Consider the following 56487-nt stretch of genomic DNA (forward strand, 5'->3'; position numbering starts at 1 on the left):
CGTGTTCATCTTCAACACTGATCTTCTGTTGATCGATGTAACGTGGGTCGAGGGGATCATAGTTGCCATATTCGCGACCATAGCGATCCTGGTCTTCACCGCGGGCACCATGGGGTATTTCCTGACCCATAGCCGTATCTACGAAAGCATCGCGCTGATCTTCGTGGCGTTCGCCCTGTTCAGGCCGGACTTCTTTATGGATCGAATATCGCCTCCATTCCAAACCGTGGAACCGGCGGCGTTCGAAGAGACGATCGGTCAGACGCCTCCGGGAACGGAAGTGCGGTTGGTTGTGGCCGGACCTGATTTCGACACGCTCGAGATGGTGGACACAACCGTTGTCGTCACCGTGGGCGAAGAAGAAGGCGGTGCGGCTCGGGTCGAGGCAATGGGCCTATTGCTGATCCTCGAAGATGGTCTGGTCAAGCTCGAAGAGCCTCTGTTTGGCACGCCGGTGGCCGACGATCTGGGAATCTTCGACTATTACGGGGATGAGGCTGTGCGCCTGACCTCGGTCAGCCTACCGTCCAGCCAGCCACCCAAACAGTTGATTTACATCCCGGCGATGATCCTGTTGGGTCTGATCGCCTTCCTGCAACGCGGCCGGGCCGCCAGACAAGAGGTGCTCGCATGACACGTTCGGTTCTGTGCGCCATTGATATCAGCAATGGCGAGATTGATGCACCCGTCCTGCAAAAAGCAGCCGCGCTGGCGGATATGGAAGGGGCTCAGTTGGATGTCGTAACCGTGCTACCGGATTTCGGGGAAAGCTGGGTGTCGGGGTTCTTTGAATCCGATTTTCACGAAAAAGCGCTGGAAGAGGCTCAGGCCAATCTGACGGCGCTGTGCGTTTCGGCGCTGGGGGCAGAGCGGAATGAAAGCATCCGCCATGTGGTCGCGACCGGAACGGCCTATCAGGAGATCCTTAAAACCGCCGAAGGCGCCGGGTCAGATCTGATCGTGATCGGCGCGCATAAGCCGGATTTCAAGGACTACCTGCTTGGCCCGAATGCCGCGCGCGTGGTGCGGCATTCCACGGTTTCGGTTTACGTAGTGCGCTGACCTTTTGGGCGGCGCGCAGATGTTGGCTTTGCCGCGCTTGTCGGCAACGTGTGTAGGATTGGTTCAGTACCCTGTCATCTCCAGATAACCGACGCCGTCATGGCTGCCGGTTACGGTGACAGGGCCTTCCCAATATTCAAAACGGGTACCCATCCACGCCTCTGGCATTAGGGCCGACACTTCGACATCAACGTCCCGATCCGGCAATGAAACGCGCCAATGTGTTGGCACGTCTCGTCCGGCGACCTGATTGCTGCGCAGTTGGGTGAGTTGAACCGTGCCATCGGGTATGGCCTCGGTGCTCCCGTCGGAATTGATCCAGGTGGCCGAGGTGAAATCGCCTCGGGCCCCGCGCAGGCGGAAAGCCATCAACTTGTCCCCGCCTTCGAAGCTGAGCGAAAACCAATCCCAACCGCTCTGATCCCCCGCCAAGGGTTGTGAGGACCATTCACGATCCAACCATCCCTGACCGGTTACGCGCACATCTCTGGCAGGCAGATGCAGCACGCCTTCGACGGTGTAGAAGGGTTGCGAGTAATAATAACTTGCTTGCCCATCCGCCGACTTGACCGAATAGCCAGCTTTGCCGTGAAACACCAATGGTCCCTGAGCGCTTAGCGACAGACCATAACCAAATTCTTCACCGTTGGCTGTCAGGGTCAGTGCGTCCAAATCCGGACCCGCCATGCGCCATTCATCGATCCAGGCCTCGAACGGTTGCGCCGTAACTCCTGCCTGACCGATGCCACCACGCGACAAACGTTCAGAGAAGAAGTGGGCTTCGGGCGTCGTGACTGCGGCATGGCCCATCCAGATTTTTGGGCTTTGCCATCCGTCTGCCTCGAATGGTTTCAAGGCAGACCGAAACAGAGTCCATTGAATGCCATAGTCACGCCCGTCTTCGCCCTTGAGGTTGGCAGTCAGATACCACCATTCGATCCGGTAGGCCGGGTGCGGCCCGTGGTCTTTGGGAAAGTCGAAAACGTATCCGGGCTTGGGCACATCGAACCCTTCAGCCGACCCGCCAAGCCCCGCATAGCCTTGCGCCCACAGAGGCAGCGGGCAAAGCGTTAAAAGGCAGAGCAGCAGGGTTTTAACGTTCATTGGCGAACACTTTCAGCAAATCAGCAGGTGGAACGCGCAGCATGCGCAGCGCGGGCAGGGCGGCGGCAACAAAGGCGGCCAGTAGGGTTAGCAAGAACAGCCATAGCCAATCCCACGGGAAGACGAACATCGGCAGCCGCCAGCCAAAGGCCTGAACGTTGATCACGGCCAACAGAACCCACGCCAGAATTAGCCCAAGGGGCAATGCCAGACAGGCAGTCAGCGCCGCCAGTAGCACACTGCGCAACACCTCTAGCCGCGCCAGTTGAGCCCGGTTCAAACCTAGCGCCCAGACCGGTGCGATTTGGGGCAAGCGCTGAGTCCACAGAGTGAGTAGGCTGGTGAGAATAGCAAAACCGGCCACGCCGAGCGTCAAGACGTTCAAAGCCGAGGTTACGACAAAGGTCTTTTCGAAGATTGCCAGTGATTGCGCCTTCATTGCAGCTTGTTGCACCACTGCGCGCGGCGGAAGGTCAAATCGATCCCGCAGGGTTTGCGCCATCTCGGTCGCGTCTTTGGCGGGCATGCGAATGCCGAAACGCCGCGTCTCAGCCCCCGGCGCGATTTGGTCCAATTGTGCCATCGATACGATGGCTTGCCCGGTGGGGTTGCCATAGTCCGAGTAGACCCCTGCGATCTGCAGAGTGTCGTCAGGCGAAAATGTCAGGTCGTCCCCGGGCCAAAGATTGGCGCGCCGGGCCAGCTGTTCGTTGATCAAAACCGCGTCTCCGGCCATGACATCGTCCCATACGGTGGGCGTTGCCGCGATCAAGGGCCAGTGCTGCCGATAGACCGGATCATCCACGACCCCGTACAAGAACAAAGGGCCCGTTTCATGCGATAGTTCCACATTGCGGATCGGCAGGATGGCGTCGACTTGTGGGTGCAGCCAGTTGGTGATCTCACGTCCTTGCTCCTCACTTTGCGCAGTCAGATAGAGTTCCGAGGTCAGGCGCTGGTCGAGCCAACCGACAAAGGTTAGCCGAAAGCTGGAAACCATTGTTCCCACACCAATATTCGCCGCAAGCGCCAACAACAGGGCCATCAGTGCAAGCGACAACCCGGGCAACTGCGCCCGCATATCTGCCCAGACCCACTGCGCCACTGGTCCACCCGCCAAGCGTGCACATGCAGACAACGCGATGGTCAAAAGCGACGGCAACAACAGCGCAGCACCTGTCAGCAGGCCGGCCAACAGAACGAAGCCGGCAACCAGCCCGCCGACACTTAGGTAAGTGAGGGTTCCGCCGATGATCAAGGCAAGGCCAATCATCCCGGCCAGATGGCGAGTGCGCGTGTTGCCCCGCCATGCCTGCACACCGGGGCCAGCCAGCAAGGGCATACGCGACAAACGCCACAACGCGTGCCCGCTGGCCACCAAAGTACCAAAGATGGCCATGGCGATCCCGGCCAGAGCCCATTGCGGTTGCAGCGTTAATTCTCCGGTTACTGGCGCGTCATAGAGGCCCCGTAACGTGGCCGCGACATCGGGCAGCAAGGCCCCGGCCAAAAAGAAGCCCAGTATCAACCCCAAGAACCCGCCGATCAGGGCCAGCAAGGTCAGTTCGGTCAGGATCAGCCAGACCAGCCGCCGCATCGAAACACCCAGCGCGCGCAAAGTGCGGATCATGCCCCGGCGTTGGGCAAAGGCCAGTCCGACCGTGCCGTTTACGATGAACAGGCCGACGGCAAAGGACAACAGACCAAAGGCCGACAGGTTCAGGTGAAAACTGTCCGTCAGCCGCGCAGTATCGATTTGGGAGGATGGGCTGACGCGTTCCAGTTCCGGAGCGATTTCGGACAAAGGCGCAAGGTCACGCGGTTGGTTCGGCAGGACAATAAGGCGCGAGATTGAACCGGGTTGGTTGAGCAGACCTTCGGCAACGCCAATATCGGTCAGGATGACATCCGATGGCAGGGCCGAGGTTGTCAGAATAGGAGGTAGGTCTTCCTGCCCGCGCAGCAGCGGTTCCAGCTCGGGCGAGATCAAAATCCGCCCCGGAGTGGTCAGCATGTCAGCAGGATCGGGCGGCGTCGCGCTTTGTTCCGCTTCGGTCACGGCGGGCAGGGCCGGGTAGGCAACCATGTCCACGCCCATCAAGCGCAAAGTGCGGCCGCCGATCCGATAGGGGCCTTCCAGCACGGCGGCCACCTGCCAGCCCGCGCGACGCAGATCGACATAACGAGAGACCGGAATCGGACCAGACGGATCGCGCAGCTCGTCAAATTGCCCTAGGGCAAGCTGAGCGTTGGCGCGGGCATAGCTGGCGCGCGCTTCGGCATTGATGGCCTGAACTGCGGACCAGAGACCGGTCGCCAACGCGATACCGATCAGAAGCGTTGCAAGTTGCAAGCGATGCGCCCGCCAATGGGAGAACAGAGCCTGAATGACGGCGCGTGTCATTGGATGCGACCACCGCTCAGCTGTACGTTCCGATCCAGACGCGCGGCGATTTGTTGGGAATGTGTGACCAGCAAAAGCGCGGCACCTGAGTCTGCTACCAATGCCAGCATGAGGTCCAGAACATTGGCGCTGGCGGTTTCGTCCAGATTGCCTGTCGGCTCATCCGCCAGCAACAGTTTCGGCCGCGCAGCCATGGCCCGGCCAATCGCAACCCTCTGCTGTTGCCCGCCGGACAGGTTCTCGGGGTAGCGATCCAACAGATCGGACAGGCCCAGCCGATTGGCCAGATGCGTGGTCCATTCGGCGTCTTCAGCATCAGCAAGGCGGGCGTGAAAAGACAGGTTTTGCGCGACGGTCAGCGATGGGATCAGATTGAATTGCTGAAACACAAGCGAAACCTGCCTGCGCCGCAATTCGGCCCGACCGGCATCGTCCAGCGGCGACAAATGTGTGCCGTTCAGCGTGATTTCGCCACCGTCAAAACTGTCGAGCGCTGCCGCCAGGTTCAGCAGAGTGCTTTTGCCGCTGCCGCTTTCCCCGGTCAGGGCCAGCGTTTGCCCGTGATCGAGGCTCAGCGATACATCGCGCAGTACGGGTCGGCCGCCGGGATAGGTTTTCTGAACACGGTCGATGGTCAACAGCATGATCTGCCCTTTTTTCTTTCAAGGATGTGCGGCGGAATTCCGAACTGTCCAGTGCAGACCTGCATCCGGTTCCATTCGCCGCAGGTTCGAGACGCATGGGCCGGGGTTGTGCCTTACATCCCGAAAGGTCATTCTGCCCTGACGATCCATTGCCGTAAATCAGGATGAAAAACATGACGTTGCTGCATCAGATCATTTTGGGCAGTACCTTTTTGGGGATTTGCTTTGTGATCGAGATCCTTTTGCTGACCTGGTGCACTATCACCATCATCAGATGGGACGAAAAGTGGTCTACCAAAGGTGTGTTTTTCGCAACCGCAGCACCAATCGCGGTGTCATTGGCCTTCATTGTCGCGACGCACACTGTTCAGGTCTGGATCTGGGCCATCGTGTGGGTGCTGCTTGAAGTTTTGCCGGATTGGAACACAGCCATTTACTTTTCGCTGGTGACATTCACGACGCTGGGCTACGGCGACATCGTTTTGGGTGAAGGGCTGCGGATATTCGGTTCCTTTGCCTCGGTTGCCGGTCTTCTGGCCTTTGGTCTGTCGACAGCTTATCTGGTGGCCATGATGACGCGTGTCTTTCAGGAGAAGTTCTTTTCCTAAAGGATCGGTGCAAACAAGCGTGCCAATGGGGCGCCAAACCGGATGTAAACCGGCTGCTGAGCCAACCTGCGCGTCAGTTCATAACAATTCTCGAAATCGGTGATCAGCATTTTGTCTACCGCTTGCGCGGCTCGGGAATCGAAGAATAGGGCCATCGCCTCAAAATTCAGACGGAAGGATCGGTTGTCCAGATTGGTGGTGCCGACGGCGGCCAATGTGTCGTCAACCACGAACACTTTCTGATGCATGAAGCCATCCGTGTAACGGAACACCCGTGCGCCACAGTCGCGGATTTCGTCGAAATAGGCAAAGGCGGCCAACCAGGGCAGACGGTGGTCGATCACATCCGGGACAAGGATACGCACATCCACGCCGCGCATTGCTGCATGTTGCAGGGCGGTCATGACATCGATGTCGGGCACGAAGTAGGGTGAGGCGATCCACAAACGATCTTTCGCCTCGGCGATTGCCGAAAAGAACATCATGGCACCAGTTTCGGTATCGTCTCCGGGTCCAGTGGCCACCAAAAGGGCATTCATGTCCTGTTCGGACTCACTGCCGGCCCAATCGAGGTCATCAATCAGATCTTCATCACGGGCCCAGTGCCAGTCTTCGGTAAAGATAAGCTGCAATTGCCGGACGATGTGACCCGTCATCCTGATATGCGTGTCGCGCCAATGACCGAAATGCGGGTCTTCGCCCAGATACTCAACGCCCACATTGTGGCCACCGATAAATCCTGTTTCCCCGTCGACAATGACGGTCTTGCGGTGGTTGCGATAATTCAACTGAAACCGGAAATTCGGACCGCGTTGCTGGCGCGGGTCTGCCACGTCAATTCCTGCATCGCGCATCGTGTCCAGATAAGTGCTGGGCAACCCATAGCTGCCGACGGCGTCGGTCATGAAACGGACATGCACCCCCCGTTTCGTGGCCTCGATCAGCTTGGTCTGAAGCTTGCGGCCCAGCGCATCGTCTCTGATGATGTAGAACTGGATCAGGATATAGTTCTTTGCCTGATCTATTGCCTCGAAAATGGCATCGAACGTTGCCTGACCATCGACCAGGAGTTCGGCCCCATTGCCGCTGGACACTGGCAGATGGGCCAGAACCTCGAACGGGCGCGGATTGATCGACATAGTGGACGGATCGGGTCTGGAGTAATCCGCAAAGGTCTTGATGCCTTCGACAACCCGCTCACTCTGCTGGCGCGCGATGCGATAGCCGTGAAATCTGTGGTGCCCCAGAAACAGATACATCGGCACTGCAAAGAACGGGGCCGAGACCAGAAAGACCACCCAGCCAACGGCCCCCTGTGGTGTGCGCGCTGTTTGCGCCGCACGGACCGAGAACACAAAAGCCGTCACGTACAGCGCAAAAACAAAGATGGAAACAAGCACAGTCCACATGGGGTCGTAAGTCTTTCAGGTCGTTCAGTTTCCTCCAGTGTAGACCCGTGACCAGTCTTTCGCCATATCGACGATGACCCAACCTTTGTCCGGCCCCTGATCCAGACCGTCAACCAACCGCCCGACCGGGCTTTCGCGGTCATAGGCCCATTCACGCTCGGCATCTGTGTGGTGGATCAGAATGCCCAGACGTGGCCCATCACCCGAGGTGGTCCAATCCAGCATGGCGAAATCACCGTCCGAGTTTCCTCCGGCCAGAATAGGTCGTTTACCGATGGTGCGTTCGATGTTGATGGGTTTGCCTTCCTTGTCATCGATAAATGCAATGCCCGGGGCCTTGATCACAGTCGGAACGCCATCGATGTCCTCGAAAGTTGAGTTTCCATAGGTGCCCAAAATCTGCTCTGGCGGGATGCCATAGGCTTGCTCGGCGAAGACCCGCATGAAGTGAATGCCGCCACCGGAGACAATGTAGGTTTTGAACCCTTCGTCCCGCAGATAGCGCAACAGTTCGACCATGGGCTGATAGGTCATCTGGTCGTAGGGCAAACCGGTGTCCGGATGCCGGGCCGCGTCCAGCCATTCTGCGACTTCTGCCTGAAACGCCTCGACGGTCGTTCCGGAATGCGAAGCGTTCACGACCTCGATCAACGCGTCATGGCCACCCTGAAGTATGGTCGCAAGATCGCCTTCGGCGGCAGCTTTCAACGCAGGTGTCGTCAGGATCGAAGGATCTTGTTCCGCCAGTTCAGAGAGCCGGTCCATCGCAAAGATGAACTGGAAATAGACCGGCTGCTCGGCCCAGAGCGTGCCATCATTGTCAAACACGGCGATCCGGTCGGCTGGTGTTACGTAGTTCGGGCTGTCCGGGCTTGTAACGCCATCAACAAAGGCAACGATCTGATCTTTCGAATGGCTGTCTGTCCAACTGGGCAACGGGTCGGCGAAGGCAAGGCACGGGCTCAAGGCCAGCGCGGCAGAAAGGAATAGGGGTTTCATGGCAATCCTCAAACAGAAGAAAGGGCCGCCACGGTGGCGGCGACCCTTGAACATTTCACGCTAATCTCAGTTGTTTGTCGGTGTGCTTAACTTGTCCATCACCTGATCAAGACTGAAACTTGCTGCCTTCTGGCGTGGAGGGAACTCCTGGAAGGTGCTCAAGAAGGCTCCTACGTATTGCTGCGCGGGCACCAGGAAATAAACGCGGTCAATCATCCAGTCATAATAGGTATTGGACGTGCGGTAACCGCGCTCATAAGGGTCGCGTCGCAGGTTGACGATAATTGGAACACGCAATGGAGTGAAAGGCTCCATCCAGGCTCGCAACGTGGCCCAGGCTTTCTGCTCAAGAAAGATCAGCTTCCAGTCGTCAAAGCGCAGCGCGGACAGGTCGCCGTCGTCGGTGAAATAGAAGATCTCACGACGTGGGCTTTCCGTGGTTTCTCCGGTCAGCAGCGGCAGAATGTTGTACCCGTCCAGATGCACCTTGTAGTCGCGGCCCATCGCGGCGGACGAGTAGCCCTGTTTCAGCTTCTCTTTGATTTCGGGATCACCGGCAACGGCCAGATAAGTCGGCAGCCAGTCCATGTGGTGAACGATTTCGTTGTTCACCGAACCGGCCTCGATCTGACCCGGCCAGCGCACCATCGAAGGCACGCGCCAGCCGCCTTCCCAGTTGGTGTTCTTCTCACCCCAGAATGGGGTCGAGGCGGCGTCGGGCCATGTGTTGTAGTGTGGCCCGTTATCGGTCGAGTAGTGAACGATGGTGTTGTCGGCGATGCCAAGCTCGTCCAGCAGGTCGAGCAACTGACCGACATGCATGTCATGCTCGATCATCCCGGCGGTGTATTCGTCTGCGGGTCCACCATAGATATCGTTCGCTTGTTGACGCATCTCATCTTTGACATGCGTGCGGAAATGCATCCGGGTGCCGTTCCACCAGACGTAGAAAGGCGTGCCGTTCTGGTTGGCTTCGCGGATGAATTCGATGGCGGCTTCCAGTGTTTCTTCGTCCACCGTTTCCATACGCTTGCGGGTCAGAGGGCCGGTGTCTTCAATCGGACCACCAGCGGTGGAGCGAATGACGCCACGCGGGCCGTATGCCTCGCGGAAGGTCCGACCATCCGGCAGAATCGCGTCGCCGGGATAATCTTCGTGTTCGGGCTCTTCTTCAGCATTCAGGTGATAAAGATTGCCGAAAAACTTATCAAAACCGTGGTTTGTCGGCAGATGTTCATCCCGATCACCAAGATGGTTCTTGCCAAACTGACCAGTCACATAGCCGTGGTCCTTCAGCAGGCCCGCAATGGTCGGGTCTTCGACTTGCATCCCTTCCTTGGCGCCCGGAAGGCCCACTTTCGACAGGCCGGTCCGGAACACGGATTGACCCATGATGTACGAGGACCGACCGGCAGTGCAGGATTGTTCGCCGTAGTAGTCGGTGAAAATCATCCCCTCATTGGCGACGCGGTCGATATTGGGGGTTTGGTATCCCATCAGGCCCATTGTGTAGGCTGAAATATTGGACTGACCGATATCATCGCCCCATATCACAAGGATATTGGGTTTCTGATCTTGCGCCCAGGCGGGCAGAGCCAGCGCCAGCGCGACGGATGCCACAGCAATGCGGCGCAACCCGCTGCGCCAAGTGTCGGTTAACGGACGGGGTGGTGACATGATTTTCTCCTGATCTGGGCGGGTCTTTGAGACCCAAGGAAAAACAAAGGGGCCAGCGTTCAAATACATGAAGATCGCCGCGATAAAGTGTTGATTCCAAGTTAAAAAGATTTAGCGATGTAAGGAATCGAACTCGGGTACCTTAAGTCAGTTCCAATGTTGAAAACTCATCATATGATTGAATTGCAAAGTTCTAATGTGAGGATAGATGAATAATCTGACGCTTTTACGAAATACAGGATGGTTTCGGGAACGCTCCCCCGCCTTTCAGAAGGATTTGGCGGCCTGCGGCATCGTGAAATCGGTTGATGCAGGCGAGACGCTGTATCACTTCGGTGATCCTGCAAACGGCATTTATGCCATCCTGAGCGGTGCAGTGCAGGTAACCGCCCCGGCGGATGACGGTCAAGAATTCGTGCTTCATCGAGAAGGCGCCGGGTTCTGGATTGGAGACTTGGCCTTGTTTGCAGGTGCGTTGCGGCTGGTCAGTGTTGTGACGACGCAGGCGACACGGGCCGTTTTCTTTCCCAACACGCGTATCATGCGACTCATTCAGGACAATCCTGACTATATCCGGGATTTTTACGCGCTGACGCATGACAACATGCAGACTGCCCTGCGCATCATGGCAAATCTGGCCGTGACCGGAACCGAAAAGCGATTGGTCCTGCGGTTGCTTCATCTGGATGAAGGGACATCGAAATCCGATGCGTGGATCGTCGTTTCCCAGGACGAACTTGCGTCGATGATCGCCGTTTCCCCGCCTACTTTGCACAGAAGCTTGCACAAGCTAGCGGATCTGGGCCTGATCGAACTTGGTTATGGCCGGGTTCGTTTGCTGGACCGACGCGCCCTGATTGCCAGCTGTCAAACTTGATGCCTAGGCCCTCTGCGCTAGGAGATACGCGCCGCGAGATAGGCCAGATCGTTTTTAATCTCAGCGCGGATTTCACCGTGGTTGGGCATATCTTTCAATGTTTCGATCCAGTGGTGAGGAGGGGTCTTTCCAGCCTGTCGAGACCATGTCAGGTCATCAAGAACAGCCTGAGCGGGCTGGGCCACAATTTCAGGGATCTCGTCGCCATTCAAAGTGGCCCAAACGCCGCTCCACAGTCGCGCGACAGACCAGGGGTTGTACCCTCCACCGCCCAGAACAAGAAAACGTGGGGCCAGATCGCGCAGGTTGGCCACAGCATTCCAATGGGAATTGTTTGACAGGGTCAGACGGGACAACGGGTCTTCGGCAACGGCATCAGCGCCGCATTGCAGGACTATGACTTGGGGTTTGAAGGCGACCGTTGCAGGAAGGATCAACTGTTCGAGTACCAGGTCGAACTCATCATCATTCAGGTTCCGGGCAACCGGCAAATTGAACGCCGCTCCTCCTGCGTCGTCTTCCAGAGCGCCTGTGAAAGGCCATCGGCGCGCCTCGTGCATTGAAATCATGCGCAGTTTCGTGGAGCCGTGAAAGGCTGTTTCGACCCCGTCACAGTGATGGGCATCAATGTCGACATAAACGATGCGGTCCAGACCGGCATTCAACAGGGTTTGGATCGCCAGCACAGGATCGTTGAGATAACAGAACCCGTTTGCCCGATCCGCCAGCCCGTGATGGGTGCCGCCTGCAGGGTTGAAAACGATACCGCCATCGCGGATCAGTTCCGCCGCCAGCATCGAACCGCCAGCCGCCGTGGCAGGGCGTCGGTACATTTCTGCGAATACAGGGTTTGACAATGTCCCTAAACCGTAGCGTTCCCTTGTTTCCTCTGTCACATGTTGATCTTTTTCCGCCTGTTGCAGGGCGGCGATATAGTCTGGCGTATGAAATGCCTCCAATGCGCTTGGTTTCGCGCATGGGCTGACCCGATAGTTCGCGGGCGTCAACCATCCCAGTTCCCGGCACAAATCGATAACGGTTGAAACCCGCGGAATAGCCAGCGGGTGTTTCGACCCGTAGGTCGAGTTTCTGTAGATTTCCGATCCGATGAACAGGGGGCGCTGCATGGCCTAGCTGACAGTGGTGGGTCGGTCATCCTCGCCCAACCTGCCATCCAATGACATTAATATCGCGACCGGTCGCAGCGCCGGAATGTGACTGAACACGATCAGGATACAAACTGTCAGAGGTACGCTCAGGAACGCGCCGATAAGGCCCCAGACCGTTGTCCAAAAGGTCAGGGCCAGAATGACAAGGAAGGTCGACATGTTCAGGGATCGGCCCAACATGGCGGGATCGAGGAAGTTGCCGATCAGAAACTGGATCGTCCCGCATCCCAACACGATGATCAGGAAAGGCACGATTGTTTCAAACTGAACCAGCGCGATCATGGCGGGAAAGAAAACCGCAATGATGGACCCGATTGACGGGATGAAGTTCAGTGCAAAGGTCAGAACGGCCCAGGTCTCGGCATATTCCAAGCCCAGCGCCTTGAAAACGGAATAGCTGATGCCAGCGGTAATCAGGCTGATCAGAGTCTTTACCCCGACATACCGCTGCAGACTGACCGAGATCGCATCCAGCATGGTTGAAAACTCGGCTCCGGTTATTGGATCACCGGCGGCCAGTTGGATTTTTTTGCGAAATGCCAAACGCTCGGCCATCAGGAAGGCGACATAAAGGCTGATCAAAAAGAACTGGTTCAAAAGCGAGGTGGCGCTGCCCAGCAGCAAGCGCGCAACATAAGACATGTCGATGCTGACCAGATTGTCGCGAATGAAGGTGGTGACATCGTTGCCGACCAGACCCGTGATACGCTCAACCGCGCCGTCAAACTGGTTTTCATAGGTGCTGATCGAGCGCGCGAACTGCGTCGCCTGACTGCCCAGCACGTACATGATCATGAATAATCCGGCCAGAACAACGGTCACCCCGGCGATATTCGCCAACCAGACCGGAGCACGGGTTACAGCGACGACGCGATCGCTCAGCGCGATGATCAGAACATTGATCAACAATGCCATGGCCAACGGGATCAGGAAATTCGCACCGGCATACAGGCCCAGCACGATCAGCGTCGCGATGATGCAGGTATCCCGGACGACAGACAGTCGCAGTCTGGGGCGAACCTTGGTGTCCTTCTGATCCGGGGTCATTCAGTATCCTGTGTCTGACAAACGCAGCGTCGAAAGCCCGACCTGCGTGGCCCAATCCTGCACGCGAGACCCGATTTATGCAATGCATTCAGGCGTTTGTTGACCCTCATTTATCATATTGGCGTCGATCACGGGTTTTGTGTTTTATTTCGGCGGGTTAGGGTTGCAGAATGACCAGTCCTGCGAATCCCCTGTTTGGCCGACCTGTTCAGGCTCTCTGGCTGGCAATACGCCGGTTCGGCAGAAAGAACGGTTTCGTCATGAGCAGCCATGTTGCCATGTCGCTGATGATGGCGCTGTTTCCTTTTGTGCTGTTCACAGTGGCGTTGGCGGGGGCACTGTCGCAGGGCTATGTCACCGATGAGTTGATTGAGTTGATCTTCGGGGCGTGGCCCAAGGACGTTGCAGACCCCATTGTGGCCGAGCTGCGCGCTGTTCTGGCGGGTTCAGGATCCGGTGTGATCACCTTGGGTGGTCTGCTGGCGATTTATTTTGCCTCCAACGGCGTGGCGGCGGTGCGTGCGGCGATGAACCAAGCCTATCACGATCAGGACAGCTGGCCGTTCTGGAAAACCCGGCTGTTGTGTCTGGTTTTGGTCATTCTCGGCGGGTCGGCCATTCTGATTATCGCTGCGGTCGAGGTTGTCCTGCCGGTCTATACGAAGCTAGTTGCCGAGCATACCGAAGTGGCCGTTGCCAATTGGCTTTCCGTGGATCGCCTGCGTTGGACGTTTACCGTTGCGGTTCCGGCGGGCACTGTCCTGCTGGCGCATCTTGTTCTACCGACCCGCAGGCACAGCCTGATGCAAATCCTGCCTGGTGTTCTGCTGACCTTGGTCTTGTGGGCTGCCGGCGGATGGGCTTTTTCCATCTATATCAGCCAGTTCGCCACCTACAGCGCCACCTATGCGGGTCTGGCCGGAGCCATGGCCGCATTGATTTTTCTGTACCTATGCTCGGCAATGCTGATCCTCGGGGCCGAATACAACGGCGCATTGATCGACCTGCGAAACGCCGCTGATGGAGATGCGGCATGAGATTTGCCCTGATGCTGGCTTGCCTTGCTTGTTCCAGCGAAGTCTATGCGCAGGCGCCGGTCTATGTCGGTTCGGATCAGTGTACCGACTGCCATCAGCAGGAGGTTGAAGCCTGGGCTTCGTCGCACCATGCGCTGGCGTGGACAGGGACCGACGACGGCGCTTTGGTCGCCGATATTGACGGAACCCGGTTCGAACATGACGGAATGACCGTCCAGTTTGGAAAAGAGGCAGACAGGTTCACCGCCCGCGTCACTGAAAAAGACGGTGTGACGACAGAATACGAGGTGCATTCCGTCGTCGGAATAGAACCCTTGCAGCAGTATCTGTTTGAAACCGAACCGGGACGGTTGCAAAGCTTTGATGTGGTCTGGGATACCGAGCAAAAGCGCTGGTACCACCTGTATCCCGATCAGGACCTTCCACCTGATGACGGGCTGCATTGGACGGGGCCATACAAGAACTGGAACGCGCGCTGCGCAGAATGTCACGCCACGGGGTTTGAAAAAAACTACGACTCTCAAACCAGGACCTACGCGTCTCGACAGGTTGAAATTGGCGTCGGGTGCGAGGCCTGCCACGGCCCGGGGTCCGCGCATATCGATTGGGTCAAAGGGCAGGGCGTCACTGATGACCTGAGCGAGGCAGGTTTTCTGATGAGCTGGGGCAAAGGCCAGACAGAAGCAGAAATCCAACAATGCGCAGGATGCCATTCCCGGCGCGAGGCGCATGGAAACGGAAACCCGCTTCCGGGTACTCCTTATCATGATGCCTATAATCTGGCGGTGTTGCGGCCCGGTTCGTATCATCCGGACGGGCAGATTTTGGACGAGGTTTACGTCTATGGCTCGTTCCTGCAATCCAAGATGTATGCGCAGGGCGTTGGGTGCATGAATTGTCACGCACCGCACAGCGCTGAATTGAAAGCCGAAGGAAACGGCGTGTGCACGCAGTGCCATTCCCCGGCAGGAAATCCGGATTTCCCGACCCTTGCGGCACAGGAATACGACACACCTGAGCACCATCACCATCCCGAAGACAGTGAAGGCGCGCAGTGTAAAAGCTGTCATATGATCGAGCGGACCTACATGGGCGTCGACGGTCGGCGCGATCACAGCTTTCGCATTCCGCGACCGGATCTGGGTTTGGGTGTTGATGCTTGCACCGACTGCCATCAAGGGCAGGATCAGGTTTGGGCAGCCAATCAGATTGAGAACTGGTTTCCGGACTCACCCAATCGCAGCGCGCACTACGGAACGGTTTTTAAGGTTGCTGCCGAAGGGCAACTCGACACGCCTGAGGGTTTGCTGGCTGTCGCAATGGACCCGTCGCAACCGGGTATCGTGCGGGCGACCGCCGCTTATCTGATGCAGCCGTTCGGCTCACCAGAGGTTGCCGCTGCGACTGCGCCGCTTTTGCAGGAAGACGACCCGTTGATAAGGGCGAATGCCGCGCCGCTGCAGCGTCACGCCAGCCCGATGGATCAGGTGCGCAGGTTAGAGCCTTTGTTGTCCGATCCCCTGCGAAACGTGCGCATAGCTGCGGCCAAAGAGTTTCTGAATGTTCCACCGCAGGCTCTCACACCTCAGCAACAGGCTTTGGCTGGGGAAGGCATGTCCGAGTGGCAAGAGGCGATTTCAAACCGGCTGGATGCGCCGGAAACCCATCTGGTTCTGGGCGGGATGGCGTTGACGCTTCGCAATGCACAGGCGGCGGAACGAGCTTTCCGAGAGGTTGTGACCCTGGACCCACAGCGGGCTGAGGCGTGGCCCATGGTGGTGCAACTGGCGCAGATCAATCGTGGTCAAGACGCCGCCCGCGCGGCGCTGCAAGAGGCGTTGGAAAAATTACCCGATGATCCGACGTTGCAGCAATTATCGCGACAACTCAATCCTTGATGCGGCACAAGCGTGCCAGATTCGCTCCATCTTAACGGCAAGATTTCCAGCTATTCAGGCGTCAGACGTGCTGTTTAGAGGTGATGGATGTCCATGGAGAAATCAAATCCGAGAACATCGGACGAAGGCTCGGTTTGGTTGGCGCAACGCATAGAGGAATTGCGCAACCGGGAACCTGTGTACGTGACACATGGTGACACATTGATGTTGCAGGGTTTGGCAGCCACGTCACTGCGCGAACAACGCTTGAGCGGAAATCGTATTAGGCTGGATGATTAACTTCCGCCGCGAAACCCAGTTGCTACAACGAATTTTTCCGAACTGTCCGAGCGTGACGCAGGTGGCTTTACATTGGCCACCTTCTGGAACTTCTGCTTCAGCAGCTTCTGCAGATCACCTTCTGCGCCGCCTGCCAGCACCTTGGCGACAAAGGTGCCACCTTCCTCCAACACATCAAACGCGAAATAGGCTGCCGTCTCGCACAGGGCCATGATTCGCAGGTGGTCTGTCTGTTTGTGCCCCGAAGATGCTGCGGCCATGTCCGACATCACCACATCCGCCTTACCGCCCAGCCAGTCTTTGACCTTCTGGTCGGCGTCATCTTCCATAAAGTCCAGAATATGAGTATCGGCCCCGGCAACCGGTTCGATTTCTTGCAGGTCAATGCCCAGCACGGTCCCGATCCGTTTGCCCGACTTCTCCCCCAGCGCGTTCACGCGTTTCACGGCTACCTGACACCAGCCACCGGGCGCGCAGCCAAGGTCCACAACGCGTGCACCGGGAACGAGAAAGCGGAATTTGTCGTCCAGTTCCAAGATCTTGTAAGCCGCACGTCCACGATACCCTTCGGATTGCGCACGCTTGACATAGGGATCGTTCAACTGCCGCTCGAGCCAACGGGTCGAGCTGAGCTTGCGCCCGCGCGCCGTCTTGACCTTGACCTTCAGGTCGCGCTGCCCGCGGCCCGAGTTGTTTTTTCCAGTCGGTGTCTTCGCCATCAGAACGGTCCGTCTTCCAATACGCCGTCCGCGCTCATCTGTGCATAAAGCAGACCTTCGCGCAGCCCCCGATCCGCCACGGAAAGGCGGTCGGTGGGCCAGCAACGTAACAAAGCCTGCAAAATGGCCGAGCCGGACATAATCAGGGCCTGCCGGTCATCACCAATCCGAGGGTCCCGGCGCCGCCCGTGAGGGCCGAGTTCTAAATACCCGCGTATGACTTTGTCAATCTGATCGCTGGTCATGCGCAAACCGTCCACTTTGGTCCGGTCATAACGCTTGAGGCCGAGATGCGAGGCGGCAACGGTCGTCACCGTGCCACTTGTGCCGACGATCTGAAATCCCTCGCGCGCCTGTTCGTCTTTGTACGGTGCGAAATCGGCAAGGTTCTCTTCAAAAAACCAGCTCATCAGCGCAAAGCGAGCCGAGTCGTTCTCGACGTCGTTGAACTGATCGCGCAGCGTCGCCACACCCAAAGGCACACTGATCCAATCCACGACCTTGGCGGCGGGGAAGGGGCTGTCGGCGGTATGAAACCCGTTATGCAACCGCATGATCGCGGCCGGACGGTCGCGGCGCGGGACGGAAGAAATGTCGATCCAGACCAATTCGGTCGAGCCGCCGCCTATATCGACGACCAGCAATTGCTCGGTCTTGGTCGAGACCAGCGGGGCGCAGGAAATCACTGCCAGACGGGCTTCTTCCTCGGGCTGGATGATCTCGAGCGTCAGACCGGTTTCCCGTTTGACCTGTCGGATGAATTCACGTGAGTTCTTGGCGCGGCGGCAGGCCTCGGTTGCGATCAGACGCATCCGTCTGACCTTGTTCCGTTTCAGTTTCTGCTGGCAGATCCGCAATGCCTGAACGGTACGCGCCATGGACGCCCGCGACAGCCGTCCGGTACGTTCCAGCCCCGCGCCCAATTGCACGGATTTGGAAAAGCTGTCTACCACATGGAACCCACTGCCCTTGGGCTGGGCTATCAACATGCGGCAACTATTTGTCCCCAGATCCAGTGCCGCATAAAGTGCATCCGGATCGGGTCTTGCCGGCGCGGGGCTTTCGACCGCCTTCGGGAACGCGCCCGCACCTTTGGGACGCTTGGGCGCCATTCGTCACGCCCTCCGATTTTCGAGTTAATCCGACCCTAGGCGGGGGATTGCCGACGTGCAAGTGATTTCAATTTCGAAATTCACGTGAGCGTCACATCCCGTTCATACTTAAGTGCGATGGGCGCCCACGGAGCCCCCAGCAGGATTCTTTTCGAGCTTTCAGCCAGATACGGAGATAACTATGAAAGACGATCATACCCTTTCCTTTGACGAATACGATGAAATCGTAAACCCGCGCCCCGAAGAATGTGACTTTGACCGTGTGGTCGAACGCGCTTTGTCGCGCCGCGGATTTATGGGTGGGGTTCTGGCTATGGGCAGTTTCGCGGCTGTTGGTGGCTCGATTCTGCCAACCGGTGCGCGTGCGGCAACAGACCGTTTTTCGTTCGAAGCGATTCCTGTTTCGACGGCAGATGACGTAATTGTGCCTGCGGGTTACAAGGCCGAGGTTATGGTACGCTGGGGCGATCCGCTGTGGTCTGACGCTCCTGAGTTCGATCCCGCAACACGTGGGACTGCAGCCAGCCAGGAACGCGCCTTTGGCGACAACACCGACGGCCAGGATGTGTTCTTCCACGACGGCCATGTTCTGTTGGTCGTGAATAACGAATACACCAACCGCGATATCCTTTGGGGTAATAACCCCGATGCCAAGGCAGCGTCCGACGACGACGTCGCCAAGGGTATGATGGCGCACGGTGTTTCGGTTGTCGAAATCGCCAACACGGATGGCAAGTGGGGCATTGTAAAAGACAGCCCGTACAACCGCCGTGTTACACCCCAGACCGATATGACCATCACCGGTCCGGCCGCTGGTCACGACCTTATGAAAACGGCCGCAGATCCGTCGGGCACGGCTTGCAAAGGGACCTGGAACAACTGCGGCAACGGCATGACCCCGTGGGGCACGTATCTGGCGTGCGAAGAAAACTTCAATGGTTATTTCTCGGCTGAAGACGAAAACCACGAAGTGAGTCCGGAACTGAAGCGCTATGGTGTATCCGCAAGCGACTGGGGCTATGGCTGGGCAAAAATCGATGACCGTTTTGATGTTGCAAAAGACCCCAACGAGCCGAACCGCGCCGGTTACGTGGTCGAGATCGACCCAACCGATCCAAACTCGACCCCGCGCAAGCTGACCGCACTGGGTCGCTTCAAGCACGAGAACGCGGATGTTGTGGTCAACAATGATGGTCGCGTTGTGGTTTACATGGGCGACGACGAGCGCGGCGAATTTCTGTACCGCTTCGTTTCTGACGGTGTTTACGCAGCAGGAGTGGACACGAATGCGCTGCTTGAAAATGGAGCGCTTTCAGTTGCCAAGTTCAACGATGATGGCACTGGTGAGTGGTTGGCGCTGACACCCGAAACCTCAGGCCTTGCATCGCAGGCAGAGGTTTGCATCCATACTCGTCAAGCTGCCTCGGCAGTTGGTGGCACCACAATGGACCGACCGGAATGGGTTGCGTCAAATCCAAATGCTCCCGAGGTCTATTGCTGCCTTACCAACAATAAGAACCGGGGCGTCAAGCCGAATGCGGGGGGGGATGACACTTCGGCCAATGGCCCGAACCCGCGGGACAAAAACAACTACGGTCAGATCGTTCGGTGGCGCCCGGATGGTGGCGACCATACTGCCGCTGGCTTTGGTTGGGATTTGTATGTGCTTGCAGGCAATCCCACAGTCCACGAAGATGCCTATGCCGGGTCCGAGAACGTAAACGCCGACAACATGTTCAACTCGCCGGACGGATTGAAGTTCGACAGCAACGGCTTGCTGTGGATTCAGACCGACGGCAACTACGGCAACGAAGGGGACTTCGCCGGTCAGGGCAACAACCAGATGCTGGCGGGCGACCCGGTCACCGGTGAAATCCGCCGCTTCCTGGTTGGTCCGAACGAATGTGAGATCACCGGCCTGAGCTGGTCGCCGGATCGCCGTACCATGTTCGTGGGCATCCAGCACCCGGGCGAAGATGGCAACAGCCACTGGCCGGAAGGCGGAGACTCGGTTCCGCGTTCGGCCATTATCGCGGTGACTCGCGAAGATGGCGGTCTGGTCGGTTAAGGCCGATTGACCCATGAAATCTTGCCCCGGACGGCTGTTTCCGTCCGGGTTTTTCGTTTTTATGCAGCGCTCTCATAGAGACAATGAGAATTATGATATGCGCGTTTGCCGGGAAACCGGGTAAAAGCCCGGTACACCACAGTGGGCAAAAACGTCGTTTGAAAAGCGCCGGGTGTCGAAAATCGACCGACGCAGCCCTAGTTTGAAGTTTAGAACCTGCCCATCGGGTTAGGAGGAATCACAGCAATGCCTGACGTCACCATCGTGTATTGGCGCGACATTCCCGCTCAGGTCATCGTCGGCAAAGGCCGTCGTGGCGCAAAGCGGCAATTGGAAGAACGGTTCGAACAAGCCATCGACCGGGCCGCCATGAAGGTGAACGCCAAGGACAGTGATGCCTACCTGGCCGAATGGCGCAAAGCTGAACCTTTCGCAGTCGAAGGCGACCCCGCTGAGATTGCTGAAACCGAGGCTGTGCGCCTGGAAACAGAGTACGATCAGGACCGCATCAAAGCGCTGATCGCCAATGACGGTTGGGCATGAGCCCCAGACTTTATGGGAGGCCACTATGGCTTTGCTGAACTTCAAGAAACGTGATGCGGCTGAAAAAGCCCCGGTGAACCCGACTGTCGAAGCCTTCCTTCAAGGTTACTCGATCGAGGTGATGCCGCGCACCGCCGAAAAGGTCGAAGATTTCCGCGCGCTGCTGCCAGAAGGTACGCGCGTTTACATCGCCCATATCGAGGGCACCCCGATCGAGGATATGGTCAAGACCGCCAAGCGGATCGCGGCCGAGGGGTATCCGGTGATGCCACACTTCCCGGCGCGGATCATCAAGGATGCGGCGACGCTGGAAAACTGGATCTCGATGTACCAGGGCGAAGCGGGCGTAGAACAAGCGCTGCTGTTGGCCGGTGGCGTTGACAAGCCGCATGGCGACTTCGACAGCTCGATGCAGCTGATGGAAACCGGTCTGTTCGACAAAGCAGGCTTCAAGCGTCTGCACGTTGCCGGTCACCCCGAGGGCAACAAGGACATCGATCCCGACGGTTCGACCAAGAATGTCGATGAGGCGCTACAGTGGAAGCAGAAGTTCAGCGAACGCACTGACGCTGAAATGGCGCTGGCCACCCAGTTTGCATTCGACGCCAAGCCGATCATCGAGTGGGCGAATGGTCTGAAGGCTGCTGGCATTGATCTGCCGATCCATATCGGTATTGCCGGTCCGGCCAAACTGCAAACCCTGATCAAATTCGCCATCGCTTGTGGCGTTGGTCCATCGTTGAAGGTTCTGCAGAAACGGGCCATGGACGTGTCCAAGCTGCTGCTGCCTTACGAACCAAACGATGTGGTGACCGAACTGGCAAACTACAAAGAGGCCAACCCGGACTTCAACATCACCAACGTGCACTTCTTCCCGCTTGGTGGTATCAAGACCAACGCCAACTGGGCGATCAATAATGGCGGCGCTTCGGCAAAGCCTGTAAACTCCTAAGGAACGGACATGACCCGTACAGTCGTAGAATCAAAAACAAAAACAGCCGTCCTGGGCTTTGACGAACCGTTCTGTGTGATCGGTGAGCGGATCAACCCCACGGGCCGCAAGAAACTGGCTGCTGAACTGGAAGCGGGCGATTTCTCGACCGTGGAAAAGGACGCGCTGGCACAGGTTGCTGCAGGCGCGACCGTTCTGGATATTAACGCGGGCGTTGTCTACAACTCGAACCCCAACCCGAACGAGACCGAGCCGCCGCTGATGCGCAAGATCGTCGAGTTGGTACAGGGTCTGGTCGAAGTGCCGCTGTGCATCGACTCGTCGGTTCCGGGTGCGCTGGAGGCAGGTCTTGAGGCGGCAGAAGGCCGTCCGTTGCTCAACTCGGTCACAGGCGAGGAAGAGCGCCTGGAGATGGTTCTGCCGCTGGTCAAGAAATACAACGTGCCAGTTGTGGCGATCTCGAACGACGACACCGGCATCTCGGAAGACCCCGATGTGCGTTTCGACGTGGCCAAGAAGATCGTTGAGCGCGCAGCAGACTTTGGCATCCCCGCGCATGACATCGTTGTTGATCCGCTGGTCATGCCGATCGGCGCGATGGCAACCGCCGGACAGCAGGTGTTCGCTCTGGTTCGTCGCCTGCGCGAAGAGCTGGGTGTAAACACCACTTGTGGCGCGTCCAACGTCTCGTTCGGTCTGCCCAACCGCCACGGCATCAACAACGCGTTCTTGCCGATGGCGATGGGCGCTGGCATGACTTCTGCGATCATGAACCCGGTGGCGTTGCCTGTTGGTCCGAAGAAACTGGCCGAGAAGAAGGCGGAAGTTGAAGCAAAAGGCATCATCTTGCCTGCGGATATGGATGACGAGACCTTCTGCCAGCTTTTCGGTCTGGGCTCGACCTTGCCGCGTGCCGGTAAGGAAATGGAAGCCATCCGCGCCGCCAACCTGCTGACCAACAACGACCCGCACGGCGGTGAGTGGATTCGGTTCAACAAAGCCCCAGACGAAGCCGGTGCTGCTGCTGGTGGTCGTCGCGGCGGTGGCCGTCGCCGCCGCGCCTGATTTGAACTTTGATACTTTTCAAAGGCCGGGCCCAGAGCCCGGCCTTTTTCATTTGACCCTGATCAATGACTGTTTCGCAGCAGGTTACAGTATGCTCTGATCCAGGACGCAATGATCAGGTGGCAGCATGAGCAAACATCACCCTCCAAAACTCTCAGATGCGGATCTGACCAAAAAGCTGAACAAAAAAGACTATTTCGACCAACTGATCGAGTTGCAAACCAGATTGGCCAGAATTCAACAAGCCTATCTGTTTCATGGGATTAAGGGCGTGCTGGTGTTCGAGGGCTGGGATGCTGCCGGGAAAGGCGGAACCATTCGCCGGATCAGCCAGGCCTTGGACCCGCGCAGCTTCAAGGTTTGGCCCATCGGTGCGCCTCGGAACTATTACCTCAACCGGCACTATCTGCTGCGGTTCTGGGAGCGTTTGCCGCCGTCCGGTGCGATTTCAGCTTTCGACCGCAGCTGGTATGGGCGGGTTCTGGTGGAGCGGATCGAACAGCTGACCCCGGAAACGCGCTGGCGCGCTGCCTATCAGGAAATCAACGACTTCGAACGTATGCTGGTCGATGACGGGACCCGGATTGTCAAACTGTTCTTCCATATTTCCCAAGACGAACAAATGAGCCGCTTTACCGAGCGTCTTACGAACCCGATGAAGCGTTGGAAGCTGACCTACGAAGATTTCAGAAATCGCGAGAAGTGGGATGTCGCCGAGGTGGCCGTGGATGAAATGTTGGCTCGGACATCAACCGAATTTGCCCCTTGGCATGTAATTCCGTCCAACAACAAGAAATATGCTCGGATCACGGCCATGAAGGCGATCGTTGATGCGTTTTCCAAAGATGTAGATATGAATCCACAGCACTTGGATCAACGTACTTTGGAAGCGGCGGGTGAGGCATTGGATGTCGATCAATCCCTGATCGATAGCCTGCGCGCACGAACCGAGTGATACATTCCGCCTGGTCGGGTAACGATCCGGCTTGAACGTCTGAATGGTCTGATGGTATCTCAATTGGCGCGGCGGGTATGATGTAATGGTAGCCTGTCAGCTTCCCAAGCTGAACGCGCGGGTTCGATTCCCGCTACCCGCTCCAAAAGGCGCTCATAATATCCTGTAATGGTGGCGAAAATTTCGTAGGGGCCCATGGTCATCTGCTTTTGGGCGACGCGCCTTTCGTGTAGAATGTCTCTCACCAGGTTTTTAGTGCGACCATTTTTGAACGGAAGGTGCAGACTACGCTACGCGCTTAGCCCAAGCAGAGATTCTCTGCTCACCACATGGGTTTCAAGCTCGACGGATTGACCGGGCGAACTGGTCTCGATCATGTGTATCAAGGCCTGCGCAGCTTTGCGGCCCATCTCGCGGTGGGGTACGTGAACAGTTGTCAGGGCAGGGGTGACGATGCGTGCAAGTTCAATGTCGTCGAAGCCCGTGATGGAGACATCCTCTGGCACCCGAAAACCCATTTTCTGGGCCTGCCGTACGGCACCGACGGCCAGAACATCGTTTCCACACAAAACCGCAGTCGGCGGGGTGTCATTCGACATGAGGTGCTTGAAGGCCTCGGCACCGTTTTCGATCTCGTAGGATGTTTCGGACACGATCAGCCTGTCTTGCGGCAAACCATGCTCGATCATTGCGTCTTTTATCCCTTCGATCCTCAGACGCGCACGATCATTGCCTTCGCTAACGCCTGAAATCGTCGCGAGACGCGTGTGCCCCAAACCGATGACCTTTTTTGCCAACGCCTTCATCGCCTGCCTGTTGTCAAACCCAACAGAAGGCATGGGTTTGTTCGGAAGGAAGGACCAGGCAACAAGAGCAGGGACTTTCTGCATTTCCAGATAATCATAGATCCGCGCATCCCGGTCATGACCGATCAGCAACAGCCCGTCAGCGCCGCGGGCAACCAGGGTTCGGATCTGATCTTCCTCGGCCTCTGGCTGGTAGGCGGAGCTTGAGACCAGCAAGGTATAACCCTGTTTGTGGATTTCTTCCTGAAAGGCCTGCAACCCCCTTGCAAAAATCGCATTTTCCATGGTGGGGATGATCGCGCCAATCGTGAAAGACCGCCTTGCGGCCATCACGCGCGCGGCAAAATTCGGAGTGTATCCCAAGGAATCGACAGCTGACAAAACACGCTCGCGCGTCGCTTCAACAACCTGTTGCGGGGTGTTCAGGCATCTTGAAACGGTGGCTGTGGAAACGCCTGCAGCTTTGGCAACGTCATCCAGGGTCGGCGCGGACCGGTGTTTTGGCATTCTCGAACTCTCAATTCCAGTTCCCTTAAGTTAATCGCATTTTTCAAATGATGAAAGCAGTTATGTAAGCGCTTGCATTTGCGATGTAAGCGCTTACAAAGGTGTAGGGGCCGATTCTAAAAGGAGTCTCGGAAATGTTTCTTGCCGCGTCAGTTGTCGTATTCGCGATCTATTTCGCCAATGTCGCATTGGGTGCATTTGCAGGCAGCGCATTCCTGGGGGACGTAGGAGAGATGTTGGTTCTGTTCGCGGCGTCGATTTTGTTCGTTGTCGCAATTCTGAAAAAGGAAGCTGACCGGGACGCAAAGGACGGCAGCTGAACTTTTGCTTGGGAGGGCAATTCATGAAGACCGACAAGACCGAACTGGCATCGGCCGAGCGCCGCAATTTTCTGAAGCTGAGCGCAAGCGGTGCGTTCACGGCCGCGTTGGTGGCCGGGGCAGGAGGGGTGTTGTGGTCGTCCGAAGCCGCCGCGCAGACCGCGAAAGAAGAACGCGAGCGCGAGCAGGCGGCCGAGCACGTGATGACTGTGGCAACGGCCTATGTACTGGGCGCGTCGCGTAGCTATCCCATCATGCAGCTGGACCTGAAGGAAAACATTCAGAACGCCACCAACGGCAAGGTCTATGTCAAACTGGCGCCGGGTGGTCAGCTTGGCGCAGGCGGCGCGCTGGTGCAGAAGGTGCAGGGCGGTACCATTCAGGCCGCGCAGCACTCGTTGTCGAATTTCGCACCGTTTGCTTCGACAGTCGACCTGATCAACATGCCGTATCTGTGCGGTTCGAACCAGCGTTTCACCAACCTTGTCCATTCGGACACGTGGAAAAATGAGGTTCACCCCAAGGTCGAAGCCGCAGGATTCAAGGCGCTATTCTATGTGAACATCGACCCGCGCGTCGTTGCGGTTCGTCAGGGCGGCAATGCCGTGCTCACACCCGGTGATATGAGCGGGATCAAGTTCCGCGTGCCGGGATCGAAGATGCTGCAACAATACTACCGGATGGTCGGCGCCAACCCGACGCCCGTTGCATGGGGCGAGACCCCTTCGGCCATCAAGCAGGGCGTTGCGGATGCGCTCGATCCTTCGGTTGGGGCGCTCTATGTCTTTGGCTTCAAGGACATTCTCAGCCACGTGACCTTTACGCAGGCGGTGCCGGACAGTCAGGTTTATTCCTGTAATCTGGAATGGTTCAACTCGATGCCAGCAGATGTTCAGGAAGGTATCATGTGGGGGTCGGAAATGACCTCGCATCAGAACCTCTCCAAGGTTCCGTCGGCCCGCGCCTATGCCATGGCCGAGCTGAACAAGGCCGGGGTACAGTTCCACTCGCTCAGTGACGACCAACTGGCGGAATGGCAGGACGCCGGCGGGTATCAGAACGCCGATTGGGATCCGTTCAAGACGGAACTGGCCGGATCGATGGAAAACTTCGAAAAACTGGTCGAAGCCGCCGGAACGCAGGGCAAATACTACGTCCACGACGCCTAAGGCGCTATCCGTGGACGCCATCCGGGCGTCCACGATCATTTCCTACAGTCAGGTCGAAAACGGCCCGCCTGGGCAGGCGCGGGTCTGGCTGTTCTATCGCCGGAGGATCAGATGACCGTTCTTCAAAATATAGACCGAAACGCAGAGCGCTGGTTGCTGCTGGTGTTCTACGTGATGCTGGTGATTACCATGGCCATCGAAGTGCTGCGGCGTGAGATTTTTGCCTTTTCCTCGATCTGGGGAGAGGAGATCGTAAGATACTCCTTCATCTATCTCGCATGGATCGGTGCCGCAGCGGCGGTAAAGGAACGGGCGCACATTCGGATCGACGTGATCATGCATTACCTTGGTCCGCGCCCCAAGGCCTTGCTCTACATCTTTGGCGATCTCGTGATGTTCGTTGTGGCGGTTATCGCGCTCTACTGGTCGTATGAGGCGGTTCATGTTTCGGCCAAGTTTGGATCTGTCACGGATGGGCTGCGGATTTCCAAGGTCTGGTTCCTGATGGCGGTACCCACCGGATTTGCCCTGATGATCTGGCGGCTGATCCAATCCCTGATGCGCGACCTGAAATGTCTTCGCGACGGTACGCCCGTCTTCGAAGGCGACAAGCTGTTTGACTGAGGAGAACTGAGATGCTTTGGAATTCCCTCAATCAAACGGTTGAACTCGGCTGGGATTTTTACCTGCCAGTGATCCTGTTCGTTGGCCTGATAGCCTTGGCCGTACCTGTCTGGGCCGCCATTGGGACCGCCGCCATCGTCATGCTGATCATGTCCGGCGACCTGCCGCTCAGCCTGGTCGGAGAAAGCCTGTTTACCGGCATCGACGCTTTTGCACTGACCGCCGTTCCGCTGTTCATCCTGACGGGGGACGTTCTGGTTCGTACCGGGCTGTCGCGCAAGTTTCTGGACGTCGCCGAGGCGCTGACCTGTTTCGCCAAGGGCGGTTTCGGCTCGGCCACCGTGCTGGTCTGCGGCATGTTCGCCGCAATCTCGGGTTCCGATGCGGCAGGGGCTGCTGCTGTTGGTCGGATGACCATCAACCGTCTGGTCGAAAGCGGCTATCCGCGCCCCTATGCCTGTGCTCTGGTCGCCGCGGGGGCCTGTACCGGCATCCTGATCCCGCCCTCAATTGCGTACATCATCATTGGCCTCGTACTGGGTATTTCCGCCTCGACCCTGTTTCTGGCGGCTTTGATCCCTGGCCTGGCCATTCTGGTGTCGATCCTCGTCACCAACATCATCATGAACCGTCTCTACGCCTATGAGGGCGGCGGCATGATGACCATGGGTGAGTGGCTGGCCAATTTGGGCAAGGCGCTGAAATCCGGCTGGTACGCGTTCATCGTGCCGGGGATCATCTTCTATGGCATCTTCTCGGGTCGCCTGACCCCGACCGAGGCTGGTGCAACCGCCGTGGTCGTCACGATCATCATGGGCTTCATCCTACGCACGCTTACACTGGCTGATTTCCCGTCGATGCTGGTCAGTTCCGCCAAGGTAAATGGTGTGATCCTGCCGATTATCGCATTCTCGGCCCCATTGGCCGAGGCGCTGGCGATCATGGGGGTGCCGCAGGGCTTTGTGGCCTCGGTAACGTCGCTGACAGATGATCCGTATCTGCTGATCCTTCTGATGATCGGTATCCTGATCGCAGCGGGCTGCGTTATGGAGACGACACCAAACATCGTGATCCTGGCACCGATCCTGAAACCGCTGGCCGACAATATCGGTATGAACGAGATTCAGTTCTGCATCATGATGATCACCGCCCTGGGCGTCGGTTTCATCACGCCACCGCTGGGCCTGAACCTGTTCGTTGTATCTGGCATTACCGGTGAATCCATTCTGAAGATTGCCGCCCGGGCCGTGCCATTTGTATTGACGATGCTGATCGTGGTGATCCTGATCGCTTACGTACCTGCTGTGTCGACCACACTGCTTCCTGCAATCTACCAATAGGACCTGTTGAACATGCCGCGTGACTATTTGAAAAAGGCAACCCTGACGGCGCAATCTCATGCGTCCGAGGTGCACGATACGGTCAAAACCATCCTCGCCGATATCGAGGCAGGTGGCGATGCCAAGGCGCTGGAATATGCTGTCAAGTTCGACAAGTTCGACGGCAACGTTCTGATGACGCAGGACGAGATTGACGCCGCTATCGCTCTGGTGCCGGAAAAGCTCAAGGCCGATATCCGGTTCGCCCATGACAACGTACGCCGTTTTGCCGAGACGCAGAAGGCCACCGTGTCGGATGTGCAGATGGAGATTGTGCCGGGTTTCGTCGCAGGGCAGAAAGCCATCCCCGTGGATGCTGCGGGCTGTTATGTGCCCGGCGGGCGTTATAGCCATATCGCCAGTGCGATCATGACAGTAACAACGGCCAAGGTGGCCGGGTGCCGCCATATCACGGCCTGCTCACCTCCGCGCCCCGGTGAAGGGGTTGCGCCTGCCATCGTCTATGCGGCGCATATCTGCGGGGCCGACAGCATTCTGGCCATGGGTGGTGTGCAGGGTGTGGCCGCGATGACATATGGTCTGTTTGGCCTGCCGCGCGCAAATATCCTTGTAGGCCCCGGCAACCAGTTCGTGGCCGAAGCCAAGCGTATCCTTTACGGCAGGGTTGGTATCGACATGATCGCCGGACCGACCGACAGCCTGATCCTTGCCGACAGTTCGGCCGACGCGCATGTGGTGGCAACCGATTTGGTCAGTCAGGCAGAGCACGGGTACAACTCACCGGTCTGGCTGGTAACCGATGATCGTGATCTGGCGCAGAAAGTGATGGAGCTGGTTCCGGCATTGATCAACGATCTGCCAGAGCTGAACCGGGAAAATGCCTCAGCCGCGTGGCGGGACTATGCCGAGGTCATTGTATGCGCCGATCGCGAAGAAATGGCTGCCTGTTCCGATGAATACGCGCCAGAGCATCTGACGGTGCAGGCCGAGGATCTGGAATGGTGGTTGGATCGCCTGACCTGCTATGGCTCGCTGTTTCTGGGCGAGGAAACCACAGTTTCTTACGGAGACAAGGCAACAGGCACGAACCACGTTCTGCCGACCTCGGGCGCGGCCAGTTACACTGGCGGGCTGAGCGTCCACAAATACATGAAGATCGTGACGTGGCAGAGGGCAACGCGCGAGGGGTCCAAGCCCATCGCCGAGGCGACCGCGCGAATCTCTCGACTGGAAGGGATGGAGGGCCACGCGCGCGCTGCGGACGTGCGTCTGGCAAAGTATTTCCCGGATGAACAGTTCGACCTGACCGCCGATGGATGACCCACGCGCATTGTTTGACCTGACGGGCAGGGTGGCTTGTGTGACGGGCGCCAGCTCAGGGTTGGGGCGGCAGGTTGCGCGTACCCTTGCCGCCGCTGGCGCGCGCGTTGTCGGAGTTGCTCGGCGCGGTGATGCGCTGGAACAGATGAAGGCTGAGATCGGAAGCAATGCGGATTCGGTTGTGGCAGATGTCGCGGATCGCGACGGTCTGGCTGCACTGGTGCAGGCCGTCGCTTCCAAGTTCGGCGCACCGGACATTCTGGTCCATGCGGCAGGTATCAACATGCGCGAGCCTGCCGATGACGTGACGCCAGAAGGTTGGGATGCCACGGTCGCGCTGAATCTCAGCGCGCCGTTTTTCCTCAGTCAGGCCATGGTGCCCGCGATGGAGGAGAAAGGTTGGGGGCGCATCGTCAACTTCGCCTCGCTGCAAACCACACGCGCCTTTCCGGGCGGCATCGCCTATGGCGCGACGAAGGCAGGCATCGCGCAATTGACCCGCGCCATGGCCGAAGCGTGGTCGCCCTTTGGCATCACAGCCAATGCTATCGGCCCGGGGTTCTTTCCCACGGAACTGACGCAGGCCGTGTTCGACGATCCTGACCGCGCAGAACGCAATGCGGCGCAGACCTGCATCGGGCGTAACGGTCGTATGCAGGATATCGACGGGCCGATCCTGTTTCTGTGCTCGAAGGCATCCGACTATGTAACAGGACAGGTTTTGATGGTGGACGGGGGGTTCACGGCCAAATGAAAGCGCTTGTCTACAAAGGTATAGAGCAGATGGAGTTCGGCGATGTGCCAGACGCCGAAGCCGTTCAGTCCGAACATCTGATCCGGATCGAGGCGGTCGGCATCTGCGGATCGGACATGCACGCCTATCTGGGTCATGATGCCCGCCGTCCGGCACCGCTGATCCTTGGGCATGAAGCTGCAGGTGTTATCGTTGATGGCATTCGCGCCGGGGATCGGGTGACGATCAATCCGCTTGTAAACTGCGGGCAATGTCCGGCCTGCCTTGCTGGCCGCGAAAACCTGTGCCCGGACCGCCAAATCATCTCAATGCCGCCACGAGAAGGGGCATTTGCGCAATACGTCTCAATGCCCGTCGGCAATCTTGTCGAAGTGCCCGAAGATATCTCGTTTGCCAAAGCCGCGCTGGCGGAACCTCTGGCCGTAAGCTGGCACGCTGCTCGTTTGGGGATCGAAGCATTGCATCCAGCCATGGCACGCCGAGCTTTGGTCATTGGCGGCGGGGCAATCGGGCTTGCCGCAGCCTTGGCCCTGCGGGCGATGGGCATCGAAGACGTTACGATTGCCGAGCCGAATGGATTGCGTCGGGAATACCTGCAAGGAATTGAAAAGTTTGCAGTCACCGACACACCCGAAGGATCGTTCCCGCTGGTCATCGACGCCGTGGGCTATGCCGCCACCCGTTCCGTTGCCTCAGACAGGGCAGAGCCTGGCGGTGTCATAGCGCATGTGGGTTTGGGTGAAGATACCGGCGGGTTGGACATACGTCGCATGACCCTGCAGGAGATCACGTTCATCGGAACCTACACCTATTCCGCGAAAGATTTCCGCCAGACAGCGCAAGCGATCTTTGACGGGCGGTTGGGGTCATTGGATTGGATCGAAGAACGGGCACTGGCAGACGGCGCGCAGGCGTTTCGTGACATCCGCTCTGGTGCTGTGGCCGCACCGAAGATTATCCTGAGACCCTGGGGATAGACCCGACAGAACTGGAGGCCTTCATGTATACTAAAATTCTGGTCCCGTTGGCTTTGGATCACGGCATATCGCAACACACATTGGAAATCGCCCGCGCTTTGTCCGGAACAGGTGCCGAGATCATAGCCTTGCACGTCTACGAGATGCCTCAGGGATCGGTCAGCGCCTATCTGGATAAATCCGCTGTCGCAGAAGGGTTCGAACGCGCACGTCTGCAATTGTTGCGCAAGGTAGAAGGGCTGGATGGCGTGACGGCCGAGATTGTGAAGGGCCACACCGCGCGGTCCATCATCGACTACGCCAGCAGCAAAGACGTGGATTGTATCGTCATCGGGTCACATAAACCGGACCTGAGCGACTACTTTCTGGGATCGACCGCATCGCGCGTCGTCCGCCATGCCCCCTGTGCCGTACACGTACACCGAGGGGCCTGATTTCCTCAATCGCGCGTCTCGCGCCCCAAACAGGATCAACAGCTGGATCATGAACATAGACAAAAAGATCACCGACGATCTGGTGGCGAATGATATTTCGTTTGTCACCACCGTCCCGTGTAAGCAGCTTGCCGGCGTCATCGACGAGATCGACAAGCGTGACGGGATTTTTCATATCCCCTCGAACAAGGAAGACGAAGGGATGGGCCTGTGCGCCGGGGCATGGATGGGGGGCAAGCGGCCCGCGATCATCATGCAGAACACGGCCATTGGGGTAACGATCAACACGCTGGCCACTTTGATCCAGTTCTACCGTATGCCATTGCCCATGCTGATTTCGTATCGCGGAGAGTTGCGCGAACCGGTTGCCTGTCAGGTGGAAATGGCGGTGCACACCAAGGCGCTGCTGGCGCAGATGAATATCCCGACCTACCACTTCCACAAACAGTCGGATGTCGAAGAGCTCGACATGATCCTGAAGTACACATTCATGTGCAACAAACCGGTCGCCATCCTGACCGATGCCAATTTCTGGGGAGGCTATGGCGACCAATGATCCGTTCTGAAATTCTCAAGGAAATCGCCCCGATCCTGCGTGACCAACTGGTGGTCTGCAATATCGGTATCCCCAGCCAGGAACTTCACGCCATCGACGATCAGCCGACCAATTTCTACATGCTGGGTACAATGGGGCTGGCTTCGTCCATCGGTCTGGGACTGGCACTGTCGCAACCCAAACCGGTCATCGTGATTGACGGCGACGGCTCGATTCTGACCAATCTGGGCACGCTGCCGACCATCGCCAACAACGTGGCTGACAACTATATTCTTCTGATCATCGACAATGGATCTTACGGCTCGACCGGTGATCAGCCGACCTATGCGGGGCAGAAGACCTCGCTGGCGAAAATGGCCGAGGCGGCGGGATGCGAGCGGGTGATCGAATGCGCCGCCGAAGAAACCGGGCGTGTTTTGCAAGAGGCGTTGGAAGCCAAGCAGATGACGATCATCGTCAGTAAATGTGAAAGCGGTAATGCCAAGATGCCGGTTATTACCATGGATCCGGTGGTGATCCGCGACCGCTTCATGAAGGCCGTACAAGCCTGATGCCACCCAGCGCCATTCACAGTGCTGAGGACGCCCGCCGCCTTGCTCGGCGGCGTCTGCCGTGGATGGTGTTCGATTATATAGACGGGTCTGCAGGGGGCGAGGTGGGCGCCAGACGCAATCGGGCAGCCTTGGACGCTATGACGTTGCACCCACGTATTTTGCGAGATGTCAGCAAGAGGTCTTTGGCCTGTTTCTTATTCGGTCAATCCGCAAAACGCCCGTTCGGCATCGCACCGATGGGCATGTGCAACCTGTCGGCCCCCGGTGCCGACTTGATGCTGGCCCGCCTTGCCGCGCGGTACGAGGTGCCGCTTGGGGTTTCTACGGTCGCCTCGACCCCGATGGAAGATCTGATCCTTGAGGCCGAAGGCCATGCCTGGTTTCAGTTGTACTTCAGCGGCGATGGCAGTGGCACGTTCAAGCTTGTCGATCGTGCCAAGGCTGCGGGCTATGAAACACTTGTGCTGACCGTAGACGTGCCCGAAGTCGGTCGCCGCCCACGCGAACTGCGTCATGGGTTCAAGATGCCCTTCAAAATGGGCCCGAAGCAGATGTTGGATTTTGCTCTGCACCCCCGTTGGTCCCTGCCCACACTGCTGAAGGGCAAGCCGGAAATGGCGAATTTCCTGATGGATGGTTTTGATTTCGACCGCACCGAAAGCCGGGCAAAGGCCACGTGGGAGACATTGGCCCGCTTGCGTGATCAGTGGGGTGGAAAACTGGTGGTAAAGGGTGTCTTGGATGCAGAGGATGCGCAAAGCCTCAAGTCAGCGGGTGTTGACGCCATTCAGGTCTCGAGCCACGGTGCACGCCAGTTGGAAAGCGCGCCTGCGCCAATCACCGTTTTGCCGGATATTCGAAAAGCCGTCGGGCCGGATTTTCCGCTTTTCTACGACAGTGGGTTGCGATCAGGAGAAGACGTTCTCAAAGCGCTCACAAATGGTGCGGATTTCACCTTTTTAGGACGCATCCTGCAATTCGCAATCGCGGCAGAAGGGGAAGAGGGGCTTGAACAACTCTGGTCCGTACTGAGCGATGAGATGAGCATCGCGATGGCTCAGCTAGGCGTTACGACGCTGGATGAGGTGCGAAGCGCTAACTGATATTTTTGGTAAAGGGTGAACGACCCGAGGCGAATCTCGGGTCGTTGCGTTACCGGCTTAACCGCGGCGTCTGCGCCGACGTCCGCCACCGGCTTCGGCTTCGCCGCCGCCTGTGTTGAAGCTTGGGTTGGGCAGCGTGACCACCTGTGCCAATTCCGGGAACGGATCGGTCTTGTGGGGGATCGCATTGGCAGCCACGAAATGATCCTGGAATTTCGGCTCGATGGCGGTTTCGATCTTGGTGATTTCGCGCACAACGCGTTCAATCTCGGCCCGTGAACCGATATTGCACAACGCGATCCGCGCACCGGTACCAGCGGCGTTCCCTGCGCTTGAGACTTTCTCCAGAGGCGCGTCCGGGATCATGCCCAAAACCATGGCGTGTTTGGTCGAGATATGCGCACCAAATGCGCCGGCCAGAACCACGCGATCCACCTTGTCGACGTCCATCTCGTCCATCAGCAGACGCGCACCGGCATACAGCGCCGATTTCGCCAATTGGATGGCACGGATGTCGCCTTGGGTGACAGTGATGCGCGGGCCTCCTTCGGCGCTGGCGTCGTGGATCAGATAGGCGTGGGTGCGACCTTCAGGTACACAACGCGCGGTCCCGGTCTGTTCGGCAGATCCGATCAGGCCGCCTTCGTCCAGCAGGCCCGCGATACGCATCTCGGCCACGGCCTCGATAATACCAGAGCCGCAGATGCCAGTGATTCCGGTCGTGGCCACGTCAACGTCAAAGCCGTCTTCATCCGACCATTTCTCGGACCCGATGATGCGGAAGCGGGGTTCTTTGGTGACTGGGTCGATCTCGATCCGTTCGATGGCTCCGGGCGCAGCGCGCTGGCCGGAACTGATCTGAGCACCCTCAAAGGCCGGTCCGGTCGGCGAGGAACAGGCCAGAACGCGGCTGGTGTTGCCCAGAAGGATTTCGGCGTTGGTGCCCACATCGACAATCAGCACCAGATCCTCGGATTTACCGGGCTCTTCCGACAGGGCAACAGCCGCGCAATCCGCGCCCACATGCCCTGCGATACAGGGCAGGATATAAACCTGTGCACGCGGGTTCATGGTGGTCAGATCCATTTCACGCGCGGGCAGGGACATCGACTCGGACGTGGCCAATGCAAAGGGCGCCTGACCCAGTTCAACAGGGTCGAGACCCAGCAAAAGGTGGTGCATGACCGGGTTGCAGACGAACACGGTTTCCACGATCAGAGACGCGTCGATCCCGGCCTCTTCAGCGATGGATGTCGTCAAGTCATTGATCGCTTCGCGCACGGCCTTGGTCATTTCCTGATCGCCGCCGGGGTTCATCATCGAATAGGAAACTCGGCTCATCAGGTCTTCGCCAAACCGGATCTGCGGGTTCATCAGGCCCGAGGATGCCTTGACCTCGCCCGTTTCCAGATCGGTCAGGTGGGCGGCAATGGTGGTCGAGCCCAGGTCGATGGCCAAACCGTACAAGCCGCTTTCATGCAGACCCGGCCAGATTTCGACAATACGGGCGACGTTGTCCTTGTGGCCCTTGTGGACAGCTACAGTGACCTCCCATTTGCCCTTGCGCAGAACCGGCTGCAGTTTGGACATCAACGACAGGTCTGCGGTTATGGCCTCAATCTTCCATTGCTCGCGAAGCGCACGTTCCAGCCGTTCCAGATCGCCGGTGGGCGAGTGCATGTCGGGCTCTTCCACCACCACGAAATACAGACGTGTCGCCGGATCCATGGTGATGGCGCGTGCGGCCGCCGCCTTGCGGACGACCTGTCGGTGAACCTGGCTTTCCGGTGGGACGTCGATCACCACATCACCTTGAACGGATGCCTGACACCCAAGACGGCGGCCGGGTTTCAGGCCGCGTTTGTCGTCGTAACGTTGTTCAACTGCATTCCATTCGCTCAGCGCGTCTTCGGACACGGTGACGCCGTGCTTGGGAAACTCGCCATAGCTGGGGGTGATCTGGCACTTTGAACAGATGCCACGGCCACCGCAAACCGAATCCAGATCGACACCCAACTGACGGGCTGCCGTCAATATCGGGGTGCCCACTGGGAAATGCCCGCGTTTGCCGGACGGGGTAAAGACGACAAGAGGGTCGGTGGTCATCTGAGAACTACCTTTGTTGTTCGCGCGTATTCCGCGCAAGATATGAGTTTGAGCGAAAAGGGAAAGGGCTATCAGCGGCACGATTTGCACAGCAAGCGTCGTTTTCAGAGGCACCATCGTCGCAGGGAACGACCGAGTTGATTTGGGGGGCTTTTCCTTTGGTGTAATCCATGCAATAGGGTCACCGTCAAACGGGCTTTTGCATGGGGTTTTCAGATGCAGATTCGTGAGGCACTCACCTTTGACGACGTTCTCCTGGTTCCGGGCGCATCTTCTGTGCTGCCGGCAACGGCGGACACCACCACGCGCGTGACGCGTGAAATCACCATGAACATCCCTTTGCTGAGTTCGGCCATGGATACCGTGACCGAGGCGCGCATGGCCATTGCCATGGCGCAGGCGGGTGGCATCGGGGTCATTCACAAAAACCTTTCGGTCGAAGAACAGTCGCGTGAAGTTCGCCGGGTCAAACGTTTCGAATCGGGTATCGTTTACAACCCGGTGACGCTGCGGGCGGATCAGACATTGGCCGATGCACAGGCTTTGGTCGAACGCTACAACTTCACCGGTTTCCCGGTTGTCGAGGCGGATGGCCGCGTGGTTGGCATCGTCACCAACCGGGACATGCGATTTGCCACCTCGAACGATACTCCGATCAAAGCGATGATGACCGCCGACAACCTGGCGATGCTGCAAGAGCCTGCGGATCTGGAAGAAGCCAAAAGCTTGATGCGGGCCCGGCGGATCGAAAAACTGCTTGTTGTCGATGGTGAGGGGAAGCTGACCGGTCTTCTGACGCTGAAGGACACGGAACAGGCCGTCTTGAACCCAACCGCCTGCAAGGACCGGCTGGGGCGTTTGCGCGTTGCTGCGGCGACTTCGGTCGGCGATGCCGGCTTCGAACGGTCCGAGCAATTGGTGGATTCCGGCGTCGACATTATTGTTGTCGACACGGCGCATGGGCACTCTCAGGGCGTGCTGGACGCCGTGAAACGGGTCAAAACCCTTTCGAATGAGGTTCAGATCATTGCCGGCAACGTCGCAACCGGTGAGGCGACCAAAGCGCTGATCGACGCAGGTGCAGATGCGATCAAGGTGGGCATTGGTCCCGGTTCGATCTGCACAACGCGGATGGTGGCGGGTGTTGGTGTACCTCAACTGACCGCGATCAGTGATTGTTCGGCGGCAGCAGGTGACGTTCCGGTCATCGCTGATGGGGGCATCAAATTCTCGGGCGATTTCGCCAAGGCGATTGCGGCTGGGGCTTCTTGCGCCATGGTCGGCTCGATGATCGCAGGAACGGATGAAAGCCCGGGCGAGGTGATCCTGTATCAGGGTCGGTCGTTCAAATCTTATCGCGGTATGGGCAGCCTTGGTGCAATGGCGCGCGGCTCGGCGGATCGGTACTTCCAGAAGGATGCAGCCAATGACAAACTGGTGCCCGAAGGCATCGAGGGGCAGGTGCCCTACAAAGGCTCGGCCAGCGCCGTGATTCACCAGCTTGTGGGCGGCTTGCGTGCCGCGATGGGTTATACCGGCTGCGCGACTGTCGAAGAGATGCGCAAAAACTGCCATTTCGTCAAAATCACTGGCGCAGGTCTGAAAGAAAGTCACGTGCATGACGTTCAGATCACCCGCGAAAGCCCGAACTACCGGGTAATGTAAACCATTGAATGCCCGACGCGGCGCCCTTGTCCGGGCGCCGTTTTGTATTTGGACCGGCCCGTTTGGGCTTTTCGCCAAGGTAATCCGCAATGACACCCGCCGCCCGTGTTCAGGCCTCGATCGAAATTCTGGATGCAATTCTTGCTGGTGCGCCGGTTGAGAAAGCTCTGACTGGCTGGGCGCGGCGCAGTCGATTTGCCGGATCCAAGGACCGGGCGGCAATCCGGGATCACGTTTTTGACGCGCTACGATGCAAGCGCTCGTACGCTGCTTTGGGAGGAGCCAATACCGGGCGTGGCCTGATGATCGGTGCGATCCGCGCGTCAGATGGCGATCTGGCAGAGCTGTTTACCGGCGACCGTCACGCTCCGATGCCCGTCCAGCAAACAGAAGCTGCGCGGAACTTCGAGTCAGAGGCCGAGAAATACGATATTCCGGAATGGCTTTGGCCCCGATTTGCCGCGTCGATGACGGACGCAGCAGTTCCCTGTGCCGTTGCGTTGCAAAACCGTGCACCCGTTCATTTGCGGGTCAATTTGCTGAAGACAGATGTAGGCGAGGCTGTTGAAACCTTGAAGGCTGAAGGCATCACCACGTCTAAAAACCCGATATGCGAGACCGCTCTTGAAGTGACTGACGGGGCGCGGCACATAGCCCAAAGTCAGGCGTATGCTCAGGGTCTGGTCGAGTTGCAGGATGCAGCAAGCCAGGCGGTCGTGGCCTCAGTGGCGTTGCGACCCGGTATGCGTGCGCTTGACTTTTGCGCGGGTGGAGGCGGCAAATCTCTGGCGCTCGCGGCAAATGAGGGCGTCGAGGTTTTCGCGCATGATGTGAATTCCGGCCGCACGAAGGATATCCCGGTCCGGGCTGAGCGAGCAGGTGCGAAGATAACTATCCTGAACAGCGCCGAGCTTTCGAACCACGCTCCGTTTGATGTTGTTCTGGTGGATGCACCGTGTTCTGGCAGCGGGTCTTGGCGGCGCGCTCCGGCGGGGAAATGGGCTTTGACCGAAGATCGTTTGCATGAGCTCACCGCGATTCAGGGCGATATTCTTAGGGGTATTGCGCCTCTGGTCCGGTCTGGCGGTGTTTTGGCTTATGCAACCTGTTCTATTCTGACCGATGAAAACGACGCGGTTGTTGATCGTTTCTTGACCCAAAATACCGATTGGCGAGAAACCTTTCGGAAAACGTGGCATGTAACGCACGAGTCTGACGGGTTCTTTACGTCGCACTTGACGCGCTGAGCTTTTGGCAAATAGCAACCTAAGGTAGATGCGTGCTTCTCGAATTTCGTTAAGCGGGCATTAACCTTTTTTGGCGGTTATTGCCGATAACTTTATGCCCGAGCCGTTTATGCCTGACACAGTTGACTCTATTCGCGATCCTTCTCTTGCCAACATGCCGTCTGCATCTCGCCTCGGATCGCTGGCTTTTTTGGCCTTTCTGCTCGGTCTGACTCCGGCGTTAGGGGTGTTGCCGCCGGATTGGACAATGGGCCTGGTGGTGGTGGGCGTATCCCTTTTGATCGTAACCCTGTGCGTCGTGATCAAGGGTAAAATTGCAGACAGACATGCACAACAAACCACCGCCATCATGGCTGCCTTTGCAGAACAGGACGACGCTCCGTTCCTGATTGCCAATGGTTATGGCGACGTTTTGGTGTCCAACGCACTGGCGCATGAGCAATTCGGAGCGGAAAAGGGCAGTAATCTGGTCAACTGCCTTACCTCAACCTTCTCGAACCCTCCGGCCATTTTGTTGAGGTTGCAATCACGGGCTTGGTCGGTCGGGCGGGCCCAAGAGGACATTCGCAGCCGTGGGCGGACTATTTCAATATCCGTGTTTCAGCTTGGCCCCGAGGTTTATTGCTGGCGCTTTCTTCAAACTGAACAAGAACGCTGGCAATCTTTGGACTTACCGGTTCTGACCATTGGGCGATCAAATGAATTGGTGCGTGTAAACCCGGCTGCCGAACATTTGTTCGGATCACGCCCGGCCCGAATGGACGACATCTTCGGTGAAACCAAACCGCAGATCGGAGCAATCAACCCGGTCAAGTCGCTTGACGGTTTGATACCGGTTGCGATGGCCGAACTTTCGTCTTCCAACTCGGAACGGTCCATTGGTTTGATACCACTCGGTCAGTCATCCACGCCAGAGGCCGCCACGTCGTTTGCTGATCTTCCGGTTCCGGTTCTGACCCTTTCCCCGGAAGGTGAGGTTCTGAACACCAACAGGCTTGCCCTAAAGTTGTTGGGAAAGGAGAACCTTGAAGGGTCCAATATCGGTGAAATCATGCGGGGGTTGGGGCATCCCATTCTGGACTGGCTTGCGCAGACAGCCGCAGATGAAGAAACGCAGAAATCGGAATTTCTGCAGCTCATTCGCGATGACAAGGAGGTTTTTGTTCAGGTCACGTTGAGCCGGGTTGTTGAAAATGGAAAGGTTTGCCTGATCGCCGTGCTGAATGATGCAACCGAGCTGAAGACTTTGGAAGCGCAGTTCGTTCAGGGCCAGAAAATGCAGGCCGTGGGGCAACTGGCTGGCGGCGTTGCACATGATTTCAACAACCTGCTGACGGCCATTTCCGGGCATTGCGACTTGCTTTTGTTGCGGCATGACCAGAATGACCCGGATTATGGCGATCTGGTGCAGATCAATCAGAACGCCAACCGGGCCGCCGCGCTGGTCAGTCAGCTTCTGGCGTTCTCTCGAAAACAGACGCTCAGGCCCGAAGTACTGGATCTGCGCGACACAATCTCTGACCTGATTCATCTTTTAAACCGGTTGGTTGGCGAGAAAGTGCAACTGACCCTCAGCCATGACCCGGTTTTAAAACCGGTGCGGGCTGATAAGCGCCAGCTGGAACAAGTGCTGATGAATCTGGTCGTGAATGCGCGGGACGCCATGCCTGACGGCGGCGAGATTCGTATCGAGACCGAAGTGTTGAACCTGTCGAAGCCGCTCAGACGAAACCGGGCAACCGTGCAGCCGGGCGAGTATGTCACGGTCCGGGTTGTGGACAGCGGTGTGGGGATACCTGCCGACAAGCTTCAAAAGATATTCGAGCCGTTCTATACGACCAAGCGTACGGGCGAAGGAACGGGGCTTGGGCTTTCAACGGCCTATGGCATCGTCAAACAGACTGGCGGCTTCATCTTCGTCGACAGCGCAGTGGGTAGGGGTACCGAATTCACCGTGGTTCTGCCGGTTAGTGCCACGGTCGCCAAAGCCCAGCCTGAATCTCCAAGTCAGCCAGAAATACAAGCCGCCCGGCAAGGGGAAGGCGTAGTGCTGCTGGTCGAAGATGAAGCCCCAGTTCGCGCCTTTGCAACCCGAGCCTTGAGACTCAAGGGTTACACGGTGCTAGAGGCGGATTCGGCGGAAGAGGCGCTGCGGCTACTTGAGGATTCGGCATTGAATGTCGATGTGTTTGTCACCGATGTGGTCATGCCAGGCATGGACGGGCCGACATGGGTGCGCAAAGCGCAGGAAACGCGCCCGAACGCACGCGTTGTTTTCATGTCTGGCTACACCGAAGGCGCATTTGGGGACTCGGGGCCGGAAATAGCCAATTCGACCTTTTTGCCCAAACCGTTTTCTCTCAACCAGTTGACCGAGGCAGTGTTTCAACAACTAAATTGATTTCTTCACAAGGCTGCGTCGTGGATTGCAAATTCTTCGGCGTGTTTGTTTTCAAATCTCTGTCTTGTCTTCGGCGTCAAAACAAGATCACCCGTTGGCGAAACATTTTCGCGCGAAAGGTCAATTTGCATGTCCAGCCGCGTTTGTAGGAAATCCAGAATCTTGTCCTGATGTTCGTATTTGAAGATATGGTTGGCACCACGCCCATTGCTGCGGGTTCGAAAAAACTGACTCTGACTGCCCACATCTGCAAACTCCGGACGCGGGTTCTTCATATAGGACTGCACAAAAGTGTCGAAACTCATATTTCGGGTTGAATGGGGGTGGTCGACCCGGTCGTCACGACTGCGAAAACGGTACCAGCTGCCCAACCAGTCAACAGGTTCGCGGACAACGGCCATGATCTCCATCTCGGTATCGTACATTTTTCGAAACATGTTCTGAAAAAATCGGTCATACCTGCGTACCGGCGCGTGTTTCAGTTCGGGCGGATGCGTGACGACAAGATCGGCCCGATCCTTTAGCGCGGTGTGGTAGGCCGTGCTTCCGGTCTTGGGAACCGCGAGAAAGGCAAGGCGTTCTTTATAAAAAACAAGCATTTAACGGTTCCTCTTGTCACGCTTTTATCCGAGCAGATTGTCGTAAACGACTCTTTAACACAATTGCAGAAGACTGATTTCTGTAAGTTTTAGTTGAAATGTTCTCTTTTTGATCTCATAAGGAACAAGAGGCGAACAAAGCAGCGATTGCCGCCCGATCAAGGGTGTGACAAAAGGGAAGGCGACAGGACAATGGCGGATCTTCTGACGATGAGCGACAAGAAAAACGCAGACAAGCAAAAGGCGCTCGACAGCGCGCTGGCCCAGATCGAACGGCAGTTTGGCAAGGGCTCGATTATGAAGCTGGGCGAAGGTGCCAAGCAAGATATCGAGGCAAGCTCGACCGGCTCGCTGGGTCTGGACATTGCGCTGGGAATTGGCGGTCTGCCAATGGGGCGGATTGTCGAAATCTACGGCCCGGAAAGCTCGGGCAAGACGACGCTGACGCTGCATTGTATCGCCGAACAACAAAAACGTGGCGGTGTCTGTGCCTTTGTGGATGCCGAGCACGCATTGGACCCGCAATATGCCCGCAAGCTGGGCGTCGATCTGGACGAGTTGCTGATTTCGCAACCGGATACTGGTGAACAGGCTCTGGAAATCACTGATACGCTGGTGCGTTCCGGTGCGGTCAACATGGTCGTTGTCGACTCGGTTGCGGCGCTGACGCCGAAATCCGAACTGGAAGGCGACATGGGTGACAGCAACGTTGGTGTGCAGGCTCGCCTGATGAGCCAGGCGATGCGCAAACTGACCGGCTCGATCAGCCGCTCGAACTGCATGGTGATCTTCATCAACCAGATTCGGATGAAAATCGGCGTGATGTTCGGTAGCCCGGAAACGACTACTGGTGGTAATGCGCTGAAATTCTACAGCTCGGTCCGTCTGGACATTCGCCGCATTGGAGCGATCAAGGACCGGGACGAGGTTGTTGGCAACCAGACCCGTGTCAAGGTCGTCAAGAACAAGGTTGCACCGCCCTTCAAGCAGGTGGAATTCGACATCATGTATGGCGAAGGCATCAGCAAGATGGGTGAATTGCTGGACCTCGGCGTCAAGGCCGGTGTGGTCGAAAAGTCGGGCTCTTGGTTCAGCTATGGCGACGAACGGATCGGGCAGGGGCGTGAAAACGCCAAACAGTACCTGCGCGACAACAGCCGCATTGCGTTGGACATTGAAGACAAGATTCGGGCTGCTCATGGGCTGGACTTCGACATGCCCCCGGGTGCTGCTGAGGATGATGACATCCTTGAAGCCTAGCGACAGTTGACTGGCCTTTCAGAAACCTTCTGGTTTCTGATTGGAAGCCCGGATTAAATAGAAAGAGGCGGTCCATCGGGCCGCCTTGTTTCATTCCGGTGTGCCTCGGCTGTGGACACCGCTTTGACACGGGGCTAAACCTGCTGAGACCAAGATTTTTGTGCGCCGAGAGAGCCCTATGCCAACCCTTAACGACATTCGATCGACCTTTCTGAACTACTTTGAAAAACAGGGGCATGAGGTTGTGGCGTCCAGTCCGCTGGTGCCGCGCAACGACCCGACTTTGATGTTCGTGAACTCGGGTATGGTGCAGTTCAAGAACCTGTTCACCGGACTGGAAACCCGCGACTACCAGCGTGCCACCACGGCGCAGAAATGTGTGCGCGCTGGCGGCAAGCACAACGATCTCGACAATGTAGGCTACACCGCGCGCCACCACACCTTCTTTGAGATGCTGGGGAACTTCTCGTTCGGCGATTACTTCAAGCACGAGGCGATCCCTTTTGCCTGGGAGTTGATCACCAAGGAGTTCGGCATCGACAAAAGCCGACTGCTTACCACCGTCTATCACACCGATGACGAAGCGTTCGAGATCTGGAAAAAGGTCGGCGTACCCGAAGACCGGATCATCCGCATCGCGACCAGTGATAACTTCTGGCAGATGGGCCCGACCGGGCCATGTGGTCCGTGCACCGAGATTTTTTATGATCATGGCGATCATATCTGGGGTGGCCCTCCGGGATCGCCCGAAGAGGATGGTGACCGATTCATCGAAATCTGGAACATCGTTTTCATGCAGAACGAACAGTTCGAAGATGGCTCGATGGTCGAACTTGATATGCAGTCCATCGACACCGGCATGGGGCTGGAACGTATCGGTGCGCTGTTGCAGGGCAGTCATGACAACTATGACACCGACCTGTTCAAAACCCTGATCGAGGCATCCGCTGATGCAACCGGCGTTGACCCTTATGGTGATCAGAACGTGCATCATCGGGTGATCGCAGACCATCTGCGCTCGACCTCTTTCCTGATTGCCGATGGTGTGATGCCCAGCAATGACGGCCGCGGCTATGTTCTGCGCCGGATCATGCGCCGTGCCATGCGCCATGCGCACCTGCTGGGTGCGAAAGACCCGGTGATGCACCGTCTTGTACCGACACTGGTGCAGCAGATGGGTGGGCATTATTCCGAGTTGACGCAGGCACAGCCATTGATCGAAGAAACCCTATTGCTGGAAGAAACCCGCTTCAAACAGACGCTGGATCGGGGTCTGAAGCTGCTCGAGGATGAAGTCTCGGGCCTGTCCGAAGGCGCTCCTCTGTCAGGTGAGGCGGCCTTCAAACTGTACGACACCTACGGCTTCCCGCTGGACCTGACGCAGGACGCGTTGCGTGAAAAGGGCCGGACTGTGGATACAGATGGTTTTGATGCCGCTATGGCGGAACAGAAAGCCAAAGCGCGGGCAGCTTGGGCCGGATCAGGCGAAGCGGCGGATCAGGCCGTTTGGTTCGATGTTCTGGATACCGCCGGGGCGACCGATTTCCTCGGCTATGAGACCGAGAAAGCCGAAGCGCAAGTTGCCGCGCTGGTCGTTGACGGCGCTTTGGTCGACAAGATCGACGAGGGTGGCAGCGGTTGGGTCGTGGTGAACCAAACCCCGTTTTATGGCGAGGCTGGCGGTCAGGTGGGTGACACCGGCGAATTGCGACGCCTTGAGGATCGTGATCACAAAAGCCGGGTAGAAGACACCAGGAAGTTCGCGGATGGCAAGGTTTACGCACATAAGGTGACGGTTGAAAGCGGTAACGTGTCCAAAGGCGATACGGTTGAACTGGAGGTCGATCATGTGCGTCGCTCGTCGATCCGGGCCAATCACTCGGCCACACACCTGCTGCACGAAGCGCTGCGAGAAACGCTGGGCGACCATGTGGCTCAGCGCGGCTCGTTGAATGCGGCGGATCGTCTGCGGTTTGATTTCAGCCATTCCAAAGCGCTGAGCCTTGAAGAAGTTCAGAAGGTCGAGCGTGAAGTGAACGCCTTTATCCGTCAGAACTCGACGGTAGAGACACGGGTCATGACACCCGATGACGCGCGCGAATTGGGCGCGCAGGCCCTGTTCGGCGAAAAATATGGCGACGAGGTGCGTGTTGTCTCGATGGGCAGGGCACCTACTGGTAAAGGCCATGACGGCGAAACATGGTCGATTGAACTGTGTGGCGGCACCCATGTGCGCCAAACGGGCGACATCGGCACGTTTGTCGTGTTGGGCGACAGCGCAAGCAGCGCCGGCGTGCGCCGCATCGAAGCTTTGACGGGAGATGAAGCGTTCCGCTATCTTTCGGCCCAGGATCAACGCCTTGCACAGGTGGCAACGGAACTGAAAGCGCAGCCAGACGATGTGGTGGCACGCGTGAAGAGCCTGCTGGATGAACGCAAGTCGCTGCAAAACGAAGTGGCTCAGCTGCGTCGTGATCTGGCCATGGCTGGCGGGGCCGGGCAGGGCGGTGGTGCCGAAGCGCGCGACGTAAACGGTGTGAAGTTCCTGGCTCAGGCCTTGAACGGTGTGTCCGGCAAAGATCTTCCGGCACTGATCGATGAACACAAGGCCCGCCTCGGGTCGGGTGCGGTGCTGCTGATTGCGGATACCGGCGGCAAGGCTGCTGTTGCGGCTGGTGTGACCGAGGACCTGACGGGAACCGTTTCAGCGGTTGATCTGGTTAAAGCCGCAGTCGTGGAACTGGGCGGCAAAGGCGGCGGTGGTCGCCCGGACATGGCTCAGGGCGGCGGCAAAGATGCGACGAACGCAGATGCGGCGATAAAGGCCGCAGAACAGGTATTGGGAGGATAAGATGGCTGCTCTCTGGATTGCACATGTGACGGTGACTGATGCTGAGGCATACGGAAAATACGCCGAGCTGGCCGGACCGGCCATCGCCAAGCACGGTGGCGAGTTCATCGCCCGTGCTGCGCGTTATGTTCAACTGGAAGGCAAAGAGCGGCCACGCAATGTGGTCGCCCGATTCCCGTCGCTGGAGGCAGCGGTCGAATGTTATAACTCGGATGACTACCAGCAAGCGCTGAATCATGCTCGTGAGGCGAGTGAGCGCGAACTGGTTGTGGTCGAAATCACCGAGTGATCATCCGGTTCGCCTGCTCAAAGTCTGGATTGCCTTAGGATTCCACAACGGATCGGCGATCTTTGGCTCATACCACAGTTCCGCCATCCAAGATCAGCCCGCCTGCGCGGGCTGATGCTTTTAATACAACGTTTTCATGCTCTTACTGGGGTGGATATTCACTGCCTAAAGAAATTCGCGTCCCAATTGTGGCCGCGCCACCTAAATTCTTACGCGAAAAAGTCAGATTGACGGACGAATTTCCGCCCTTTTTCCCCTTCAGTTTTTCAGATGATTGCCCAGATAGGGTTGTTCGCAGATAGTTTCACGAAACGGAATGCGACCCTGTTTGTCGTGCGATCATTCGATGAACACCGGATTGGGGTACAGGCATGACAACTTTCACACAACTGGCCAAACGCTGCGGTACCGGAGTTTTGTCAGTTTCAGCGCGCGCCACAAGCATATGCTTCCTGAGCATGTGCGCGACCGTCTTTTCCCCTGTCGCCCACGCGTCCGAGGGCGGCTTTATCCCAAGTGTCGCATCGTCACCACCGCCATCCGGAGCCGTCAACCTGTGCAATCAATACAATTGGGCCTGTGCAGGAAAACGATCCGTATCTTTGCCCAGCCATCAGGAACTGAAGGTTGTGGAACAGGTGAATAGGCGCGTGAACAAATCGACCCGTGCCGTATCAGATCAATCCCAGTACAAAACACCCGAACGATGGGCACTACCGACCGCCAGAGGCGGCGATTGCGAGGATTTCGCATTGCTGAAAAAGCGGGAATTGATCCACGCTGGCGTCGATCCAAGTAAGCTCTTGATCGCGACCGTTCTGGATACACGTCGCACGCCCCATGCCGTTCTGGTTTATCGTTCAGCAAACGGTGATCTGGTGCTTGATAATCTCACCAATCGGATCAAACCCTGGACAGCTACGCGGTATTTGTTTTTACGGATGCAAGACCCGAAACAACCCGGTCGTTGGGTAGGCGTGTATGGGCACAGCTAAAGCGAAGGTCTTGTCGCAAAGGCCTGGAGATTAGTATTGCGGGTGCGAGGGGTCCGCGCACCCGCAATTTGCGTTCAACAAGGGATGGCCTACAGTTCCTGACTTCTGGACGATTAACGGGTTAGCGCCACTCTTCGCCGTCAGTTTCTTCGCCACCTGGTTCTTCGCCGCCGGGCTCTTCACCGCCTGGTTCTTCACCACCGGGCTGTTCGCCACCGGGCTGTTCGCCACCTGGTTCCTCGCCGCCGGGTTGCTCACCACCAGGCTGTTCGCCACCGGGCTGTTCGCCGCCGGGTTGCTCACCACCCGGCTGTTCACCACCGGGTTGCTCGCCGCCGGGCTGTTCGCCACCTGGTGTTTCGCCTCCTGTGGTTCCGGGACCTCCGCTTGGACCGGACGTTTCAGTTCCCCCATCAGAACCGCCGCCAAAGCTTGGGCCGGTATTCTGGTTCTCATTGGATGGGCCGTCTCCGGATCTCTGATCAGAGACACCGGTAGACGCGGTTGGGAAATCTGTTAGCAGAGCGGCCAGAGGTGCGCATTCAGCGCCGAGTCGCGCGAGAATACTGTCAAAATCTGCGCGACGCTGAATATATCGTATCATTCCACTCGTAACCGCGTCACATTCACACAAGACTTGAGCAGAGGCTCCTGATTGGCGTGCAGTTTTGACGTTGCAAACTCCAGCAGCGAAAGTTTCTTCGGCCGAAGTGACCAAAAATGCAGTCGCCACAAGGTAAACTGGAAACTTACGGGACAGCGTTCCCATATCGAACTCCTCAGTACTTTTTACTCAACTATGCCGATCATATGCACCATCTGATTCAAGACGTGTATGAAGAGCATCACACAATTGACACAAATACACCTTGATAAAGGCCAAACTACAAGATGCTGGAAAGGCGAGCGGTATTGAATTAATGCAATTTAAGGGTGAACATCTATTCTTTTCAAACGACACCCGGGCAATTTGCCCGGGTGTCTGTTTTTCGTCTTTATCTCGATAGGAAGCAAATATGCCACACAATCGCCATTGTTTCCGTTTCGGGCGTGTACCGACTGCAGGTGATCAGGCCGATTTTGCCATCCGCTTGCGTTCATGCGGATCAAGAAAGCGTTTGCGCAGGCGCACCGCGTTGGGCGTGACCTCCACCAGTTCATCGTCGTCGATATAGGCAATCGCCTCTTCCAACGAAAACTGAACATGAGGCGTCAGGCGAACGGCATCGTCCGAGCCGCTGGCGCGTACGTTGGTCAGTTTCTTGCCTTTCAGCGGGTTCACTTCCAGATCGTTGTCGCGGGAATGCTCGCCGATCACCATGCCCTGATAGACATCCGCCTGCGGGCCCACGAACATGCGACCACGCTCTTCCAGGTTCCAAAGGGCGTATGCGACAGCCTGGCCGTTTTCCATCGAGATCAGTACGCCTGCACGGCGGCCCGGGATCTGACCTTTGTGCGGAGCCCAGTCGTGGAACACCCGGTTCAAAACGCCAGTGCCGCGCGTGTCGGTCAGGAACTCTCCGTGATAGCCGATCAGCCCGCGCGACGGGACATGCGCGATGATACGGGTCTTGCCGGCACCTGCGGGACGCATTTCGACCAGTTCACCTTTGCGCGCACCGGTGACCTTTTCGATGACCGAGCCGGAATATTCGTCATCCACATCGATGGTGACTTCTTCGATCGGCTCTAGCCGCTGCCCGTCTTCCTCACGGAACAGAACCTGCGGGCGCGAGATGCTGAGTTCGAACCCTTCACGGCGCATGTTTTCGATCAGGACGCCCATCTGCAATTCGCCACGACCGGCAACCTCGAAGGCTTCACCGCCAGGGGTGTCTGTGATGCGGATGGCGACGTTCGATTCGGCCTCTTTCATCAGACGGTCACGGATTACGCGGGATTGCACTTTTTTGCCATCGCGACCGGCCAGAGGGGAATCGTTGATGCCAAAGGTCACGGTGATGGTCGGCGGATCGATAGGCTGTGCGGGCAGCGCTTCGTCCACCTGCGGCGCGACCAGCGAGTCGGCAACGGTGGCTTTGCTCATGCCGGCGATGGTGACGATGTCACCAGCTTCGGCCACGTTGATGGGCTGTTGTGCCAGTCCACGAAAGGCGAGGATTTTCGACGCCCGGAAATTCTCGATCACGGACCCGTCGCGGCTGAGCGCTTTGAGGCTGTCCCCGGCTTTCAACGTACCGCTTTCTACACGCCCGGTCAGGATGCGGCCGATGAACGGATCGCTGCCCAGCGTAGTGGCCAGCATGCGGAAGGGCTCGTCTTTCTTTTCGGCCTGCTTGGGCGCAGGGACGTGATCGACGATCAGATCGAACAGGGCAGTCAGATCCTTACGGGGCCCGTCCAACTCTATGTCGGCCCAGCCGGATCGGCCTGAGGCGTACATGGCCGGGAAGTCCAGCTGGTCATCATCTGCGCCAAGGTTGGCGAACAGATCGAAACATTCATCCAGCGCGCGGTCGGGTTCGGCGTCGGGCTTGTCGACCTTGTTCAGGACTACGATGGGTCGCAGACCCAAAGCCAGTGCTTTGGAGGTCACGAACTTGGTTTGGGGCATCGGACCTTCGGCGGCATCGACCAGCAGGACAACGCCGTCAACCATGCTGAGAATACGCTCGACCTCACCACCGAAATCGGCGTGGCCGGGTGTGTCGACGATGTTGATACGGGTGTCTTTCCATTCAACCGAGGTCGCCTTGGCCAGAATGGTGATGCCGCGTTCACGCTCGAGGTCGTTGCTGTCCATGGCACGTTCTGCCACGGCCTGGTTTTCCCGGAACGCGCCGGATTGTTTGAGCAGCTCATCCACCAGGGTCGTCTTGCCGTGGTCCACGTGAGCGATGATTGCGATGTTGCGCAGGTCCATGAGAGGTCAGCCTTTGAACGGGAAGTTGCCGCGCGCATAACGCGGCGCGGCAAAATATACCAGCCCTAACCTTGGATCAGTGACCAGCAGTCTTGGAAAACAGGTGAATGATTAGGATTCCAGACAAAATCATTGCCAGCCCTAGTATCGCTGGCCAATCCAGCCTTTGGCCGAAAACGATGAAGCCGATCATCGCAATCAGAAAGATGCCCAAACCGGACCAGATCGCGTAAACAATTCCGACCGGCATATATTTCAAGGTCATGCCCAGCAGGTAAAAGGCGATGCCATAGCCAACGACAACCAGAACAGATGGCCAGAACCGCGTGAATTGCTGGCTGGCTTGCAATGCCGTCGTGCCAATGGTTTCTGCAAGTACGGCCAGCAACAGGTACACATAAGACTGGGGCATTTCAAAACCTCGAAACAGGGCAATTACACCGCGTTGAGCACGAAAGTGAGGGGGCAGGCAAGGCTATTTGACGTCTCAAAGTGACATTACATTCGCCTGAGGTCAGGTATACCCTACTATCCTGAGTGACAAATTTGTGTAATGTTCTCAGCGTATTTTAAGTTTTTTTGAATTAATGAGTTGAGTGATGACGAAGTTTATGAAGTCCGTCATTTTTGCTTCGGGTCTGATAGTGGCGATTGGGTGGCTTGCTGACGGGGGGTCCGTCGAAGTTGATGCAGCCAACGTGGTTCAACAGTTTGATGGTAGTAGTGTGTTTTGAATCCACTGAGAACTAAGCAGGGAAAGAGGAGCCTTTGGGCTCCTTTTTTCTTTTCCGGCTAACGGCTGAGGGCCTCGTCCTGCCGAAAATACGCAACCAGTTGAGGTTGCAGCCAATCCCATAGCTGAGGTGCACCTGTGGCAATAGCAGGTCGGACGCGTGCCTCAAGTTGCGCGTACGTTACGCCGTAATCGACCCATGATCCGCCACCGGTTTCGAGATTGGCGATGGGTGTCTGAAAACGGTCAACGGCCTTGGCAAACTGCGCGTCTGCACTTTCCGCTGCTTCGAACTCCTGCCAGATACCCGAGAACGCACTGCGTTGCGCGTCAGGCAAAAGGCCGAATAGCCGTTGGGCCGCGGCTTGTTCCTTGGCTGCTTGCGCCTCATGATCGACCTGCCCGTGGATCGGATGATCGCCCGCATCGATTTCGACAATGTCGTGCAGCAACAACATTTGAAGAATGCGATCAACGCTGATGTCAGTATGGGCATATTCAGACAAAACCCAGGCGTAGAGCATGATGTGCCATGAATGCTCAGCCGAATTTTCGAATCGATCCCCGGCCATCAGTCGCGAGGCGCGGAGAACGGATTTCAACTGATCCGCTTCGGTCAAAAACGCCAGTCGGGTTGCGAACGCGTTGTCTTGCGTCTCTGCACCAGTCAGCAGATTGGTGGCATGTTGGTAGGCCAGTGGGAACGCCTGGGCCAGATAAGCCGCGCGACCGCCGTTGAGATTGGATCGTACAATGTCAATGTGGTCGGGATTGGGGGTTGAGGCACACAGAACCTGAAACAGAGGCTGGCAACGATCCAGAATCTTGGCAAAACGGGCATCTGGTGATTGGTCCGCTTCAAATTCTCGCCAGAGCGCGTGAAAGGTTTCAGCTTGATCTTCAGGAAGTAGGCCAAACAGCTCTGAAGCAGCCAAATGTTCAGCCTTTGCGACTGACGCCCAATCTGTGTGAAGGTGAATTGGGTGGTCGCCCACAACGATCTCGACAAGATCGTGTAACAGCAACATGCGAATGACCCGGTCAATCGACACGTCCGGCCCGGCCAATGGTACCATGACCAAAGCCCATAGCGCGAGGTGCCAGCTGTGTTCCGCAGAGTTTTCGGGCCTTGACTGGTCGAGCAGGGTATTTGCCCGCTCGACCATCTTCAAACTATCAGCCCGTTTCAGGAAAGCGATCTGAGCCGACAAACGGTCGGTCATTGCTTTTCGATCGCCTTCAGTTTGGCGCGATGTGCCGAGAGGCGCTTGATCACGAATTGTCTGGCCTTGCGTTCGGCCAGGCGTACGCGAATCTCGGTCAGAAAAGCTTCTTCCAGCGACTGGGACGCCGCACCGAGCACGTCGCCAACTTCAACAAAAAACCGATCATCGCCGGTCTCATCCATTACCTTCATCGTATCTTCGGCCAGTTTGGCCGCAAGAGATGTGATGGTGTCTGACATCAGCGGGTGTTCTCGGTCAGGCGGCGTTTCACATAGTCACTGACATCGGTGATCAGTGTGTCCATGTGGCGGTCCTGGAAGAAGTGATCCGCGCCGTCAACCTCGTTATGGGTGATGGTGATGCCCTTTTGCTCGTGCAGCTTGTTGACCAACGATGTGGTGTCTGCCGGCGGGGCCACGCGGTCGGCTGAGCCGTTAATGATCAGACCGGAAGACGGGCAGGGGGCAAGGAACGAGAAGTCGTACATGTTGGCCGGAGGCGATACGCTGATGAACCCTGTGATCTCGGGGCGGCGCATCAGCAGTTGCATTCCGATCCACGCACCAAATGAGAAACCCGCAACCCAGCAGTGTTTCGAGTTGTTGTTCATCGATTGCAGATAATCCAGCGCCGACGCGGCATCGCTAAGCTCACCTACGCCCTGATCATATTCGCCCTGGCTGCGGCCTACGCCGCGGAAGTTAAAGCGCAACACGGTAAAGCCCATGTTGTAGAACGCATAGTGCAGATTATAGACCACCTTGTTGTTCATGGTCCCGCCGAACTGAGGATGCGGGTGAAGCACGATGGCGATCGGTGCGTCTTTTTCCTTTTGCGGGTGGTAGCGGCCTTCCAGACGGCCTTCGGGTCCGGGAAAAATCACCTCGGGCATGTGTGCTTTGGTCCTGTCTTTTTCGTACGGGTGCCCGGATATACTTGACGGTAATCGTCGGGCACCTTAGAACGGTTCTAATTATATTACATTGCGCGTCAGCGCTGTCAGTCGGAGATACGCACTGGCAACGTCGGCGTCAATGATTTCGCGCAAATCCGTCTAAGAGGGGGCTGAATATGAAGCTGTCGACCAAAGGCCGATATGCGATGGTCGCTTTGGCGGACATTGCGCTTCAGCCGACTGATCGGTTGGTTACCATGGGGGAAATCTCGGAAAGGCAGGACATCTCTCTGCCCTATCTCGAGCAGCTCTTTGTCAAGTTGCGACGCGCCGAATTGGTCTCTTCGGTTCGCGGACCCGGTGGTGGTTATCGCCTTGCGCGTCCTGCTTCGGAAATTCGTGTGGTTGAGATTCTGGCAGCTGTGGATGAAACGGTTGATGCCTTGCAGAAAGGGGCAGGAGCCTCAGGAGCGTCTTCCGGTAGCCGGGCACAATCTCTTACAAACCGTTTGTGGGAAGGGCTGAGTGCGCATGTTTATGTGTTCCTGCACCAGACTCGTTTGTCGGATGTCATCAAAAACGACCTTGCGCCGTGCCCCGCCGTGCCGAGCCTGTTTTCCGTAGTAGACGACTGATCCGACGGGTGACATATGACTGTGAAGCCCATCAGTGAAAAGATGTATCCATGAAACGTGTTTATCTGGATCACAATGCAACGACGCCGCTGCGCCCCGAAGCGCGGACGGCCATGATTGCTGCGATGGATGTTTGTGGAAACCCGTCCTCGGTCCATGCTGAAGGCCGCGCCGCAAAAGCGATTGTTGAGAGGGCCCGGTCACAGGTTGCATCTGCTTTTGGGGCGGATGGGGCGGATGTTGTTTTTACCTCTGGCTCGACCGAAGGGGCGGCGTTGACGTTGTCCGAGCGCAACCTGCATGGATCGGCGATTGAGCATGACGCGGTAAGAGCCTGGATCAACGAAGATCTTTCGGTTTCCGAAAGCGGAGAGGTCAGGGTTACCGCGCCTGAAGAAACTACGTTGCAACTGGCAAATTCCGAAACCGGAATCATTCAAACTTTACCTTCCGGTCTGGCAGTAACAGATGCCACGCAGGCCTTTGGGAAACTGCCCATCGCTTTCAACTGGATGGACGCGCAGACGGCTTTGGTGTCTGCGCATAAATTGGGCGGGCCGAAAGGTGTTGGCGCTGTTGTGATGAAGCGCGGAACCGAATTGGCTGCGCAAATCAAGGGTGGCGGTCAGGAAATGGGGCGCCGGTCCGGAACGGAAAATGTCATTGGTATCGCGGGGTTCGGGGCCGCAGCTGAAGCTGCTACTTTGGATCTGTCCAACGGTGTTTGGGAGCAGGTTGAGGAATTTAGAAATATTCTAGAAAATGCTCTTGAGGCTGCTGTAAAATCACCTATTTTTGTCGGGAAAGGGCAGCTTCGCCTGCCGAATACCCTATGTTTTGCCGCGCCTGGTTGGAAAGGTGAAACGCAGGTCATGCAGATGGACCTTTCGGGTTTCGCGGTCAGTGCAGGCTCTGCCTGTTCCAGCGGCAAGGTTCGTGCCAGCGCGGTGCTCACCGCAATGGGATATGACGAGGTAACAGCCAGCAGCGCTATTCGCGTGTCGCTGGGGCCTCGGACGACAGAAGAAGATGTGCTGCGTTTCGCCGATACGTGGCTTGAGAAAGAGAAAAAGCATCGCGCGCGCGCCGCGTGATCTGACGGAGGGTAAGTTATGGCCGCTTTGGACCAGACCCAGGTGAAAGAGGGTGTCGATCAGGAAACCGTGGATGCGGTTCGCGAGGTCGGAACCTATAAGTACGGTTGGGACACCGATATCGAGATGGAATACGCCCCCAAGGGCGTAAACCCCGATATCGTGCGGTTGATTTCCGAGAAAAACGAAGAACCGGAATGGATGACCGAATGGCGTTTGGCCGCGTTCGAGCGCTGGACCAAGATGGATGAACCGAACTGGGCGATGGTCAACTATCCCGAGATCGACTTTCAGGATCAGTATTACTATGCCCGTCCCAAGTCGATGGAAGAGAAGCCGAAATCGCTGGATGAGGTTGATCCCAAGCTGTTGGCCACTTACGAAAAGTTGGGTATCCCTCTGAAAGAACAGATGATCCTGGCAGGTGTCGAAGGCGCCGAGAATATGCCCGCCGAGGGCCGTAAGGTCGCTGTGGACGCGGTGTTTGACTCGGTTTCGGTCGGCACGACCTTTCAGGATGAACTGGCAAAACACGGCGTGATCTTTTGTTCGATTTCTGAGGCGATCAGAGAACATCCCGAACTGGTCAAGAAATACCTCGGGTCCGTTGTTCCGGTTTCGGATAACTTCTACGCCACATTGAACTCGGCTGTATTTTCGGATGGCTCGTTCGTCTACATCCCGCCGGGCGTCCGCTGCCCGATGGAGCTGAGCACGTATTTCCGCATCAACGCGGAAAACACCGGTCAGTTTGAACGCACTCTCATCATCGCCGACAAAGGCTCTTACGTGTCTTATCTGGAAGGCTGCACCGCGCCCCAACGCGATACGGCCCAGTTGCACGCTGCTGTGGTCGAGATCATCGTCGAGGAAGACGCCGAGGTGAAATACTCGACGGTTCAGAACTGGTTCCCTGGGGATGAGACCGGGAAGGGCGGTATCTACAACTTTGTGACCAAACGTGCCGATTGCCGGGGCGATCGGTCCAAAGTGATGTGGACGCAGGTTGAAACCGGCTCGGCCGTGACGTGGAAATACCCGTCCTGCATCCTGCGGGGCAATGAAAGCCAGGGCGAGTTCTACTCGATCGCGATCACCAACAACTATCAGCAGGCCGACACTGGCACCAAGATGGTTCATCTGGGCAAGAACACCAAGTCCCGGATCGTGTCCAAGGGTATCAGCGCTGGTAAGGCGCAGAACACCTATCGTGGTCTGGTCTCGATGCACCCGAAGGCCAAGAACAGCCGCAACTACACACAGTGTGACAGCTTGCTGATCGGTGACAAATGCGGTGCGCATACGGTTCCGTATATCGAGGTCAAGAACAACTCATCCCGTGTTGAGCACGAAGCGACGACGTCGAAAGTGGACGACGATCAGTTGTTCTACTGCCGCCAGCGCGGCATGGACGAGGAAGAGGCCGTGGCGTTGGTTGTCAACGGGTTCTGCAAGGACGTGCTGCAAGCTCTACCGATGGAATTCGCGATGGAAGCACAGCAACTCGTGGCA

Annotated in this window: 51 protein-coding genes and 1 tRNA gene (2 of these 52 running past the window's edge); 33 read left to right on the forward strand and 19 right to left on the reverse strand. The window is 57.3% G+C overall.

Going from position 1 to position 56487, the window contains the following annotated elements:
• Both ACR0LF_RS01970 and ACR0LF_RS01975 read left to right on the forward strand, forming a co-directional pair.
• Positions 1–634, forward strand: partial view of a TRAP transporter permease gene (locus ACR0LF_RS01970; protein ID WP_480574174.1) — the final stretch only. It extends 1976 nt beyond the left edge of the window; only the last 634 of its 2610 coding nucleotides appear in the window; the start codon falls outside the window, past its left edge; its stop codon occupies positions 632–634.
• Positions 631–1062 (forward strand): universal stress protein, encoded by a 432-nt coding sequence (locus ACR0LF_RS01975; RefSeq protein ID WP_480574177.1) that lies wholly within the window; start codon positions 631–633, stop codon positions 1060–1062. The genes ACR0LF_RS01970 and ACR0LF_RS01975 overlap by 4 nt, the downstream gene beginning before the upstream one ends.
• A gap of 63 nt (positions 1063–1125) precedes the next feature.
• Here ACR0LF_RS01975 and ACR0LF_RS01980 read toward each other — a convergent pair whose 3' ends face one another.
• The 3 genes from ACR0LF_RS01980 to ACR0LF_RS01990 are packed head-to-tail and all read right to left on the reverse strand — an operon-like array spanning position 1126 to position 5214.
• Positions 1126–2166: a lipocalin-like domain-containing protein gene (locus ACR0LF_RS01980; RefSeq protein ID WP_480574180.1), complete on the reverse strand. Its 1041-nt coding sequence runs from the start codon at positions 2164–2166 to the stop codon at positions 1126–1128.
• The gene (locus ACR0LF_RS01985; RefSeq protein ID WP_480574183.1) at positions 2156–4570 is read right to left on the reverse strand and encodes an FtsX-like permease family protein; all 2415 of its coding nucleotides are present in this window, start codon (positions 4568–4570) and stop codon (positions 2156–2158) included. The genes ACR0LF_RS01980 and ACR0LF_RS01985 overlap by 11 nt, the downstream gene beginning before the upstream one ends.
• A complete protein-coding gene (locus ACR0LF_RS01990; protein ID WP_480574186.1) occupies positions 4567–5214 on the reverse strand; it encodes an ABC transporter ATP-binding protein in 648 nt (215 codons plus the stop codon). The genes ACR0LF_RS01985 and ACR0LF_RS01990 overlap by 4 nt, the downstream gene beginning before the upstream one ends.
• A gap of 173 nt (positions 5215–5387) precedes the next feature.
• Here ACR0LF_RS01990 and ACR0LF_RS01995 point away from each other — a divergent pair, with 173 nt between their 5' ends.
• Positions 5388–5822, forward strand: coding sequence for an ion channel (locus ACR0LF_RS01995; protein ID WP_480574189.1), 435 nt, complete (start codon positions 5388–5390; stop codon positions 5820–5822).
• Here the strand turns inward: ACR0LF_RS01995 and cls are convergent.
• From cls to ACR0LF_RS02010, 3 genes are all read right to left on the reverse strand, one after another.
• On the reverse strand, positions 5819–7231 hold the full coding sequence (cls, locus tag ACR0LF_RS02000) for a cardiolipin synthase (protein WP_480574192.1): 1413 nt from the start codon (positions 7229–7231) through the stop codon (positions 5819–5821). The two genes, ACR0LF_RS01995 and cls, sit on opposite strands and share 4 nt — an antisense overlap.
• Before the next feature lie 24 nt (positions 7232–7255).
• A complete protein-coding gene (locus ACR0LF_RS02005) occupies positions 7256–8230 on the reverse strand; it encodes an HAD family hydrolase (protein ID WP_480574195.1) in 975 nt (324 codons plus the stop codon).
• 66 nt (positions 8231–8296) lie between these two features.
• Positions 8297–9907, reverse strand: coding sequence for an arylsulfatase (locus tag ACR0LF_RS02010; RefSeq protein ID WP_480574198.1), 1611 nt, complete (start codon positions 9905–9907; stop codon positions 8297–8299).
• Between the two features lie 208 nt (positions 9908–10115).
• Between ACR0LF_RS02010 and ACR0LF_RS02015 the strand changes: the two genes are divergently transcribed.
• On the forward strand, positions 10116–10784 hold the full coding sequence (locus tag ACR0LF_RS02015; protein ID WP_480574201.1) for a Crp/Fnr family transcriptional regulator: 669 nt from the start codon (positions 10116–10118) through the stop codon (positions 10782–10784).
• A gap of 17 nt (positions 10785–10801) precedes the next feature.
• Here ACR0LF_RS02015 and ACR0LF_RS02020 read toward each other — a convergent pair whose 3' ends face one another.
• Entirely contained in the window at positions 10802–11911 is a 1110-nt protein-coding gene (locus ACR0LF_RS02020; protein WP_480574203.1) for an acetoin utilization protein AcuC, read from the reverse strand.
• Between the two features lie 3 nt (positions 11912–11914).
• On the reverse strand, positions 11915–13000 hold the full coding sequence (locus ACR0LF_RS02025; protein WP_480574206.1) for an AI-2E family transporter: 1086 nt from the start codon (positions 12998–13000) through the stop codon (positions 11915–11917).
• 170 nt (positions 13001–13170) lie between these two features.
• Between ACR0LF_RS02025 and ACR0LF_RS02030 the strand changes: the two genes are divergently transcribed.
• Together ACR0LF_RS02030 and ACR0LF_RS02035 are read left to right on the forward strand one after the other, a co-directional pair.
• On the forward strand, positions 13171–14037 hold the full coding sequence (locus ACR0LF_RS02030) for a YihY/virulence factor BrkB family protein (protein ID WP_480574209.1): 867 nt from the start codon (positions 13171–13173) through the stop codon (positions 14035–14037).
• On the forward strand, positions 14034–15935 hold the full coding sequence (locus ACR0LF_RS02035) for a multiheme c-type cytochrome (protein WP_480574212.1): 1902 nt from the start codon (positions 14034–14036) through the stop codon (positions 15933–15935). Before ACR0LF_RS02030 ends, ACR0LF_RS02035 begins: the two co-directional genes overlap by 4 nt.
• A gap of 275 nt (positions 15936–16210) precedes the next feature.
• Here the strand turns inward: ACR0LF_RS02035 and ACR0LF_RS02040 are convergent, their stop codons facing one another.
• Positions 16211–16933, reverse strand: coding sequence for an RlmE family RNA methyltransferase (locus tag ACR0LF_RS02040; protein ID WP_480574215.1), 723 nt, complete (start codon positions 16931–16933; stop codon positions 16211–16213).
• On the reverse strand, positions 16933–18045 hold the full coding sequence (locus ACR0LF_RS02045) for a Ppx/GppA phosphatase family protein (RefSeq protein WP_480574218.1): 1113 nt from the start codon (positions 18043–18045) through the stop codon (positions 16933–16935). The genes ACR0LF_RS02040 and ACR0LF_RS02045 overlap by 1 nt, the downstream gene beginning before the upstream one ends.
• 181 nt (positions 18046–18226) lie before the next feature.
• On the opposite strand from ACR0LF_RS02045, the gene ACR0LF_RS02050 reads away from it, so the two are divergent.
• The 6 genes from ACR0LF_RS02050 to ACR0LF_RS02075 all read left to right on the forward strand — a co-directional run bounded on the left by ACR0LF_RS02050 (position 18227) and on the right by ACR0LF_RS02075 (position 23773).
• Positions 18227–20113 carry a PhoX family protein gene (locus ACR0LF_RS02050; RefSeq protein ID WP_480574221.1) on the forward strand — a complete coding sequence of 629 codons (1887 nt, stop codon included), beginning with the start codon at positions 18227–18229 and terminating at the stop codon, positions 20111–20113.
• Between the two features lie 246 nt (positions 20114–20359).
• Positions 20360–20656, forward strand: coding sequence for a virulence factor (locus tag ACR0LF_RS02055; RefSeq protein WP_480574224.1), 297 nt, complete (start codon positions 20360–20362; stop codon positions 20654–20656).
• 25 nt (positions 20657–20681) lie between these two features.
• Positions 20682–21608 (forward strand): methylenetetrahydrofolate reductase, encoded by a 927-nt coding sequence (locus tag ACR0LF_RS02060; RefSeq protein WP_480574227.1) that lies wholly within the window; start codon positions 20682–20684, stop codon positions 21606–21608.
• 9 nt (positions 21609–21617) lie between these two features.
• Positions 21618–22673, forward strand: coding sequence for a methyltetrahydrofolate cobalamin methyltransferase (locus ACR0LF_RS02065; protein ID WP_480574229.1), 1056 nt, complete (start codon positions 21618–21620; stop codon positions 22671–22673).
• A gap of 127 nt (positions 22674–22800) precedes the next feature.
• Complete coding sequence (locus tag ACR0LF_RS02070) at positions 22801–23628, forward strand: polyphosphate kinase 2 family protein (RefSeq protein WP_480574232.1); 828 nt, start codon at positions 22801–22803, stop codon at positions 23626–23628.
• 71 nt (positions 23629–23699) lie between these two features.
• A tRNA-Gly gene (locus tag ACR0LF_RS02075) sits at positions 23700–23773 on the forward strand.
• Positions 23774–23918: 145 nt separating this feature from the next.
• Here ACR0LF_RS02075 and ACR0LF_RS02080 read toward each other — a convergent pair.
• Positions 23919–24941: a LacI family DNA-binding transcriptional regulator gene (locus ACR0LF_RS02080; protein WP_480574235.1), complete on the reverse strand. Its 1023-nt coding sequence runs from the start codon at positions 24939–24941 to the stop codon at positions 23919–23921.
• A gap of 134 nt (positions 24942–25075) precedes the next feature.
• Between ACR0LF_RS02080 and ACR0LF_RS02085 the strand changes: the two genes are divergently transcribed.
• From ACR0LF_RS02085 to ACR0LF_RS02135, 11 genes are all read left to right on the forward strand, one after another.
• Positions 25076–25261: a hypothetical protein gene (locus tag ACR0LF_RS02085; protein WP_480574238.1), complete on the forward strand. Its 186-nt coding sequence runs from the start codon at positions 25076–25078 to the stop codon at positions 25259–25261.
• Positions 25262–25284: 23 nt separating this feature from the next.
• The gene (locus ACR0LF_RS02090) at positions 25285–26430 is read left to right on the forward strand and encodes a TRAP transporter substrate-binding protein (protein WP_480574241.1); all 1146 of its coding nucleotides are present in this window, start codon (positions 25285–25287) and stop codon (positions 26428–26430) included.
• A gap of 111 nt (positions 26431–26541) precedes the next feature.
• A complete protein-coding gene (locus tag ACR0LF_RS02095) occupies positions 26542–27054 on the forward strand; it encodes a TRAP transporter small permease (RefSeq protein WP_480574244.1) in 513 nt (170 codons plus the stop codon).
• 11 nt (positions 27055–27065) lie between these two features.
• Positions 27066–28394 carry a TRAP transporter large permease gene (locus tag ACR0LF_RS02100; RefSeq protein WP_480574247.1) on the forward strand — a complete coding sequence of 443 codons (1329 nt, stop codon included), beginning with the start codon at positions 27066–27068 and terminating at the stop codon, positions 28392–28394.
• Positions 28395–28406: 12 nt separating this feature from the next.
• Positions 28407–29714, forward strand: coding sequence for a histidinol dehydrogenase (hisD, locus tag ACR0LF_RS02105; RefSeq protein ID WP_480574250.1), 1308 nt, complete (start codon positions 28407–28409; stop codon positions 29712–29714).
• The gene (locus ACR0LF_RS02110) at positions 29707–30468 is read left to right on the forward strand and encodes an SDR family NAD(P)-dependent oxidoreductase (RefSeq protein ID WP_480574252.1); all 762 of its coding nucleotides are present in this window, start codon (positions 29707–29709) and stop codon (positions 30466–30468) included. The genes hisD and ACR0LF_RS02110 overlap by 8 nt, the downstream gene beginning before the upstream one ends.
• On the forward strand, positions 30465–31445 hold the full coding sequence (locus ACR0LF_RS02115) for an alcohol dehydrogenase catalytic domain-containing protein (RefSeq protein ID WP_480574255.1): 981 nt from the start codon (positions 30465–30467) through the stop codon (positions 31443–31445). Before ACR0LF_RS02110 ends, ACR0LF_RS02115 begins: the two co-directional genes overlap by 4 nt.
• Positions 31446–31468: 23 nt before the next feature.
• Positions 31469–31879: a universal stress protein gene (locus ACR0LF_RS02120; RefSeq protein ID WP_480574258.1), complete on the forward strand. Its 411-nt coding sequence runs from the start codon at positions 31469–31471 to the stop codon at positions 31877–31879.
• 49 nt (positions 31880–31928) lie between these two features.
• Entirely contained in the window at positions 31929–32435 is a 507-nt protein-coding gene (comD, locus tag ACR0LF_RS02125; RefSeq protein WP_480574261.1) for a sulfopyruvate decarboxylase subunit alpha, read from the forward strand.
• Positions 32432–32986 carry a sulfopyruvate decarboxylase subunit beta gene (gene comE, locus ACR0LF_RS02130; protein WP_480574264.1) on the forward strand — a complete coding sequence of 185 codons (555 nt, stop codon included), beginning with the start codon at positions 32432–32434 and terminating at the stop codon, positions 32984–32986. Before comD ends, comE begins: the two co-directional genes overlap by 4 nt.
• Positions 32986–34092, forward strand: coding sequence for an alpha-hydroxy acid oxidase (locus tag ACR0LF_RS02135; RefSeq protein ID WP_480574267.1), 1107 nt, complete (start codon positions 32986–32988; stop codon positions 34090–34092). Before comE ends, ACR0LF_RS02135 begins: the two co-directional genes overlap by 1 nt.
• Before the next feature lie 57 nt (positions 34093–34149).
• Here the strand turns inward: ACR0LF_RS02135 and ACR0LF_RS02140 are convergent, their stop codons facing one another.
• On the reverse strand, positions 34150–36198 hold the full coding sequence (locus ACR0LF_RS02140; protein WP_480574271.1) for an ASKHA domain-containing protein: 2049 nt from the start codon (positions 36196–36198) through the stop codon (positions 34150–34152).
• Between the two features lie 216 nt (positions 36199–36414).
• On the opposite strand from ACR0LF_RS02140, the gene guaB reads away from it, so the two are divergent.
• The 3 genes from guaB to ACR0LF_RS02155 all read left to right on the forward strand — a co-directional run bounded on the left by guaB (position 36415) and on the right by ACR0LF_RS02155 (position 41511).
• The gene (gene guaB, locus ACR0LF_RS02145; RefSeq protein ID WP_480574274.1) at positions 36415–37863 is read left to right on the forward strand and encodes an IMP dehydrogenase; all 1449 of its coding nucleotides are present in this window, start codon (positions 36415–36417) and stop codon (positions 37861–37863) included.
• A gap of 89 nt (positions 37864–37952) precedes the next feature.
• Positions 37953–39110, forward strand: a complete 1158-nt coding sequence (locus tag ACR0LF_RS02150) for an RsmB/NOP family class I SAM-dependent RNA methyltransferase (RefSeq protein WP_480574277.1) — start codon at positions 37953–37955, stop codon at positions 39108–39110.
• 109 nt (positions 39111–39219) lie between these two features.
• Positions 39220–41511, forward strand: coding sequence for a hybrid sensor histidine kinase/response regulator (locus ACR0LF_RS02155; RefSeq protein ID WP_480574280.1), 2292 nt, complete (start codon positions 39220–39222; stop codon positions 41509–41511).
• Positions 41512–41516: 5 nt separating this feature from the next.
• Here ACR0LF_RS02155 and ACR0LF_RS02160 read toward each other — a convergent pair whose 3' ends face one another.
• Positions 41517–42110, reverse strand: coding sequence for a sulfotransferase family 2 domain-containing protein (locus ACR0LF_RS02160; RefSeq protein WP_480574283.1), 594 nt, complete (start codon positions 42108–42110; stop codon positions 41517–41519).
• 192 nt (positions 42111–42302) lie between these two features.
• On the opposite strand from ACR0LF_RS02160, the gene recA reads away from it, so the two are divergent.
• From recA to ACR0LF_RS02180, 4 genes are all read left to right on the forward strand, one after another.
• Positions 42303–43370, forward strand: coding sequence for a recombinase RecA (gene recA, locus ACR0LF_RS02165; RefSeq protein ID WP_480574287.1), 1068 nt, complete (start codon positions 42303–42305; stop codon positions 43368–43370).
• Positions 43371–43548: 178 nt separating this feature from the next.
• Positions 43549–46221: an alanine--tRNA ligase gene (gene alaS / locus ACR0LF_RS02170; RefSeq protein WP_480574291.1), complete on the forward strand. Its 2673-nt coding sequence runs from the start codon at positions 43549–43551 to the stop codon at positions 46219–46221.
• A gap of 1 nt (position 46222) precedes the next feature.
• The gene (locus ACR0LF_RS02175) at positions 46223–46510 is read left to right on the forward strand and encodes a DUF1330 domain-containing protein (RefSeq protein ID WP_170805679.1); all 288 of its coding nucleotides are present in this window, start codon (positions 46223–46225) and stop codon (positions 46508–46510) included.
• Between the two features lie 371 nt (positions 46511–46881).
• Positions 46882–47505 carry a transglutaminase-like cysteine peptidase gene (locus ACR0LF_RS02180; RefSeq protein ID WP_480574294.1) on the forward strand — a complete coding sequence of 208 codons (624 nt, stop codon included), beginning with the start codon at positions 46882–46884 and terminating at the stop codon, positions 47503–47505.
• Between the two features lie 121 nt (positions 47506–47626).
• Here the strand turns inward: ACR0LF_RS02180 and ACR0LF_RS02185 are convergent, their stop codons facing one another.
• The 6 genes from ACR0LF_RS02185 to ACR0LF_RS02210 all read right to left on the reverse strand — a co-directional run bounded on the left by ACR0LF_RS02185 (position 47627) and on the right by ACR0LF_RS02210 (position 53243).
• Positions 47627–48109, reverse strand: coding sequence for a hypothetical protein (locus ACR0LF_RS02185; RefSeq protein WP_480574297.1), 483 nt, complete (start codon positions 48107–48109; stop codon positions 47627–47629).
• Between the two features lie 465 nt (positions 48110–48574).
• On the reverse strand, positions 48575–50392 hold the full coding sequence (gene typA, locus ACR0LF_RS02190) for a translational GTPase TypA (RefSeq protein WP_480574301.1): 1818 nt from the start codon (positions 50390–50392) through the stop codon (positions 48575–48577).
• A 76-nt stretch (positions 50393–50468) separates the two neighbouring features.
• Positions 50469–50804 carry a DMT family transporter gene (locus ACR0LF_RS02195; protein ID WP_480574304.1) on the reverse strand — a complete coding sequence of 112 codons (336 nt, stop codon included), beginning with the start codon at positions 50802–50804 and terminating at the stop codon, positions 50469–50471.
• 380 nt (positions 50805–51184) lie between these two features.
• On the reverse strand, positions 51185–52348 hold the full coding sequence (locus ACR0LF_RS02200) for an HD domain-containing protein (RefSeq protein ID WP_480574310.1): 1164 nt from the start codon (positions 52346–52348) through the stop codon (positions 51185–51187).
• Positions 52345–52590 carry a hypothetical protein gene (locus ACR0LF_RS02205; protein ID WP_480574313.1) on the reverse strand — a complete coding sequence of 82 codons (246 nt, stop codon included), beginning with the start codon at positions 52588–52590 and terminating at the stop codon, positions 52345–52347. The genes ACR0LF_RS02200 and ACR0LF_RS02205 overlap by 4 nt, the downstream gene beginning before the upstream one ends.
• Entirely contained in the window at positions 52590–53243 is a 654-nt protein-coding gene (locus ACR0LF_RS02210) for an alpha/beta hydrolase (protein ID WP_170557257.1), read from the reverse strand. Before ACR0LF_RS02210 ends, ACR0LF_RS02205 begins: the two co-directional genes overlap by 1 nt.
• 179 nt (positions 53244–53422) lie before the next feature.
• On the opposite strand from ACR0LF_RS02210, the gene iscR reads away from it, so the two are divergent.
• The 3 genes in view from iscR to sufB are tightly spaced (at most 50 nt apart) and all read left to right on the forward strand, a layout consistent with a single transcriptional unit that may run on beyond the window.
• Positions 53423–53881 (forward strand): Fe-S cluster assembly transcriptional regulator IscR, encoded by a 459-nt coding sequence (iscR, locus tag ACR0LF_RS02215; protein WP_480574316.1) that lies wholly within the window; start codon positions 53423–53425, stop codon positions 53879–53881.
• Positions 53882–53931: 50 nt separating this feature from the next.
• Complete coding sequence (locus tag ACR0LF_RS02220; RefSeq protein WP_480574319.1) at positions 53932–54975, forward strand: cysteine desulfurase family protein; 1044 nt, start codon at positions 53932–53934, stop codon at positions 54973–54975.
• Between the two features lie 18 nt (positions 54976–54993).
• Positions 54994–56487 carry the 5' portion of a Fe-S cluster assembly protein SufB gene (gene sufB / locus ACR0LF_RS02225; RefSeq protein ID WP_480574322.1) on the forward strand. 27 nt of this gene lie beyond the right edge of the window, so the window shows 1494 of its 1521 coding nt (coding positions 1–1494); it begins with the start codon at positions 54994–54996; its stop codon lies beyond the right edge, outside the window.

It is taken from the genome of Ruegeria sp. E8 (assembly GCF_056533985.1).

What these genes read in the sequence shown, in the direction of transcription:
- ACR0LF_RS01990 (WP_480574186.1), bottom strand. Translation starts at nt 5,214, where the DNA reads ATGCTGTTGACCATCGACCGTGTTCAGAAAACCTATCCCGGCGGCCGA.
- ACR0LF_RS02025 (WP_480574206.1), bottom strand. Translation starts at nt 13,000, where the DNA reads ATGACCCCGGATCAGAAGGACACCAAGGTTCGCCCCAGACTGCGACTG.
- ACR0LF_RS02070 (WP_480574232.1), top strand. Translation starts at nt 22,801, where the DNA reads ATGAGCAAACATCACCCTCCAAAACTCTCAGATGCGGATCTGACCAAA.
- cls (WP_480574192.1), bottom strand. Translation starts at nt 7,231, where the DNA reads ATGTGGACTGTGCTTGTTTCCATCTTTGTTTTTGCGCTGTACGTGACG.
- ACR0LF_RS02045 (WP_480574218.1), bottom strand. Translation starts at nt 18,045, where the DNA reads ATGGCGCCCAAGCGTCCCAAAGGTGCGGGCGCGTTCCCGAAGGCGGTC.
- ACR0LF_RS02005 (WP_480574195.1), bottom strand. Translation starts at nt 8,230, where the DNA reads ATGAAACCCCTATTCCTTTCTGCCGCGCTGGCCTTGAGCCCGTGCCTT.
- ACR0LF_RS02220 (WP_480574319.1), top strand. Translation starts at nt 53,932, where the DNA reads ATGAAACGTGTTTATCTGGATCACAATGCAACGACGCCGCTGCGCCCC.
- ACR0LF_RS02210 (WP_170557257.1), bottom strand. Translation starts at nt 53,243, where the DNA reads ATGCCCGAGGTGATTTTTCCCGGACCCGAAGGCCGTCTGGAAGGCCGC.
- ACR0LF_RS02115 (WP_480574255.1), top strand. Translation starts at nt 30,465, where the DNA reads ATGAAAGCGCTTGTCTACAAAGGTATAGAGCAGATGGAGTTCGGCGAT.
- ACR0LF_RS01995 (WP_480574189.1), top strand. Translation starts at nt 5,388, where the DNA reads ATGACGTTGCTGCATCAGATCATTTTGGGCAGTACCTTTTTGGGGATT.
- ACR0LF_RS02010 (WP_480574198.1), bottom strand. Translation starts at nt 9,907, where the DNA reads ATGTCACCACCCCGTCCGTTAACCGACACTTGGCGCAGCGGGTTGCGC.
- ACR0LF_RS02180 (WP_480574294.1), top strand. Translation starts at nt 46,882, where the DNA reads ATGACAACTTTCACACAACTGGCCAAACGCTGCGGTACCGGAGTTTTG.
- ACR0LF_RS01980 (WP_480574180.1), bottom strand. Translation starts at nt 2,166, where the DNA reads ATGAACGTTAAAACCCTGCTGCTCTGCCTTTTAACGCTTTGCCCGCTG.
- ACR0LF_RS02095 (WP_480574244.1), top strand. Translation starts at nt 26,542, where the DNA reads ATGACCGTTCTTCAAAATATAGACCGAAACGCAGAGCGCTGGTTGCTG.
- ACR0LF_RS02030 (WP_480574209.1), top strand. Translation starts at nt 13,171, where the DNA reads ATGACCAGTCCTGCGAATCCCCTGTTTGGCCGACCTGTTCAGGCTCTC.
- ACR0LF_RS02055 (WP_480574224.1), top strand. Translation starts at nt 20,360, where the DNA reads ATGCCTGACGTCACCATCGTGTATTGGCGCGACATTCCCGCTCAGGTC.
- ACR0LF_RS02140 (WP_480574271.1), bottom strand. Translation starts at nt 36,198, where the DNA reads ATGACCACCGACCCTCTTGTCGTCTTTACCCCGTCCGGCAAACGCGGG.
- ACR0LF_RS02155 (WP_480574280.1), top strand. Translation starts at nt 39,220, where the DNA reads ATGCCTGACACAGTTGACTCTATTCGCGATCCTTCTCTTGCCAACATG.
- ACR0LF_RS02160 (WP_480574283.1), bottom strand. Translation starts at nt 42,110, where the DNA reads ATGCTTGTTTTTTATAAAGAACGCCTTGCCTTTCTCGCGGTTCCCAAG.
- ACR0LF_RS02200 (WP_480574310.1), bottom strand. Translation starts at nt 52,348, where the DNA reads ATGACCGACCGTTTGTCGGCTCAGATCGCTTTCCTGAAACGGGCTGAT.
- ACR0LF_RS02150 (WP_480574277.1), top strand. Translation starts at nt 37,953, where the DNA reads ATGACACCCGCCGCCCGTGTTCAGGCCTCGATCGAAATTCTGGATGCA.
- typA (WP_480574301.1), bottom strand. Translation starts at nt 50,392, where the DNA reads ATGGACCTGCGCAACATCGCAATCATCGCTCACGTGGACCACGGCAAG.
- ACR0LF_RS02040 (WP_480574215.1), bottom strand. Translation starts at nt 16,933, where the DNA reads ATGGCGAAGACACCGACTGGAAAAAACAACTCGGGCCGCGGGCAGCGC.
- ACR0LF_RS02080 (WP_480574235.1), bottom strand. Translation starts at nt 24,941, where the DNA reads ATGCCAAAACACCGGTCCGCGCCGACCCTGGATGACGTTGCCAAAGCT.
- iscR (WP_480574316.1), top strand. Translation starts at nt 53,423, where the DNA reads ATGAAGCTGTCGACCAAAGGCCGATATGCGATGGTCGCTTTGGCGGAC.
- ACR0LF_RS02090 (WP_480574241.1), top strand. Translation starts at nt 25,285, where the DNA reads ATGAAGACCGACAAGACCGAACTGGCATCGGCCGAGCGCCGCAATTTT.
- recA (WP_480574287.1), top strand. Translation starts at nt 42,303, where the DNA reads ATGGCGGATCTTCTGACGATGAGCGACAAGAAAAACGCAGACAAGCAA.
- ACR0LF_RS02195 (WP_480574304.1), bottom strand. Translation starts at nt 50,804, where the DNA reads ATGCCCCAGTCTTATGTGTACCTGTTGCTGGCCGTACTTGCAGAAACC.
- ACR0LF_RS02050 (WP_480574221.1), top strand. Translation starts at nt 18,227, where the DNA reads ATGAAAGACGATCATACCCTTTCCTTTGACGAATACGATGAAATCGTA.
- comE (WP_480574264.1), top strand. Translation starts at nt 32,432, where the DNA reads ATGATCCGTTCTGAAATTCTCAAGGAAATCGCCCCGATCCTGCGTGAC.
- ACR0LF_RS02060 (WP_480574227.1), top strand. Translation starts at nt 20,682, where the DNA reads ATGGCTTTGCTGAACTTCAAGAAACGTGATGCGGCTGAAAAAGCCCCG.
- ACR0LF_RS01985 (WP_480574183.1), bottom strand. Translation starts at nt 4,570, where the DNA reads ATGACACGCGCCGTCATTCAGGCTCTGTTCTCCCATTGGCGGGCGCAT.
- ACR0LF_RS02065 (WP_480574229.1), top strand. Translation starts at nt 21,618, where the DNA reads ATGACCCGTACAGTCGTAGAATCAAAAACAAAAACAGCCGTCCTGGGC.
- ACR0LF_RS02120 (WP_480574258.1), top strand. Translation starts at nt 31,469, where the DNA reads ATGTATACTAAAATTCTGGTCCCGTTGGCTTTGGATCACGGCATATCG.
- ACR0LF_RS02205 (WP_480574313.1), bottom strand. Translation starts at nt 52,590, where the DNA reads ATGTCAGACACCATCACATCTCTTGCGGCCAAACTGGCCGAAGATACG.
- ACR0LF_RS02135 (WP_480574267.1), top strand. Translation starts at nt 32,986, where the DNA reads ATGCCACCCAGCGCCATTCACAGTGCTGAGGACGCCCGCCGCCTTGCT.
- ACR0LF_RS02035 (WP_480574212.1), top strand. Translation starts at nt 14,034, where the DNA reads ATGAGATTTGCCCTGATGCTGGCTTGCCTTGCTTGTTCCAGCGAAGTC.
- ACR0LF_RS02110 (WP_480574252.1), top strand. Translation starts at nt 29,707, where the DNA reads ATGGATGACCCACGCGCATTGTTTGACCTGACGGGCAGGGTGGCTTGT.
- comD (WP_480574261.1), top strand. Translation starts at nt 31,929, where the DNA reads ATGAACATAGACAAAAAGATCACCGACGATCTGGTGGCGAATGATATT.
- ACR0LF_RS02175 (WP_170805679.1), top strand. Translation starts at nt 46,223, where the DNA reads ATGGCTGCTCTCTGGATTGCACATGTGACGGTGACTGATGCTGAGGCA.
- hisD (WP_480574250.1), top strand. Translation starts at nt 28,407, where the DNA reads ATGCCGCGTGACTATTTGAAAAAGGCAACCCTGACGGCGCAATCTCAT.
- ACR0LF_RS02100 (WP_480574247.1), top strand. Translation starts at nt 27,066, where the DNA reads ATGCTTTGGAATTCCCTCAATCAAACGGTTGAACTCGGCTGGGATTTT.
- alaS (WP_480574291.1), top strand. Translation starts at nt 43,549, where the DNA reads ATGCCAACCCTTAACGACATTCGATCGACCTTTCTGAACTACTTTGAA.
- ACR0LF_RS01975 (WP_480574177.1), top strand. Translation starts at nt 631, where the DNA reads ATGACACGTTCGGTTCTGTGCGCCATTGATATCAGCAATGGCGAGATT.
- ACR0LF_RS02185 (WP_480574297.1), bottom strand. Translation starts at nt 48,109, where the DNA reads ATGATACGATATATTCAGCGTCGCGCAGATTTTGACAGTATTCTCGCG.
- guaB (WP_480574274.1), top strand. Translation starts at nt 36,415, where the DNA reads ATGCAGATTCGTGAGGCACTCACCTTTGACGACGTTCTCCTGGTTCCG.
- ACR0LF_RS02020 (WP_480574203.1), bottom strand. Translation starts at nt 11,911, where the DNA reads ATGCAGCGCCCCCTGTTCATCGGATCGGAAATCTACAGAAACTCGACC.
- ACR0LF_RS02085 (WP_480574238.1), top strand. Translation starts at nt 25,076, where the DNA reads ATGTTTCTTGCCGCGTCAGTTGTCGTATTCGCGATCTATTTCGCCAAT.
- ACR0LF_RS02015 (WP_480574201.1), top strand. Translation starts at nt 10,116, where the DNA reads ATGAATAATCTGACGCTTTTACGAAATACAGGATGGTTTCGGGAACGC.